Annotated in this window: 52 protein-coding genes and 6 pseudogenes (1 of these 58 only partly in view); 15 read left to right on the top strand and 43 right to left on the bottom strand. The window is 61.2% G+C overall.

From position 1 onward, the window contains the following. The 3 genes from M1L53_RS34560 to M1L53_RS34550 form a co-directional block, all read left to right on the top strand. A protein-coding gene (locus M1L53_RS34560) for a TetR/AcrR family transcriptional regulator (RefSeq protein WP_011331224.1) crosses the window boundary here: on the top strand, positions 1-574 show its 3' portion. It extends 95 nt beyond the left edge of the window; only the last 574 of its 669 coding nucleotides appear in the window; the start codon falls outside the window, past its left edge; it ends in the stop codon at positions 572-574. An 80-nt stretch (positions 575-654) separates the two neighbouring features. Continuing rightward, positions 655-981, top strand: a complete 327-nt coding sequence (locus tag M1L53_RS34555) for a hypothetical protein (RefSeq protein ID WP_011331225.1) — start codon at positions 655-657, stop codon at positions 979-981. Positions 982-1,072: 91 nt separating this feature from the next. Beyond that, entirely contained in the window at positions 1,073-1,309 is a 237-nt protein-coding gene (locus M1L53_RS34550) for a hypothetical protein (protein WP_011331226.1), read from the top strand. A gap of 394 nt (positions 1,310-1,703) precedes the next feature. Here the strand turns inward: M1L53_RS34550 and M1L53_RS34545 are convergent, their stop codons facing one another. The 4 genes from M1L53_RS34545 to M1L53_RS34530 form a co-directional block, all read right to left on the bottom strand. Next, entirely contained in the window at positions 1,704-2,009 is a 306-nt protein-coding gene (locus tag M1L53_RS34545) for a hypothetical protein (RefSeq protein WP_257207823.1), read from the bottom strand. Between the two features lie 25 nt (positions 2,010-2,034). Next, positions 2,035-2,421: a helix-turn-helix domain-containing protein gene (locus tag M1L53_RS34540; protein ID WP_041814308.1), complete on the bottom strand. Its 387-nt coding sequence runs from the start codon at positions 2,419-2,421 to the stop codon at positions 2,035-2,037. Positions 2,422-2,544: 123 nt separating this feature from the next. Beyond that, positions 2,545-3,042 (bottom strand): AsnC family protein, encoded by a 498-nt coding sequence (locus tag M1L53_RS34535; protein ID WP_142006780.1) that lies wholly within the window; start codon positions 3,040-3,042, stop codon positions 2,545-2,547. Positions 3,043-3,464: 422 nt separating this feature from the next. Next, on the bottom strand, positions 3,465-4,169 hold the full coding sequence (locus tag M1L53_RS34530) for a TetR/AcrR family transcriptional regulator (protein ID WP_054827583.1): 705 nt from the start codon (positions 4,167-4,169) through the stop codon (positions 3,465-3,467). Positions 4,170-4,293: 124 nt separating this feature from the next. Here M1L53_RS34530 and M1L53_RS34525 point away from each other — a divergent pair, with 124 nt between their 5' ends. After that, positions 4,294-5,847 carry an MFS transporter gene (locus tag M1L53_RS34525; RefSeq protein WP_054827582.1) on the top strand — a complete coding sequence of 518 codons (1,554 nt, stop codon included), beginning with the start codon at positions 4,294-4,296 and terminating at the stop codon, positions 5,845-5,847. 15 nt (positions 5,848-5,862) lie between these two features. Here M1L53_RS34525 and M1L53_RS34520 read toward each other — a convergent pair whose 3' ends face one another. Continuing rightward, the gene (locus tag M1L53_RS34520) at positions 5,863-6,417 is read right to left on the bottom strand and encodes a PaaI family thioesterase (RefSeq protein ID WP_115304718.1); all 555 of its coding nucleotides are present in this window, start codon (positions 6,415-6,417) and stop codon (positions 5,863-5,865) included. A gap of 571 nt (positions 6,418-6,988) precedes the next feature. Between M1L53_RS34520 and M1L53_RS34515 the strand changes: the two are divergent. Beyond that, a pseudogene (locus M1L53_RS34515) lies at positions 6,989-7,503 on the top strand (transposase); the annotation flags it as partial. Between the two features lie 31 nt (positions 7,504-7,534). Here M1L53_RS34515 and M1L53_RS34510 read toward each other — a convergent pair. Beyond that, the gene (locus M1L53_RS34510; protein WP_054827597.1) at positions 7,535-8,287 is read right to left on the bottom strand and encodes a TetR/AcrR family transcriptional regulator; all 753 of its coding nucleotides are present in this window, start codon (positions 8,285-8,287) and stop codon (positions 7,535-7,537) included. 106 nt (positions 8,288-8,393) lie between these two features. On the opposite strand from M1L53_RS34510, the pseudogene M1L53_RS34505 reads away from it, so the two are divergent. Next, positions 8,394-8,760, top strand: a pseudogene (locus tag M1L53_RS34505) (AMP-binding protein); the annotation flags it as partial. Positions 8,761-8,790: 30 nt separating this feature from the next. On the opposite strand, the gene M1L53_RS34500 reads toward M1L53_RS34505, so the two are convergent. From M1L53_RS34500 to M1L53_RS34480, 5 genes are all read right to left on the bottom strand, one after another. After that, positions 8,791-9,714 (bottom strand): alpha/beta fold hydrolase, encoded by a 924-nt coding sequence (locus M1L53_RS34500; RefSeq protein WP_027498239.1) that lies wholly within the window; start codon positions 9,712-9,714, stop codon positions 8,791-8,793. After that, positions 9,704-10,774, bottom strand: coding sequence for a ferredoxin--NADP reductase (locus M1L53_RS34495; RefSeq protein ID WP_115304719.1), 1,071 nt, complete (start codon positions 10,772-10,774; stop codon positions 9,704-9,706). The genes M1L53_RS34500 and M1L53_RS34495 overlap by 11 nt, the downstream gene beginning before the upstream one ends. Next, on the bottom strand, positions 10,771-11,640 hold the full coding sequence (locus M1L53_RS34490; RefSeq protein ID WP_115304720.1) for an SDR family oxidoreductase: 870 nt from the start codon (positions 11,638-11,640) through the stop codon (positions 10,771-10,773). The genes M1L53_RS34495 and M1L53_RS34490 overlap by 4 nt, the downstream gene beginning before the upstream one ends. A gap of 39 nt (positions 11,641-11,679) precedes the next feature. Then, complete coding sequence (locus M1L53_RS34485) at positions 11,680-13,194, bottom strand: NAD(P)/FAD-dependent oxidoreductase (protein ID WP_032370853.1); 1,515 nt, start codon at positions 13,192-13,194, stop codon at positions 11,680-11,682. A gap of 158 nt (positions 13,195-13,352) precedes the next feature. After that, positions 13,353-14,321, bottom strand: coding sequence for a diiron oxygenase (locus M1L53_RS34480; protein WP_027498243.1), 969 nt, complete (start codon positions 14,319-14,321; stop codon positions 13,353-13,355). 130 nt (positions 14,322-14,451) lie between these two features. Between M1L53_RS34480 and M1L53_RS34475 the strand changes: the two genes are divergently transcribed. Then, positions 14,452-14,793, top strand: a complete 342-nt coding sequence (locus M1L53_RS34475) for a DUF4873 domain-containing protein (RefSeq protein ID WP_027498244.1) — start codon at positions 14,452-14,454, stop codon at positions 14,791-14,793. A gap of 96 nt (positions 14,794-14,889) precedes the next feature. Here M1L53_RS34475 and M1L53_RS34470 read toward each other — a convergent pair. Beyond that, positions 14,890-15,097, bottom strand: a pseudogene (locus tag M1L53_RS34470) (integrase core domain-containing protein); the annotation flags it as partial. Positions 15,098-15,128: 31 nt separating this feature from the next. Here M1L53_RS34470 and M1L53_RS34465 point away from each other — a divergent pair. Next, positions 15,129-15,818 (top strand): annotated as a pseudogene (locus M1L53_RS34465) (IS30 family transposase); the annotation flags it as partial. Between the two features lie 73 nt (positions 15,819-15,891). Here the strand turns inward: M1L53_RS34465 and M1L53_RS34460 are convergent. From M1L53_RS34460 to M1L53_RS34415, 10 genes are all read right to left on the bottom strand, one after another. Next, entirely contained in the window at positions 15,892-16,182 is a 291-nt protein-coding gene (locus M1L53_RS34460) for a hypothetical protein (RefSeq protein WP_032370852.1), read from the bottom strand. Next, positions 16,166-16,660 (bottom strand): hypothetical protein, encoded by a 495-nt coding sequence (locus M1L53_RS34455; RefSeq protein WP_238704807.1) that lies wholly within the window; start codon positions 16,658-16,660, stop codon positions 16,166-16,168. Before M1L53_RS34455 ends, M1L53_RS34460 begins: the two co-directional genes overlap by 17 nt. Positions 16,661-16,918: 258 nt before the next feature. After that, positions 16,919-17,878 carry an MlaD family protein gene (locus tag M1L53_RS34450; protein WP_230593002.1) on the bottom strand — a complete coding sequence of 320 codons (960 nt, stop codon included), beginning with the start codon at positions 17,876-17,878 and terminating at the stop codon, positions 16,919-16,921. Then, positions 17,875-18,912, bottom strand: a complete 1,038-nt coding sequence (locus M1L53_RS34445; RefSeq protein WP_118606234.1) for an MlaD family protein — start codon at positions 18,910-18,912, stop codon at positions 17,875-17,877. The genes M1L53_RS34450 and M1L53_RS34445 overlap by 4 nt, the downstream gene beginning before the upstream one ends. Beyond that, positions 18,912-19,961, bottom strand: coding sequence for an MlaD family protein (locus tag M1L53_RS34440; protein WP_118606237.1), 1,050 nt, complete (start codon positions 19,959-19,961; stop codon positions 18,912-18,914). The genes M1L53_RS34445 and M1L53_RS34440 overlap by 1 nt, the downstream gene beginning before the upstream one ends. Continuing rightward, on the bottom strand, positions 19,955-20,950 hold the full coding sequence (locus M1L53_RS34435) for an MlaD family protein (protein ID WP_032370848.1): 996 nt from the start codon (positions 20,948-20,950) through the stop codon (positions 19,955-19,957). The genes M1L53_RS34440 and M1L53_RS34435 overlap by 7 nt, the downstream gene beginning before the upstream one ends. Then, positions 20,947-21,954: an MlaD family protein gene (locus M1L53_RS34430; RefSeq protein WP_118606239.1), complete on the bottom strand. Its 1,008-nt coding sequence runs from the start codon at positions 21,952-21,954 to the stop codon at positions 20,947-20,949. Before M1L53_RS34430 ends, M1L53_RS34435 begins: the two co-directional genes overlap by 4 nt. Next, positions 21,951-22,988 (bottom strand): MlaD family protein, encoded by a 1,038-nt coding sequence (locus M1L53_RS34425; protein WP_118606241.1) that lies wholly within the window; start codon positions 22,986-22,988, stop codon positions 21,951-21,953. The genes M1L53_RS34430 and M1L53_RS34425 overlap by 4 nt, the downstream gene beginning before the upstream one ends. Before the next feature lie 8 nt (positions 22,989-22,996). Then, positions 22,997-23,860, bottom strand: coding sequence for an ABC transporter permease (locus tag M1L53_RS34420; protein WP_118606243.1), 864 nt, complete (start codon positions 23,858-23,860; stop codon positions 22,997-22,999). A gap of 10 nt (positions 23,861-23,870) precedes the next feature. Then, entirely contained in the window at positions 23,871-24,629 is a 759-nt protein-coding gene (locus tag M1L53_RS34415) for an ABC transporter permease (RefSeq protein ID WP_181881569.1), read from the bottom strand. A gap of 241 nt (positions 24,630-24,870) precedes the next feature. Between M1L53_RS34415 and M1L53_RS34410 the strand changes: the two are divergent. Next, a pseudogene (locus tag M1L53_RS34410) lies at positions 24,871-26,053 on the top strand (IS3 family transposase). A gap of 188 nt (positions 26,054-26,241) precedes the next feature. Beyond that, positions 26,242-26,361 (top strand): annotated as a pseudogene (locus M1L53_RS34405) (transposase); the annotation flags it as partial. A 55-nt stretch (positions 26,362-26,416) separates the two neighbouring features. Here the strand turns inward: M1L53_RS34405 and M1L53_RS34400 are convergent. The 6 genes from M1L53_RS34400 to M1L53_RS34375 form a co-directional block, all read right to left on the bottom strand. Further along, positions 26,417-27,481 (bottom strand): BtrH N-terminal domain-containing protein, encoded by a 1,065-nt coding sequence (locus M1L53_RS34400; RefSeq protein ID WP_142006811.1) that lies wholly within the window; start codon positions 27,479-27,481, stop codon positions 26,417-26,419. 46 nt (positions 27,482-27,527) lie between these two features. After that, the gene (locus tag M1L53_RS34395) at positions 27,528-28,364 is read right to left on the bottom strand and encodes an SDR family oxidoreductase (protein WP_142006809.1); all 837 of its coding nucleotides are present in this window, start codon (positions 28,362-28,364) and stop codon (positions 27,528-27,530) included. 395 nt (positions 28,365-28,759) lie between these two features. Next, positions 28,760-29,500 (bottom strand): transglutaminase family protein, encoded by a 741-nt coding sequence (locus M1L53_RS34390; protein ID WP_032370982.1) that lies wholly within the window; start codon positions 29,498-29,500, stop codon positions 28,760-28,762. Positions 29,501-29,569: 69 nt separating this feature from the next. Beyond that, positions 29,570-30,778 carry an NAD(P)/FAD-dependent oxidoreductase gene (locus M1L53_RS34385; protein WP_032370840.1) on the bottom strand — a complete coding sequence of 403 codons (1,209 nt, stop codon included), beginning with the start codon at positions 30,776-30,778 and terminating at the stop codon, positions 29,570-29,572. Next, positions 30,775-32,163: a cytochrome P450 gene (locus tag M1L53_RS34380; protein ID WP_094643793.1), complete on the bottom strand. Its 1,389-nt coding sequence runs from the start codon at positions 32,161-32,163 to the stop codon at positions 30,775-30,777. Before M1L53_RS34380 ends, M1L53_RS34385 begins: the two co-directional genes overlap by 4 nt. Positions 32,164-32,187: 24 nt before the next feature. Next, on the bottom strand, positions 32,188-32,508 hold the full coding sequence (locus M1L53_RS34375; protein WP_024793405.1) for a 2Fe-2S iron-sulfur cluster-binding protein: 321 nt from the start codon (positions 32,506-32,508) through the stop codon (positions 32,188-32,190). Between the two features lie 109 nt (positions 32,509-32,617). Here M1L53_RS34375 and M1L53_RS34370 point away from each other — a divergent pair, with 109 nt between their 5' ends. Further along, positions 32,618-33,646 carry an AraC family transcriptional regulator gene (locus M1L53_RS34370; RefSeq protein ID WP_118606494.1) on the top strand — a complete coding sequence of 343 codons (1,029 nt, stop codon included), beginning with the start codon at positions 32,618-32,620 and terminating at the stop codon, positions 33,644-33,646. A gap of 138 nt (positions 33,647-33,784) precedes the next feature. On the opposite strand, the gene M1L53_RS34365 is transcribed toward M1L53_RS34370, so the two are convergent. The 5 genes from M1L53_RS34365 to M1L53_RS34345 all read right to left on the bottom strand — a co-directional run bounded on the left by M1L53_RS34365 (position 33,785) and on the right by M1L53_RS34345 (position 40,144). Next, complete coding sequence (locus M1L53_RS34365) at positions 33,785-34,528, bottom strand: recombinase (RefSeq protein ID WP_238704818.1); 744 nt, start codon at positions 34,526-34,528, stop codon at positions 33,785-33,787. A gap of 368 nt (positions 34,529-34,896) precedes the next feature. Continuing rightward, entirely contained in the window at positions 34,897-36,063 is a 1,167-nt protein-coding gene (locus M1L53_RS34360; protein ID WP_024793402.1) for a site-specific integrase, read from the bottom strand. Positions 36,064-36,256: 193 nt separating this feature from the next. Continuing rightward, the gene (locus M1L53_RS34355; RefSeq protein ID WP_256670145.1) at positions 36,257-37,495 is read right to left on the bottom strand and encodes a TniQ family protein; all 1,239 of its coding nucleotides are present in this window, start codon (positions 37,493-37,495) and stop codon (positions 36,257-36,259) included. Next, positions 37,492-38,457: a TniB family NTP-binding protein gene (locus tag M1L53_RS34350; RefSeq protein WP_054827569.1), complete on the bottom strand. Its 966-nt coding sequence runs from the start codon at positions 38,455-38,457 to the stop codon at positions 37,492-37,494. The genes M1L53_RS34355 and M1L53_RS34350 overlap by 4 nt, the downstream gene beginning before the upstream one ends. 4 nt (positions 38,458-38,461) lie before the next feature. Further along, a complete protein-coding gene (locus tag M1L53_RS34345; RefSeq protein WP_054827568.1) occupies positions 38,462-40,144 on the bottom strand; it encodes a Mu transposase C-terminal domain-containing protein in 1,683 nt (560 codons plus the stop codon). A 143-nt stretch (positions 40,145-40,287) separates the two neighbouring features. Here M1L53_RS34345 and M1L53_RS34340 point away from each other — a divergent pair, with 143 nt between their 5' ends. Beyond that, positions 40,288-40,836, top strand: a complete 549-nt coding sequence (locus M1L53_RS34340) for a recombinase family protein (protein ID WP_084325488.1) — start codon at positions 40,288-40,290, stop codon at positions 40,834-40,836. A gap of 141 nt (positions 40,837-40,977) precedes the next feature. Beyond that, the gene (locus M1L53_RS34335) at positions 40,978-42,738 is read left to right on the top strand and encodes a restriction endonuclease (protein WP_142006807.1); all 1,761 of its coding nucleotides are present in this window, start codon (positions 40,978-40,980) and stop codon (positions 42,736-42,738) included. Positions 42,739-42,808: 70 nt separating this feature from the next. Here M1L53_RS34335 and M1L53_RS34330 read toward each other — a convergent pair whose 3' ends face one another. Together M1L53_RS34330 and M1L53_RS34325 are read right to left on the bottom strand one after the other, a co-directional pair. Then, entirely contained in the window at positions 42,809-43,129 is a 321-nt protein-coding gene (locus M1L53_RS34330; protein WP_142006805.1) for a hypothetical protein, read from the bottom strand. Positions 43,130-43,237: 108 nt separating this feature from the next. Beyond that, complete coding sequence (locus M1L53_RS34325) at positions 43,238-43,561, bottom strand: hypothetical protein (RefSeq protein WP_142006803.1); 324 nt, start codon at positions 43,559-43,561, stop codon at positions 43,238-43,240. An 89-nt stretch (positions 43,562-43,650) separates the two neighbouring features. On the opposite strand from M1L53_RS34325, the gene M1L53_RS34320 reads away from it, so the two are divergent. After that, positions 43,651-44,181, top strand: a complete 531-nt coding sequence (locus tag M1L53_RS34320) for a hypothetical protein (RefSeq protein ID WP_142006801.1) — start codon at positions 43,651-43,653, stop codon at positions 44,179-44,181. 73 nt (positions 44,182-44,254) lie between these two features. Here the strand turns inward: M1L53_RS34320 and M1L53_RS34315 are convergent, their stop codons facing one another. The 6 genes from M1L53_RS34315 to M1L53_RS34290 all read right to left on the bottom strand — a co-directional run bounded on the left by M1L53_RS34315 (position 44,255) and on the right by M1L53_RS34290 (position 54,219). Continuing rightward, entirely contained in the window at positions 44,255-44,719 is a 465-nt protein-coding gene (locus M1L53_RS34315; protein WP_142006799.1) for a hypothetical protein, read from the bottom strand. Positions 44,720-44,813: 94 nt separating this feature from the next. After that, a complete protein-coding gene (locus M1L53_RS34310; protein WP_142006797.1) occupies positions 44,814-50,612 on the bottom strand; it encodes a helicase-related protein in 5,799 nt (1,932 codons plus the stop codon). A gap of 128 nt (positions 50,613-50,740) precedes the next feature. Continuing rightward, positions 50,741-51,370 carry a hypothetical protein gene (locus M1L53_RS34305; RefSeq protein WP_142006795.1) on the bottom strand — a complete coding sequence of 210 codons (630 nt, stop codon included), beginning with the start codon at positions 51,368-51,370 and terminating at the stop codon, positions 50,741-50,743. A gap of 328 nt (positions 51,371-51,698) precedes the next feature. Beyond that, positions 51,699-52,385, bottom strand: a complete 687-nt coding sequence (locus M1L53_RS34300; RefSeq protein WP_142006793.1) for a TetR/AcrR family transcriptional regulator — start codon at positions 52,383-52,385, stop codon at positions 51,699-51,701. Continuing rightward, positions 52,382-53,044 (bottom strand): TetR/AcrR family transcriptional regulator, encoded by a 663-nt coding sequence (locus M1L53_RS34295; RefSeq protein WP_142006791.1) that lies wholly within the window; start codon positions 53,042-53,044, stop codon positions 52,382-52,384. Before M1L53_RS34295 ends, M1L53_RS34300 begins: the two co-directional genes overlap by 4 nt. 80 nt (positions 53,045-53,124) lie before the next feature. Beyond that, a complete protein-coding gene (locus M1L53_RS34290) occupies positions 53,125-54,219 on the bottom strand; it encodes a DUF2637 domain-containing protein (RefSeq protein ID WP_142006789.1) in 1,095 nt (364 codons plus the stop codon). 373 nt (positions 54,220-54,592) lie between these two features. Between M1L53_RS34290 and M1L53_RS34285 the strand changes: the two genes are divergently transcribed. After that, positions 54,593-55,822, top strand: a complete 1,230-nt coding sequence (locus M1L53_RS34285; protein WP_044480144.1) for an IS110 family transposase — start codon at positions 54,593-54,595, stop codon at positions 55,820-55,822. A 90-nt stretch (positions 55,823-55,912) separates the two neighbouring features. Here M1L53_RS34285 and M1L53_RS34280 read toward each other — a convergent pair whose 3' ends face one another. Together M1L53_RS34280 and parA are read right to left on the bottom strand one after the other, a co-directional pair. Continuing rightward, on the bottom strand, positions 55,913-56,068 hold the full coding sequence (locus tag M1L53_RS34280) for a plasmid partition protein ParG (protein ID WP_178377345.1): 156 nt from the start codon (positions 56,066-56,068) through the stop codon (positions 55,913-55,915). A 195-nt stretch (positions 56,069-56,263) separates the two neighbouring features. Next, the gene (gene parA, locus M1L53_RS34275) at positions 56,264-56,926 is read right to left on the bottom strand and encodes a ParA family partition ATPase (protein WP_030537278.1); all 663 of its coding nucleotides are present in this window, start codon (positions 56,924-56,926) and stop codon (positions 56,264-56,266) included. Positions 56,927-57,671 lie beyond the last annotated feature (745 nt).

Here is a 57,671-nt window from a genome sequence, read left to right as displayed (position 1 = left end):
GCCCCAGGCTCGCGCAGTGCGAACACGGAACGCGATCATCGCCGTTGCGGCCCGTCACTTCGACACCGACGGGTACGGCCACACCAGTATGAACACCATCGCCCGCGCTGGAAAATTCGCCAAAGGCGCGATGTACTACCACTTTCCATCCAAAGAAGCGATCGGCAACCAACTCCTCTCCGACTGGACGCGCACCGTCGACGAAACCGTCACTGACGCAACGGCCGGTCCGAGCATGACAGCAGCAGAGCAACTGACAGCGATCTTCACGTCCCTCGCACGACAGATCACCGAGGACATCAACCTGCGTGCTGGCATGAAGCTCACTCTCGAACCCTCCATCGACAACACCGACGGCTTTGCACACTGGGTGGACGCCATCAGCAAGATCGTCGACACCGCCATCAGTGCCCGCCAAATCCCCGACACTCCCACCACACATCGACTTGCCTGGAACTTGTGCGCCGGCACCGTCGGAGCGGCCCACGCCTCCGCATCCTTGGGTGAAGACATCGACCTCGTCACCCGTATCGGTGACACCGTCGCAGCCCACATCAAGCCCGTGAGCGCATGAGATGATCGACGCAATCAGGACCACCAACTAGCTCGACGGCACATCAATATCGTCGCGAAACAGACAGGACAGGAGACGAAATGCCGTTCTTCGACAGATGGTCCAGGAGCGAGGACGAGCGACTACTCGCCTTGGCGATCAATACCACCCCGTACAACCTCGAACTCGGGCGATTCGACCCGGACGCCGCCGAACACATCGCCCCGCTGTGGATCGCAATCCGAGCCACCCCGCGGTGGCGCAATGCCGGCGTCACGCTCGAGAATGCGGTCGAGAAACTGACCGGGTCCATGTTGGGGGAGCGCTACAACGACGCCGGCGAGAAGATCCTCTCCCGATCGGACCGACGCAGCCTCAAGCGTTTCGCCGACGAAGCAGGCGTCATCCCAAAGGAAGGCACCGCCTAACCCCTGGCAGCGCATATGTGTCGGTGCTGTATGTGAGACTGCAAGGCTCGAAACGATCGGGCGAACACAGACCTATCTCAAGGAGCCCGACATGCCTATATCCACAGTCGCCGCAACAGTTCTTCTCTTTCTCGGAGCAGGAGCGTTGGCCCTACGCCAAGTCCTACTTGCAAAACTTCTGTGGGTCCTGGCCGCAGTGGCCGTGATCGCTTTGGCAGTCAACGGAATCCAGGCACGAAACATCATCGCGATCTGCGCCGCTGTCGTGATCCTTGGCGCCATCGCCGTCATCCTGTTCGTGATTCCGAACAAGAGCGAACGATCCTGAATGTTGCGGGTGAGGCGCCCGACCTCGATCAGGTCGGGCACCCGTCACGCTGGGAGAACACTCACCTATCGGGGAACACTCACTCGGTTGTACTCACCAGAACACCCAGACGAGACCGACCGCAGCAATCGAACCACCCGCCAACAAAACATTGCCTGCCCTCCCTGCACCTTCATTCCTCTCGACGACAACACTGAACGCCGCAACCGCGACACCGACAACGACCAAAAGAACCGCATACCAATTCATGCCGCGAATGAAAGCAGAAATCGCCTCGCCACCACAACGGGGTGTGTGCACTCAGAACCCGCAGTTCAGGCGAGGTGATGTCCGTCCAGGATGCGCCGCCATCGCGAGCGCCGGCAACGGTCGGGTGCACCGGAAGTTTCCGTGATCAGGTATCGGTCCGACGAGCAAAGTGTTTGCGCCACTTGGTGAAGGCGGTCGCGGCGAGGGCGACGGATCCGCTGACGAAGATCAGGAGGATTGCCCAGTTCAAAGCGGAGGCGTCCTCGACTGCGGCGTCGACGGCAGAAGGTAGAACCAGCAGGGGGAACAAGACTGTGGCGATGGTAGATGACCAACGTTGAACGATCTCACTGTCGATGAACTGCACGAATCTCGACATCTCGCCCCCGGCATCTCCGAATGTGTCGACCAGCGTCGAACGGTTTCGCATGAGCATATGGGGAGTCACCATCGGTACTCCGCAATTTGGGGGGACGCTATCGGTGGCCCCACGCAGCGCGGACCTGATCCCGCACTTCGTCCCGCGAGACAGGCACAGTCGCAACCGAACCTGGTAAATCGCCATCTCGACCGAGTCGCCGAGATATACGGTGAACCTCGCTTTTAGGAATTCCGGTGCGAGCCGCAATCGCCCGTACGGGAAGGTTGTCGGCCAGGAGTGCGTACACAGCTTGCTCTTTGACCTGATCGAACACCTGATTGGCGATCGTCGCGGCACGACGTGCCGTTGCTACTGCATCGCCGGCGGACTCCCCATGGCCGACACCGAATGCCGACTGAAATGGGCCGCGTGCCTCTCGCTCAGTCTGCGTCAGTGAGTCTTGCCAAGCGATGACATCGAGGTATGTTCGACTTTGTCCCATGCTGGGACACTAGCATCTGTCCCAATGTGGGACAAGAGCGTGGGGCTGGTTCGATCGTGAGGATCCCGGCACGCCCGGACCGGAATAGATACGCGTTCCTTCGTGGTCCGGGGGTAGCTGCCACTAACTGGAATCGACGTTGTGCGACAAGGCTTTCCATCGTTCGTGAGCGGTTTGCCGGGCCACCCCAGCGGCTCTGCCGATGTCCGTCCAGGATGCGCCGCCATCGCGAGCGCCGGCAACGGCACGGTCGAGTCGTTCCCCGCTCAAACGGTGGTCCTCAGCTGCTTGCCGTACCGCAGCCAGGTTCTCCGCGGGGCGAATGTGTTCGTGCCATTCGGTGCGGCAAAGTTCCTCGACTTCGCGTGGTGGCCATCCGTCGCCTTCGGTGTCGAATACCTGCCGTTCGGCAAGTGAGACAGAAGGATCGGTGACGCGTTCGAACATCAGCGGTGCTCTCCAGCCGCATGAGCACGTTGTCCGCCAGCCCACTGTGTCGGAATCGGGTACGAGTGTTCCATCTTCCAGCTCCATCCCCTCGGTGACGTGGGCCCTCACTTTCCTGTCGCCCGCCGCGATCGTTGCGGCGTAACCTTCGTGCCCGTCGTAGTCCCACGTCATCTCAGGCCCTTCTGTCAGGTAATCAACGAGTGTCAGGGTTCCCTGACGTCTACCCAGCCTGTCAGGAAACCCTGACAGTGACAAGGGGGTGGACCGAGTCGTTCGCGTCTCAGGTGGCGTGTCCGTCAATGGATCGTTTCTCGGACACGAAACAGACGACGACGATCAGACGAAGCGACCAGCCAGGGGAGTGTTGCAAAAACCTGTCCCATTGCTTTTGTCCCGAAACTTCGTCTGTCGGTGAGTTCTGCAACACTGTGCCCTTGTGAGCGACTTTTTGGGCTGTCAGTTTCAGAAGTCGGCTGCACGATTTCAGAAGTCTCCTGCAACTCTGAGTTCTTATGCCCACGTTAGGTTGCATCCGATGAGCGCCGCGATCCCTGACTGGTTAGCGCAGTGATGGTGTGGTTTTCCGTCAAGCCTTACTGGCCTTCGTTGAACTGCGGGTCTGGCGTCGTGGCCGGCCACGTACGACTATTGTCGCGCGAAGTGCTCGATCCGACACTTGTGGCATGGGCGGCGAGAAAGTTGTCGACGATGCGGATGCAGTCGTCGGTGTGGATGTGACGCAGTCCTGTAAGGCGAGCGAACACTATCGGTCCGAGGAGCTGAATGAGGGCGAAGGTGGTGTCGAGCTCGCCGAGCACATCGCGGGCGTCAGGGGCCGTCAGGATCTGATCCAGGGACTTGCGGTATTGCTCTATGACACGTGCCCGAAGTGAGACCACCGCGCCAGGATCGAGATCGCGCCGACTGGCGTCGCCGCTGTTGACGGGTCCCATTGCCAGCCACGCCAGCGTGGTCATCTGCACCGGAGCTTGGTCGATGAGGTCGGCTTGGGTGGTGAGCAACGAAATCAGACGTTCGCGTAGCGGACCGGTATCGATATCGGTGTCGACTGGGGGTAGTAGTCGCTCGAAGGTTGCCGCGAGCAGGTCGGTGGTACTTCCGAAGTGTCGGTACAGCGTGGCACGCGCAACCTTCGACATGCGGGTGACCGCCTCCACGGTGACCGCCTCGACACCGCCGGTGGACAGCAGCTGACCGGCAGCTTCGAGTAACCGGTTACGTGAGCGCGCCAGCCGGGGATCGGCCGGGCCCTCGGCTGCAACGAGAGGGTCGACCATGAACGGGCTCCGCTCCATTTGACTGACAAAATATCTCCTCGCATGACCATTCTGTCACACCCACAGAGTTATGATACTAATAGTCTCGTACCGAGACGACCGGTCTCGAACTGGGAGGCTGGCCATGAACGAACGTGGATCCGACTCTGCCGGCGTCGCTCGATGGAGCGGCGCCCAGTGGTGGATGTTGATTGTGTCGTGCATGGCGGTCGCGTTGGTGGTGGCCGCAATGGCGGCATTGTATTCAGCGTTGCCACAGATCGCGGTCGCGACAGGGGCGACGCAAGCTCAACTTACCTGGATAGTCGACGGTTATACGTTGGTATTGGCGTGCTTCGTTCTGCCTGCCGGTGCGATCGGTGATCGTTACGGTCGCCGGGGGGTGCTCGTGGCGGGGTTGGCGTTGTTCGCTTTCGCGTCGGCATTGCCCTTGTTTCTTGCTGACCCGGCGTGGCTGATCGCTGCTCGCGCGTTGGCTGGGGCGGGTGCGGCGCTGGTCATGCCCTCGACGCTGTCGATACTGACCGCGGGATTTCCACCGGCGCATCGCGGTCGCGCTGTAGGGGTGTGGGCCGGGGTTGCTGGATCCGGGGCGGTCCTGGGCATCCTCGGGGCTGGAGTGCTGCTCGAGCAGTGGTCGTGGACCTCGGTGTTCGTCGGGTTGACCGTCGCCGGAGCGGTTCTGGCCGGGTTGGCATGCAGTATCGCGGAGTCCCGCCAGCAGGAGCATCCACCGGTCGATTGGGTGGGCGCTGTGACCGTAGTTGTGGCAGTCGGGGCGATCGTCTTCGCTGTGATCGAGGTTCCGGCCCGTGGCTGGTCGGATTCGCTCGTCGCCATCAGCACTGCGGTGGGCTTGTTCGCAGTTGTGGTGTTCGTCGTCGTAGAACTACGTTCCTCGGCACCGCTACTCGATGTCCGGTTGTTCGCCCGCCGTGGTTTCGGTGCCGGCGCGCTGTCTGTCTGTATCCAATTTCTGGTGACCTTCGGGGTGTTCTTGCTGTTGGTGCAGTATCTGCAGTTGATTCTCGGTTATGGACCGCTCACCGCCGCGTTGGCGTTGACCCCTATGGTCGTGCCGCTCATCGTGATCTCGGTGATTGCACCCTGGCTGTCGAACATTGTTGGGCTGCGGGTGATGACCACTGTAGGTCTGCTCACCATCGCGGCGGGACTGGTGATGGTGAGCAGACTGACCGTCGCTGCGACTTACCCTGACCTGCTGTGGCCCCTGCTCATCATGAGCGCGGGTTTGGGGTTGTGTACCGCTCCTGCGACTTTCGCCATCGTCTCGGACACTCCAGAGGCCAAGCACGGGGTGGCTGCCGCGGTCAACGACGCGGCTCGCGAAATCGGTGCCGCGATTGGGATTGCGGTAGCCGGTAGCGTGCTCGCGGCCGGTTACGTTCAGCACATCCAGCCGGCTCTGCCCCAGCTACCCGAGCCAGCCCGTGGTCCGGTGGCCGATTCTCTGGCCGCCGCATTGCAGGTCGCCGACCGCGCAGGACCAGCTGGCCAGCCGCTGGCCGAGTTCGCCAAAGCCGCATTCGTACATGGAAGTGGTCAGGCGACACTGGCGTTGGCGGCCCTGACCGCCGCTGGGGCACTCGTGCTCGCCGTCGTTGCGCCAGGTAGACGCAGCCGAACGACAGCCACCGCGGGTGATGGACGTCGATGAGGTCGGCCAGGGTGTCTATTCTTCGGTGTGATTCGTGTCTGTGGCCCGGAGTTGAGCTCGGGCTTGGGACTGCATGAAGTGTTCGACCTCGACCACCACGAACAGGGCAGTAGCGGTGGCGACCGAGCGGCCCTGCGCATCGTCCATCGTGGCCGTGAGATCCAGTTTGCGCCCATCACGAGACCGAACGGCAGCACGCAACACGTAGGGAGTGCCGAGCAGAACCGGCGCTAGATAGTCGAGCTCGAGACGCCGCGTCACGGCGAGCTCACCCACTGTGTAGAGCAGGAAGCCGAACAGATCGTCGAGAACGGTCGCCACCGCGCCGCCGTGTGCTATCCCGGGTGCCCCGACATGACGTTGATCGAACACATGGTGAGCCACCACGCCGTTCTCGTCACGCTGGACCGACAGGGCGTGGCCGTGCGGGTTCTGCGGCCCACAACCAAGACAGTCGGGGTGGTGGGGCGGTAAATCAGGCGACTCGGAAGTCGTGCCCCAGAACGAGCGCACCCAGTTCTCGATAGTGGGGCCGGCCGACCCGCTGACCTCGTCCGGAATTCTCTTCATGGTCGGACCTCTCTGTCGTGAAAAAACTGTGCCGAGTCTGTCGCGTCTTCGTGCGCTCGGCCTGCACCGCTGTCAGTTTCGAAAGATAAACTGCACTATGTCAGAAGTGAACCGCACTAAAGGATCGACCAAGCCGACATAGCTTTAAAGAGAGAAGTGATCTCCCGCGAGGATTTCGGACCTGGAGATGACTATTCTGAGGCCGCGTTTGCGGACTGCCCGTAACTGAGTTCTTGTCTAGGGAACATTCCAGCCACCACGAAGGGCATCTCGCGAATGCAACTATCTCACACCCGACCTGCCTCGGCCGAATGCTGCGACGACCCCAATCTCTGCCGCTCCGCGGCGGCAGGCGAGGCCCGCGCGCCTCGCATCAAGATGACCGCGCTCTGAGGTCGATTTGTTGCGCCCAACGCTTGAAGGAGCGCGTCCAGCGCGATGTCCTCGTTATCGAATATCAAGATTGCATGGAGGTCGTCGCGGAGTGCGCAGCGGGCGCAGAAACGGGCTCGGTAGCGTTCGCCCTTCGTGGTTGCAGGCGTTCGCAGCGCAGGTCGAGCGCGATGCCGGCGCACTCTTGGCGCTGATCGCGGAGTTGAACCGTCAGATCGGCGACCTCGAAGCCGAACTGACCCGCCATTTTGGAACACACCCGGACGCTGACACGCAACGCCGCCGTCTACCTCTCCCTGCCAGGAATCGGTGTCATCCTCGCCGCCCGGGGCTCGGTGAATTCAGCGACGACGTCGACCGCTACACCAACGCCGAGTCTCGCAAGAATTACGCCGGTACGTCACCCCTACAGTTTCGTCGGGCAAGAAGCGGGCCGTACTGGCTCGACATATCCGCAACGGGCGGCTCTACGATGCCATCGACCGGTGGGCGTTCTGCGCCCTCAGCCAGAGTCCGGCCGCTCGCGCGTTCTACGACCAACACCGTGCTACCGGAGACCTCCACCACCAAGCGCTCCGCGCACTCGCCAACAGACTTGTCGGGCCACTGCACGGGTGCGTACGCCACTGCACCGAATACGACGAACACACCGCTTGGGCATACCGCACCGCGCAACAACCCGACGCAGCTTGACAAGGTACAATTCTGGGATATCTAGGGTGATTCAGTCCATTTTGTGGCGGGACGCGAAACCGGGATGGCTGAATGGCAGACTGCGTGAGAAGGCCACGCCTACGGTTGCGGCCGCGCCGTCGACGATCCCCCACGTCGTCTCTGATAGGTGTGCGGCGAAGAACGTATCGTCCACCCCTTGCTCACGACCGTTGTCGATCCACCACTGAGTCGCAGATAGACCAGAACCCAGAATGGACGCCACGGCCAAGGGAATGACCGAAGTATCTGCGTGAACACGCTGAAGACTTTCACTGAACCGATCGGCGACGACCTCCATCACCGACCTCAGTTCGTCAGCAACTCCGCCATTTCCCGATCCGGAGTACTGAAACAAGTGATTCGCCATAAGGAATCTGACGACCGTGGGATACCGCCCGACGATCGTGACGTAGCTCTGGACGGACGAGCGAACCATGTCGTCAACCGAAGCATAATCTTGGTCGGCGAGAATAGTGGCTTTCGCCGAATCCCACATCAACGCACCGAGTTTCGCCGCCACCGCCGCGTTCAAGCCCGCTTTGTCGCCAAAGTAGCGGTACAGCTTTGGTTTAGATACACGGGCCTCCGCAGCGATGTCGTCCATGCTGACGCCTGCACCATACCGTTCGATGATCCGTATGGTCGCGTCGACCAGCTGCGCGCGTACCTCGACTCTATGCTCATCCCAGCGGGTGCTACGGGCATCGGTAACTCGACGCTGCACCTGAGATGGAGTAAATGAAACGCGGCGGACGAATGACATTGTGGGGTTAACAATACCCTGAAGGGTCCTCTCAAGCGAGTCGGGCTGGAGAGCCGTTCGCTGAAACCTCTCGGTTCGCTCGCAGCGGTTCGGCACCCTCCCTCAAGCAGCCGATCGGCCGCCGGATCGCACCGTGTCGATCACATACACCGGCGGCACGACCGGAAAGCCGAAGGGAGCCATCGGAGGCTTCGGCATTGTTCACGATGACGCAGATTCAACTCTCCGGAGTGAGAATGGCCGGGTACCCTAAATTCTCGTTGTGCACCCCGCTGTCGCATGCTGGGGCTGCGTTCTTCGTGCCGACCCTGACGAAAGGCGGCCCGATGATGGTGCTGCCGAAGTTTTATCCGCCGAGGTGCTGCGCACCATCGACGCAAAAAAGATCACCGTGGCGATGCCATCGATGCTGTACGCCTCGATGGACCCCTCCCAACTCGGACACGCGCGGCCTGTCGACGATCGTGGCCGTCTCACGAGCTCATGTGTGTCCGGTCGACGGTTCAAAAGCCATCGCCTACCGTGGCTGCGTCCAATCGGGCCGCTGCTTCGTTGAAATAGTTTGGTGCCTCCATGTTGATCATGTGACCGATCTGTGGCAACGCCACGAACTCATGCAACCGGCGGCGCTGCTGCAGTCGGTCGGCGAGATCAATGGAATGAACCGCGGGTGTCAACTTGTCGGCCGAGCCCACGATCACGGTCGTCGGAACCGTAAGTGAGTCGATTCCTTTGCTTACATCGATGGTGGCCAGGACCCTGCCCCACATTCCCCGAACCGCAGGGGGGCACCGCAGTACTATGTCGGAACACTCAGCCACAACGTCTGCTGGCGCGTGTGGACCCATCGTCCCGTATTTCACCAACCGTCGGTTGAAGCGAGTGTCAAGCATCTCCGGTCCCGCGGTGGCGAGCCCGGCTGCGAAGGCCCGCTCCAGTGAGGCGCGGAATCGACGTGGCGACCCAATTAGCGTCGATTTACTCACCAACTGCGAGGGGCCGGTACTCGCCAAGACGGCACCGCGGGATAAGACGGGCACCGACTCCGGGTGCTCGGCAGCCCAACCCATGATGGACATCCCGCCCATACTGTGACCGGTCACCAATGCCTTACGATTAGACGTGACAACAGCGCGCAAGACAGCCTCGAGATCGTCGCCGAGCACCGACGAAGAGAAGGGCGCGCGACCCCGGTCGCTCCAGCCATGCCCTCGTTGGTCATACACCACCACACGGTGTGTGGTGGCGAAGTGCTCGATCTGAGGTCTCCAGAACCGACCTTGGCAAGCCCACCCGTGGCTGAACACCAGCAGCGGCGCATCATCACCGAGCCCGTACTCCTCGACAAACAGCCTCGTGCCGTCACTGGAGAGAACCTCCCGCGACCGCCGCGACAATAGGCCAGCTTTCGAGGAGTCAGAGGTCATCGAAACTCACCGTCACAGCGTCGGTGAGCGGAAGTGCCTGGCACGCGAGTCGCTCGCCGTCCTCAATGTCGTCGTCTACGAGGATGTTGTTCTGCACCATCTCGACATCGCCATCGATGAGCTTGCACACACACGCGCTGCATGCGCCCTCTCGGCACGAGTACGGGGCATTGTGCCCTCGCGAGAGCAGCACATCGAGCAGAGGCGTGTTACGTGGCCACTCCGTGGTGATGCACTCTCCGTTCAGGTAAACCGTGGCCGTAGCTACACCCTCGTCGTCACTGAGTCGACGCAGTGTTGCGGTGTCGAACGGGTCACCCGTCAGCGACTGGAATACCTCTCGATGTACATCCGAATGATCCACTCCGCATGCGGCGGCAGAGCTTTCCACAAGATCCATGAAAGGGGAGGGCCCGCAGGTGAAAATTGCCGATCCCTTGTGTTCACGAATAATCTTTTCTACAGCCTCTGATGTGGGAATCCCGTTCTCCGACTCAAGCCAGTCAACCAAAGTGAACCGCTCGGCGAATTCAGATCTAATCTGCTCAAGCCGGCACTCGTACATGATCGAATCGGAGTCACGGTTTGCGTAGAACAGGACAACTTCCCCACTGCCCGACACCAGAGCCGACTGCACCAGCGACAGAACCGGAGTGATGCCGCTTCCGCCAGCGAAGAAGAGCAAGTCGACGTCGAGGCTCTTAGCGGTAAACTTTCCCGATGGCGTGAGGACGGTCACCTCCATGCCGATGGAAACGTTGTCACACAACCAATTCGACGCATACCCCCCAGCGGTGCGCTTCACCCCGATCTCGAGGCGGAAGTCATCGACATGAGGCGAACTGCTCAGCGAGTAGCATCGTGCGACGTGGCCCGTCTGGTCGGACGGGATCTTCAACGTAATGAACTGCCCGGGTAGATGCTTGAAATCGTCGACGATCTCGTCAGGCACTTCGAAGGCGATGCTCACGGAGTCCTTGGTCTCCTGCACGACCTCCGACACGGTCAGCGTTCGCGATCGCGCGGTGGTGCCCGGCCGATTCTCCTGTTCGAGGGTCATTTGATGATCCCCCGCTTACGAGCCAAGGCGTAGCCCGCGCGTGTGACAGGCGCAGAGATGTCCTGGTAGCGCGGACCGACAACGCGTGCGACAAAGTCGAAGCCACGTGCGTCTGCGCCGATCAGCACTCGGGGCTTCTTCTTGTCCATTCCCTTGAGGATGGCGCACGCAGCTTTCTCCGGAGTGGTCCTGGCGATGTTGTTGAACATCGAGGCAATGGTGGCGGTATCTGCCCCCATACCGGATACACCACGAGCGTTGTTGACGATATTAGTCTTGACGCCGCCGGGGTGAACGCATGTCACCGTGACCGGATGCCGACTGATTTTCATCTCTTGCCGAAGCGCTTCGGTGAAGCCACGCACACCGAACTTCGCGGCGTTGTAAGCGCTTTGACTGGGGATCCCGACCAGACCGAAGACGCTGGAGGTGTTTACCAGATGACCATCACCAGAGGCGATCAGATAAGGCAGGAACGCCTTGGTCCCGTTGACGACACCACCGAAGTTGATGCCCATCAGCCAGTCGAAATCCTCCCAGGACATGTCGACAACGTCGGCGCCGAGGGCGACGCCGGCATTGTTGAACACCATGTTGACGCGCCCGAAAGACGACTGCACGCTCTCTGCGTAAACCTGGAACGCAGCACGATCTGCCACGTCCAACACCGCGGTCTCCACGGTCGCACGATGCGCGGTACGGCACATGTCCGCCGTCTCCTCGAGATGCACTTCGTCGACGTCGGACAAGGCAAGGCTGGCCCCGCGTTCGGCCAGTTGGAGGGCAAGGGACCGACCGATCCCTGAGGCGGCTCCCGTGACGACTGCGACCTGGGTCGCGTAATTGCCTGCTGTCGAACTACTCACTGTCGGATACTCACTTCTCGATGACCTACGGTTGGATTGTCAGGCGATCTCGTACTCGGCGGGATCGAAGTCTTTCGTCGCTCGCCAGTACTGCCAGGTGAACCCGGGCCACACCGTACGGTTGACACCTTGCGAGTCCAGATACCAACTCGTACATCCGCCGTTGGTCCACACGCCCTTGGCGAGCTTGTGTTGGATGCTCTTGTTGAAGTGTTCTTGAACCTCGGCCCGCACATCAACACGCTCCGCACCTCGACTGTCGACGGCGTCGATGGCCTTCATGATGTACTTGATCTGCTGCTCGATCATGAACACGACAGAGTTGTGCCCAAGACCCGTGTTAGGTCCGAGCAGGAAGAACAGGTTCGGGAAGCCCTCGGTGGTGATGCCGAGGTGGGTATTGATGCCCGTCCGGTGCCAGTGCGACGGCAAGTCCTCGCCCCGAGCGCCCTTGAGCGCGAGTTGATCGAACCCGTCCGTGACATGGAACCCTGTGGCGTAAATGATCACATCCACAGGGTGTGACACGCCGTCAGGGGTGACGATCGAATCGGCAGTGATCTTTTCGATCCGATCGCTGATCACTGTCGTGTTGGGGGCGGCGAGCGCAGGGTAGTAGTCGTTCGATCCCAGGATGCGCTTGCATCCGATGCGGTAGGACGGCATCAGCTTCCGGCGGAGCTCGGGGTCGGTGATAGAACGCTCGATGTTCCATTTCGCCACCTTTTCGATCGGTCGCATAAGGTTGGAGTGGCCGTTAAGCCCGAAGGCCAGGCTCTCTGCGCCCCAGTAGACCGACCACCGAGCGAGGCGGCGAGTAATAGGGATCTTGCTGAGCAGCGTCCGAAGTACCGGCGGCACCGCGAAGTTCTTGCGTGGAAGTACCCAAGCCGGGGTTCGCTGGAAGACCGTGAGTGTGCCGGCGTCCTTCTGCACGAACGGCACGAACTGAATCGCGCTGGCACCGGTGCCAATGACGGCCACCCGCTTGCCCTGGAGATCCACCGTGTGGTCCCACTGTGCCGAATGGAACGCCTGACCGGCGAACTCGTCGATTCCGGGGATATTCGGAAAATTCGGGATGTGCAGAGCGCCGACACCGGACACGATGTACTGCGCGACGTACTCCCGGCCCGACTCGGTACGCAGGTGCCACCGAGATTCGGACTCGCTCCAGTATCCGGAGACCAACTTCTGCCCGAAGTGGATCTTCTGAGTGACACCACGCTTGTTGGAGATATCTTTCAGGTACTGCTCGATTTCGGGCTGCGAGGACCACACCTTCGACCAGCTACCGCGACTCTCGAACGAGTAGGAGTACATCAGTGACGGTACGTCGCACGCGCATCCCGGATAGGTGTTGTCGCGCCACGTCCCACCGACGGAGTCGGCCTTTTCTAGAACGATGAAATCACTGTACCCGCGTCGTCGGAGCTGGACGGCCATACCGAGGCCAGAGAAGCCGCTGCCGATGATGAGAACTTTGGTAGTGATGGGCTCGGTTATTCCCGGGTCTGTCGCCGTGGCGGCGGACTTGGCGTTGGAGGACGGCATTGTGAAAAACTCCTGATCGAATGCAGAAAACGGACCCGCACGGCGCGCCGTGACGCGTGGCAGGTGTGGGAATGTCATCCGCCCAAGCCCACGAACCGAGGAATCCGGTCGTGGGGTCGAGGAATGGGCTGTGGGACGCGCGGACCGGGCCGGGCGTGTTAGCGCAGATCGTCGGGCAGGCTGCGCGTTGCGCGCCACATCGCCATCGTGAACTTCCCCTCCATCATTCCGGCCTCGTGGAAGAATCGGATCATCGGCTCGGACATGAACTGCAAGTTGACGCGATAGTTCGGGCTCGTCTGCTGCGCCCACAGGCCGCGCAGACGGCTGATTCCGACATCGGGATATACCTTCGGATTGATGAGCAACGGGTATGCAAAGTTCGCAATGGCCGCCAACGTGCCTCTATGCCAGGCGCGCGAGATGCGTCCGCGACGCTGCATCCCTTCCACCATTTCCAGCCGCGCGAACGTGATGTGACGGGCCTCTTCGAGAACGTGGATCTTCATGAGCTGGCGCAGCTGCGGCTGCATTTTCGGGTCATTCATCGCCTCGCGCTGAGCGCGGTCGAGGATCTCCTCGATGAGCAGAGTCGCGCCGGACACGGACGGGCCGAGAGGCACAAAGTGCAAGATCTTCGCGATGCTCAAGAACCCCTTCGGCAACTTGTACGGTGCCAGGCCCGTCTTGTTGATCAGTCGGGCGAACATCGTCGAGTGACGTGCCTCGTCGCCGATCTCGTTAAGGGCGTAGAGGGACCTTTGATCTGTCAGGGCGCCTTTGGCGGATGTTCGGAGCAGCGCCGAGCTGAGCAGATTCTCCGCGTAGATACCGAAGCTGAGGATGCTGACGATTTCGTGGCGCCCGAGTTCCGCCTTTTGCTCATCGCTCATTCTCTCCCACAGCTTGGTGCCGTAGAGCGAGACCCGATGCTCTGGCAGGTAGTACTTTCCTTCCTCCCAGGGTGAGTCCCAATCGATGTCGATCTCCGCGTCATAGAATTTTTCGGCCGCCGCCCGCAGCAGTCGGCCGGCAGATCTCTGCATGTCGACGGGCTTGCGGGCGCTGACACGCGCAGCGCCTTCCGTTGAGACGTCGGGCTTGGTCTCCACATTTTGAACGGTCATGTGACCTCCGTTGCGTTCCGGGCCGAGCTGAGTCTCGACTTCATACCCGTACTCCGGGTACCAGATACTGATAGTGTCTGCGCCAATGCGTTCTTTTGTCAATGTTCGAAGTGAAGAAAGTGAGCCTTGCGTGTCTGACGACCACGATCTCGACTACTCCGGCGAGGGCACCTTGGTGTGCCGTGGCAAGGAGATTGCTGTCGGGGTGAAGATCAAAGGCTATTTCCAGCCCCTCAACGGCTTATACACCTGGTACGGCAGGATCGACAAGAATGATGCGCTCCACGCCGCCCTCTCGGGAAGGCGCACGGTTGCCGTCTTTGCGACACCAGAGGGACGCGCCGAGTGCGTCGTGGGCGACCCTGATTTCTGGGACCGCTATCGCATCTCGGGCACGAGCAGACCGCCGTACCACATCCCCACCACGCTCGAGGAAGTTGAGTCGATAGCAGAGAGTGAACATCAGGGTTGACCGACCCGCTTTGCGCCCTGGGCGTTCCCCAGCATCCAGTCCGATAGCGCCCAGGCGGGTGAAGCAACGCCACCAGACAGCCGATTCTTGACTGCGGTAGGCCTTCTCGAATTCGTCTGGTGTGAGGTAGTCGAGGGTGCTGTGGGAGGCGGCGTTGGTTGAACCAGTCGACCCATCCCATCGTGGCGAACTCGACATCGTCGATGGTCTTGAGCGGGCCGTTCAGGAACGGGCTTCTCTTCGATACTGCCTCGGTCTTGAACAACCCAATTGTGCTCTCGGCCAACGCATTGTCGTACGCATCCCGACACAGCGGATCGATGCCGCAATCCCCTCGCAACGCTGCCACCCGCGACGGCAAGCTCGAGTACCGCACATCAGTGGCGCAATGGAAAGCCGATCTTGCGGCAAGGCGACCCAAGGTAGCCAAACTCGTTGAACACGAACCTCTTCGAGAGTACGTGCAGGAAGTGCTCTCGGGCGTGATCCGCGACGAAAACGGTGAGGTCTGATCATCGGGCTGGGCAGGTCCGCAGTGGGTACGCTTGTCGAACGCACCAGCAGATTCACCACGTTGCTGCATCTGCCACGTAAGGATGGGTACGGGGATGCGCCCCCGGTGAAGAACGGGCCGGCGTTGTCCGGTTACGGATCGGAGTCGGTCCGCGATGCACTCCAGGCTGCGATGACACCGCTGCCGGAGCACCTGCGCAGATCGGTGACCTGGGACCGCGGCGGAGCTTGCACGTCATGCGGAGTTGACCGCAGAAACCGGGATCCGTGTGTACTTCTGCGACCCGTACAGCCCCTGGCCGCGAGGACCGAACGAAAACACCAATGCATTGCTGCGACAATACTTTCCGAAGGGAACCGATCTCGCTCGATACCGTCGAAGTGACGTTCAGGCCGTGACGGATGCACTCAACAACCGCCCGCGCAAAACACATGGGTGGCGAACCCCAGCGGAAGTGCTTGCAGAGCAGATACGCTCGGCTTCACGGCACTGTGTTGCGACGACAGGTTGAATCCGCCCTGACTGCCGGCACCGCTGTGATGGATGAGCCCTGAGCCGACGCGGCGTCCACCGTGATCTCGTCGTCACAACGCCATCTTCAGCGCCGTGGTGACCATCGCTGTGTCTTTGACCGTCGGCACGGCGAGGAGGCCTGCAAAATCCCGACATTCCCGATTATGTCGGTGTTCGACCACTCGCAAACTGACCCGATCGAGTGGCACCCGCAACCCGAAGAGATCACCCAACTCCTCACCGGCGTCGACCCCGCCGACATCTCCGACATCTGCGACCGCGTCGAAGAATGAGTACCGTCCTGCATCTTGCTCTTCGTGGAACTCCTTCTGCGGAGCCGCCGCCTCATTCAGCTGGGCCATAGTCCTGAATTTGCCAGCCCTGGGCGGTTTTCGTCACGACCACCTTCAACAATGTCGGCAGTTCACTCGGTTGTGGATTCTGCACGTTCTGCGTCTTCTGGCTCGCGAAGACCATCACCGTGTATTCTTCGTCGGTGTCACCGGTGTCACCGGTGACGCTGGTGACGCTGGTGGCCAGAACGCGTCCCGACGCCTGCACCTGGGCCTGCTGGATAATCTGGGTCAGCGTCGGCCGAACCTCGTCATACCGCTTGACTAGAGCCTCACCCGCGTCCTCTTTGACTGCCGCGAAAAAGGCGTCGGTGTTCTGGTAGCTGTAGGTCAGGGATCTGGTCGTGTAATCCGAGGCGGCCTTCGCCGCGGCGGCCCGTTGCGCGGCGTCGTTTTCCAATACCGACTTCGCTTCGTCGGCCTCGAGGTAGAGGTAGGCGAACACGCCGGCCAGCACAGCGAGCACCACGATCACGGCCGAAACCACCACGGCACGTGATCGCGGCGATGCTGACCAGCGGTGCCCACCTGGCGAGGGGGGTTCGACGTCGCTGTCTCCAGCCCCAGCCGTGGCTACGGCGGACGCGGCTGGGGCGTTTTCGTCCATCAGTAGATCGCCATCCGGCGTCGCTGCTGCCGCGCTGTCCTCGACCTCAGTGGGCTCGGGGTGCGGTTTCGTTCGGTCGTCATTTGTCATGTGGGACCTTCTGTGTACTTACGGTGACAGTCGCTTGCGGACGGGGCGTCACCGTAGTGGCGGCGACACGGTGACGGGGACCTCGGCGCGACCTGGTCGCGACGCCGGGAAAGTTCGGCCGAGGAGGTCGCCGATCGACCCGAAGTCGACGTATGTGTCGGCAACTTTCTCGGTCGCCGGTTTCACCGCCCGGGTGATCGTCAGCAGATCCGGCTGCAGGATCTGAATATAGCCGTTGAGCTTTTCCACAAGCTTCAACACGGGAGGCCACTTGTCGTACGAGGTGGTTGTGAACCTGATGAACGCCCGTTGAATCCGCGCCAGCCCGTTCACGGCGTCAGGGGTGCGTACAGATGCCGTAGTGAGGACGTCCCCGGCATTGGACAAGAGGCCGAGCAGGAACTCGGCGTTGTCCGCGGTCACCCGGACGGACCCATCTTTGCCGACGAAATCGACTACACGGTGCATCATGTCGCCGATCGTGTCGAGGTCGTCCTGCCGTCCGGCGACGGCCTCGGCGACGGTCTTGTTGATGGACTCGATCGATTCCGGGTCGAGCCCATCTGCCACTGCAGCCAACTTTGGCAACACCTGGGGAACCGATTGCGACACGTGCACCGCGTCCGCGGGCACCACGTCTCCGTTATCGAAGTACCCACCGGTTGCCGTGCCCGCGGGCACGAAGTTGATGTACTGTTCCCCCGCGAGCGACAGATTCTGGATAGACATCTCGCTGTCCTGGGGGATCTTGTGGTCGGAATCGATCGTCATCTCGACCTTAATTGCCGAATCCGCGACGTTGATCGAGGACACCTTTCCGACGGGTACCCCCCGCACCATCACCGGCGATGTGTCCAGCAGACCGCCTGAGCTGTCGATGATGGCGGTTAACGAGTACTCGGAGCGGGTGGGGTTGATGTGTGCCACGCCGACGACGAGGTAGCCGAGCCCTACGACGAACACGACGGCGAGAGCCAGTATCGATATGAGCGTGCTGCTGCGGTTCACGGCATCATTCCGATTGATCTCAACACGGTTATGAAGGATTCGGCGTCACGCCGCGCTAGGTCCCGACCATCGATGGAGATGTCCGAGAGGTTGATGTCGGGCGACCGCACGAATGGAATGAGTTTGTCGCGGATGACGCTCGTTGCCTGCTCCGTGACGGACTTCGAGTAGATGTCGGAGTTGGCGATCGAATCGATCACCGGGGCGATCCCGGCCACTGACTCCTTGATCCGTAAGTACTCCGGATCCACGATCCTGCCCGCGGACACAGCGAAATCACGCAAGTTGGCGATGAGTAACGCGACCTCGATCAGGGAGTAGCCGAGGCCAGAAAAGTTGCGTCCGCCCTTGGTCAGCATCCGGTCGATTCCCGACGGATCGTCCAAGATCACTTTCAGAGTCTGATCAGCCGACCTCAACACTACGTCGAGTTTGTCGGTATTCGAGGAGACCTCCGAGACGGTCTCCAGCGTTGTCTGATACAGGGCGTCGAATTGCTGCGGGTCCTTGGGGAACGTGGTGTTCAATGTCGAGATGGCGGTGTGGATCTTGTCGAGCTCACCGCCGCCGAGGACATTCGCCATTCCGCGCATGACGTCCTCGACATTTGCTGCCGGCTCGGTCCGTGCCAGCGGGATCACCGAACCCGACCGCAGCAAGGCACCCGTCGACGGCTCGGCTGGGGGAAGGATGGCAACGTAGATCTCACCAAGGAGAGTGTCCTGACGTAGCTCGGCTCGCGATTCGCCCGGCAGCTGAGTCGTGTTGTCGATGCGAGCTTTCACGACCGCATGCCCGTTCTCGTACGTGACATCTTCGACGAACCCGACGCTGATTCCCCCCGAGAGAACTTTTGCGAGGGCTGGCAGGTTGAGTGCGCTGGTGAACTCCATCTGGATGTCGTAGCCGTCCGCGTCGGAGGTCGCTATCGTCGGCGGATTGTCGGCGTTGATCCCACACGATGTTACGAAAACTATCGTTGCCATCAGTGCGACTATCGTGGGTCCGAGGCGTGCCCGGTTGACCGAGATCATCAGGCCCCTCCACCCATCATCCCGGCGATCGTCCTTGATGCATCGCTGGACCTGCAGACGCCGTTTGCCACCGGCGCGGCGCAGCCACCGACCAGGCTTCGCAAAGGCAGCGACACTGCGAACGCCTGCACAATTGACTTGGCATCGGGGTGTTTCACGATGAGGTCTGCCGTGCGGGCTGCTACTGCTGCCATCATGTCCGGCTGCTCTCCCATGTCGGCGATGAGCGGAACGGCAGCATCACCGATCGCGAATATCGGGGGACCGAAATCTGTTGCGAGCCGCGAGAGGATCGGTACGAACGTCCCCGCGTACTCGACTGCCGCGCCGAAGGTCTGGCCGAACGCGATGATGACCTCGATGGCACCGACGAAGTTGTCGAAGAGGGCGGTCAGCTCTTTGTCGTTCTCGGTTGCCACCCCCGTCAGTGTTGCGAGGTTCCCGACGATCCTGCGAATCTGTCCATCCCGCTTGGCCGGGTCGTTGATGAGCGTGGCTGAGTCCTTGATGATCCCGGCCACGTCGCCCTGCGTTCCTTCCAGATTGCGGGAGACGAGCTCGAGGGACTGCAAGATCGCGTCGGTGTTCCTGCCGTTGTCCTTGACCAGGTCCTCGGACAAGTTGCTGATCGAGTCGAGCGTCTGACTGATTCCCAGCGGGGTTCTCGTCTTACTCAACGGAATGCACTGATTCGTCTCGTATCGGGCTCCACCGGAGTACGGCTTGGTGAACTCGATTTGACGTTCGGTCACGATGGATGTCGACACCATAGTCGCGCCGACGTCGGCGGGCAGCGGCACGCTCTTGTCGATCCGCATTTCGATCCTTACACCGGACTGATCACTATTCTGTTGCACCCCGACGACGCTGCCTATCTTCTTGCCGAGCATGGCTACTGTGTTGCCTTCGAAGAGGCCCGATGCGTCGGTGAACTCGGCACACAGGGAGCGCGTGTCGTCGGACACCCTCCCCCCTATTTCCACACTAGCGACCACCACAACCACCACGGCGATCAGGAGCAACAGTCTTCGGATCCATGTAGTCAACATTTGTCGTCACCACTCGGAATGCACACACGAACCTCTGGTTCTGTGGTAGTCGACGCACCGACCGGCGCCTGGAGGAGGACGCCGAGGCGCTGAGTGATCTGATCAACCTGGGCCAGGGCATCGGAGTAGCCTGGCAGCTCTGACGACACCTTGTCGAGGAGCGTCTTGTATTGTTGGACAGACGGTTCGATTCCATCGCTGTAAGCCACGAGCGGCCTCGTGAGAAGTTTGAACAGACGACTGAGAAGGTCGAACCCGCCGCGGACGTTCTCGATATCAGGTCCCAGCGTACTGGCAAGGAAGCTGAGTTGACGGAGAAAGTCGACCAGCACCTGCTTTTGATCGGCGAAAGCGTTGACGTATTCATCGGATAGAGCGACCGCTTTGTCGAGCTGACCGTACTGTCGCTCTAAGAGTTCCATCAAACTGCTGGTGTTCCTCAGTGCGTCGGGAATGTTTGTGTTGCCGTCGGAGAACGCATTCTGCAGCAGCGACGCAGTCTGACGGAGATCGACGCCCTTTACATCGCGGAACACCGGCGTCGTCGTCTCGAGCGTGTCCGAAATGTCGTAAGTACTCGATGTCTGAACAAGGGGGATCGCCCCCGACAGCGAGGTCGGTCCTGACCCTGGGTCCAGATCCAGAACTCGCCCGCCGATCGGCGTGATCAGGCGAACCGCTGCGGTGGCATCCGAACGGACTGGCACTGAGTCGTCGAGTCGAAATTCGACTGTGATAAACGTTCCCGCGAGGTCCACCGACGACACCGTTCCCTGTCTTATCCCCGCTATACGCACCTGATCACCCGACTCCAGCCCTCCGGTGTTGACCAGTTGCGCCGAGTACACCTTTTGGCCGGGCGGTGCGATATACACGGTCCCGGCGATTACCAGACCGACCACCACGGTCACCACCACCACAGCGGCGACGATGAGGTCGCGTCTGCGTTCGGACTGGTGATGCGGTCGATTTCGACTGAACAACCTCACTTACACACCACCAATCGTTGCCCCATAAGCGCAATCGTAGCTGTATCCGGCAGGGGCAGAAGGCCTTTCGAACATCGTGCCTCAGTCGGCGTGGAATTCGTCGAAGCGTTCAGCGAGTCCATAAGGGGCTTGAGCAGTACCGCGCCATTCAGTAGCCCCTCCAACTCCCCGGGTTCTCGCGCCAGACGCTGATAGATCGTCGCGAAACTCTGGTCGTACGTTGACTCAAGTTGCTCCCCGGCGATGACAGTTTTCTCCATGGACCGGTTGACCTCGCCTAGCGACTCCCGCAACCGGTCACTCACGCGGCTGAAGGCGTCGACGATCGATCCCAGCTTGTCGACGAGTTCGACCAGCTGCGCCGAGCGGCCTTCGAGTTGGTCGGAGACCTGGCCGAGGCTCGTCACAATATTCGTGATGATCTCAGACCGCTGGTCCCCGTAGGCGGTGATGTTGGCGACCTGCTCCAGAACAGGCGATATACCCCTCCCATCACCTTGAGCAACGCGCAACAAGTTGGACTGCAGTTCATTGATCTCGTCGGCGTTAAGCGTGTCGAACACCGGCTTGAACCCGTTGAACAAGGTGGACACATCAAATGAGGGAACGGTCTTGTCGAGCGCCACCTGTGTAAGCGCCGCCCCCTGTGTCTTTCCCTGTGCCGCACCGATCAATTCGACATATCGCTGTCCGAGAAGATTCTGATACCTCACGGCGGCGGTAGTGCTCGACGTGATCGCGACGTCGTTGTTCAGTTGGAAATGAACGACCGCGGTGGGCCCTTTCAGGTCGATCGCCGTCACATATCCGACCTTGACTCCCGCCAACCGCACACCGTCGCGAGGCTTGAGCCCGGATGCATCGGAGAAGACCGCAGATCGTTCAGAACTCGGTCCGTCCGAGCTGGGTTCGAGGATGGCGATGATCACGTAGGTGAGAACGCCGATGACTGCGGCGAACGCGACGATCTTGACGATGGTGGGAGTTAACGACTTGAGCTTCATCTTCTTGGTCCTCCTGCTGCAAGCGCGCTCTGCAGCGCAGGTGACGTCTGCACTACCAGGGCGACCTGAAGTTGTACTCGCTCGCCGACTTGCGGCGTGGCGTTGTCGATGCTGTCCAGGATCTGCGGGATGGTGTAAATGGTCTGCGCGAGTCCCGATGCCGATCTGGCGACCGGCCTCGCCAGATCGAGGCCGACGTCCAGTAGTGAACTCAACGCCGGGTAGTTTTCGCTCAACAGTCCTCCCAGTCCCCCGAACAGAACCTCGCCGGTGCTGTTGAGGTTGCCTGTGGCCTGTTTGATGGCCTCGTCGGTGGCGAAGAAGTCAGCGACGTCGACGTTTATGAGGATGCCCGGAACGAACGGCGTCATGAAATCGGCTACACCCTGGGACAGGTCTGCTGCGATCGCCAAATCCTGGCCCACTGGACGCTGTTGAACGTCCCGAGTGAGCTGCGCGATCTGGAACATGAGCTTGCCGGCGTCGGCAAACGTTTGGGAATCATCGACGACAAACTTCACCACAGAATTGAACGCCGGCTGATCGAGAGCATCGACCAGCTTCGAGAGTTTTCGAATCAGGGTCGATACCGACGTTTGTTCGGACTGCTGCTTGTTGACATAGACACTGCCGCCATCACCGATTAACTCTCCCCGTCCGGGGTCAACAATCTCCAGTGCCGTTGGCCCCAGCGCGCTGGCGGACGTGTAATTCACGGCCAGGCCCTGACGCAACCGGATGTCGTCGTTAGCTCCGGTGAGCTCGATTTTCACATTTACACTTTGGTCGCGCCCCGACACCGAGGACACCTTGCCCACCGTGAAGCCCCGATACTTCACCTCCGATCCGCCCTTCAGCCCGTCACCAATCGCGTCGGTGGTGATCGTCACTGTCGTGTTGTCTTCATATTTTCCGGTCGCGTTTCCCACCAGAAGATAGCCGGCAACCGTCACGACGACGAGGACACCGATCCCACGCAGGGTCAAATTTGTTATTGATGGCGCGCGCCCTGACGGATCTTTATAAACAGCCACTTCAACCCCTACCCCGAAATCCTGACGCCCGAATCGAAGCCCCACATCAGCAGGGTCAAGATCATGTCCTCCACAACAATGATGATGAGACTGCTACGGATCGCTCGACCAGACGCGCGGCCGACGCCCTCTGCTCCACCGGTGGCGTAGAAACCCTGGTAGCTGTGGACGATGACGACCGATACTACGAAAATGAGGACCTTGATGACCGAGAACACCAGATCCTGCGGTTTGAGGAACGCATTGAAATAGAAATCGTAGGTGCCACCTGACTGGCCGTGTAGAAGGATGACGACCAGCTTGGCCGCGCCGAAACTGAGTATCAGCGTTACGATGTAGAGGGGGATGATGGTAGTGATCGCCGCGACTACACGCGTGCTGACGATGTACGGAATCGGCCGCACCGCCATCGACTCGAGCGCATCGATCTCTTCAGCGATACGCATCGAACCTATTTCCGCAGTGAGGCGACAGCCGGCCTGGGCTGCGAAGCCGATCGCGGCGATCATCGGTGCCAACTCTCGAGTGTTGGCGTATGACGAAATGAATCCCGTAAGAGACCCCATCCCGACCAGGTCTAGCGAGGCGTAGCCCTGGATGCCGATGGACGCCCCGACAGCCATTCCGAGAATCACAAGCACGATCGCGGTACCCCCGCCGACCAGTACAGCGCCTCGTCCCCAGGCAAACTCCTGTATGAATAAAAACGTCTGTCGTCGATAGGTGGTTGCGACGTGCCGAATTCCGGCGACGGTGTCGATGGTAAATGTTGTAATGTGCCCGAGCTGCGCGGGGACCTCAGCGAGGGGCGTCACAGCACGCACGATCGGACGAGTAACCGAAGTATAACGGGTGGATGGTACTGCGGTCACGTGTTCTCCGTCATCCGATGGTCTGCGGGACGAACATGATGGTCAGTTGGGTGATGAACACGTTGATGACGAAGCACGCCACCACCCCTAGGACCACGGTGGCGTTGACAGATGTAGCCACACCTTTAGGGCCATCTTTCGTGGACAGGCCCCGATGACACGCGATTGTCACGACCACGAGACCGAACACCACTGACTTGATCAGCGCTACAAGGATGTCCGCCGATGATGCGAACGATGCGAACGATGCGACGTAGCTCCCCGGCGTGATGCCCTGGACGTTGACGCTAAGGATGTAGCCGGCCACGAGACCGGTAAACACGATGAGCATGCATAACATCGGAGCGACGATGAGAACCGCGACGAATCGAGGTGCGACGAGTCGACGTGTCGAATTTAGTCCGAGCGTCTCCATGGCATCGATTTCTTCACGGACGGTGCGTGCGCCAAGGTCAGAGGCGATGGCCGACCCTGCCGCACCACCGAGCAGGAGCGCGGTGACGATCGGTGCCCCCTGCTGAATGATCCCGAGTCCACCGGCGGCTCCGGCGATAGATGTGGCCCCGACCTGCTGGGTTAGACTTCCGACCTGCACCGAGACGATGACGCCGAAGGGAATCGCGACCAGGATCGCTGGCAACGTCGTTACGGTGATGACGAACCACGTCTGTGTGACAAACTCCCGAAACGGAAACCGTCCGGTGACAATATCGCGCACGGCCCACCGCAGTGCCTGGCCGGCGAGGGCAATCGAATTTCCAAAGGTCACAAGACTGGCTGTCGCTCGACCAGCAATTTCTGTATAGATACCGGTCTCTCCTCTTCTGTCTGCGCAGCTCGTCGCGATAAGGTGTTCACACAGTATCAGGTACGTGCAGTACCTGATACATGGTTTCGGGAACTTCCGTCGGATTAATCAGCTGACAGGTTGGCGTGTCCCCAAGTGAACGGAGCCATCTCGATTTAGAGCCTTGTTGCCCATGAGCTGGGCGGATAGGACGATGGAAAACATGGCTGGACGGAAACGCAACTCTGCCGAGGACATCGTGCGCAAGCTGCGCAGTGCCGACGAACTGACCGCTGCGGGCAAGACGCAGGAGGAGATCGCGGCGGCGCTCGAGGTGTCGGCGGCGACGTTGTACAACTGGCGGCGTCAGTACGGCGGGATGGCCACCGATGCCGCGAAGGAACTCAAAGAGTTGCGCGAGCAGAACGGCAAGCTCAAACGGTTGCTCGCCAAGGCCGAGCTGGAGAAAGATGCACTGCGGGAGGTAGCGAAGGGAAGATTCTGAGCCCAGCCGCCAAGCGCAGCGCTGTCGACATGCTCGTGAACACCATGAGTCTGTCGAAACGACTGGGCGTGCAAAGCTGCTGGGCTTACCCGCTCCACCTACGCACGAACACCGATCGCCGAAACACCCGCGGACCCCGACGCAGCCCTGAGGGCCGCGTTGCGGACGTACGCAGGCTCGCATCCACTGCACGGCTTCCGACGCGACTGGGCGCATCTGAGGCACGACGAGGGGCTTGTCGGTGAACAAGAAGAAGGTGCACCGGCTCTGGAAGGAGGAGGGTCTGCAGGTTCGGATCTACCATCCCCGCAAACGCGCCGGCGTCAGCTAATGACCGCAGATCGAAGCCGATGCCCCGAAAGTGGTGTGGCCTACGGACTTTCAGTTCGATTCGACCGTCGATGGTAAGGCGATCAAGATCGCGTCGATGATCGATGAACACACCCGGCAGTCCCTGTTGAACATTGTGGAGCGGTCGATCACCGCACAGCGGCTTACCGACGAGCTCGACAAGACGTTCGCGCTGTGGGACGCAAGTGCTGCGGATGGACAACGGTCCGGAGTTCATTTCCCATGTGCTGCAACATTTCTGCCGCGACCGTGTCGGTATCTCCTACATCCAGCCGGGGACGCCGTGGAACAACGGACACATCGAATCCGTCAACAATCGACTACGGAGGGCCTCAACCGCAATCACTGGACGAGCTTGCTCGAAGCGAGGGTCGTGATCGAGGACTTCAAAGACCACCACAACCATCGACACCGGCACTCATCACTCGGATACCTCACGCCGTCCTGGGGGTCCCTCCCGCTTGCGGGGGCGTACGCTGCCCGATGCACCCACAACCACCAACCGGTCGAGGGCTGGGAGGTCGCTGAATCAACTACACCGTGGATCTAGAACACGGTGGCCCGACTTATCGGGGACCTGCCAAGGTCGCCTCGTCGAGCGTTGAAAACGTCGGCGAGGTTGCAGATGAGGGTCATCCACCCCGCAGCCCAGTGGCTGGCGTCGTGATCTGGTCGGCCCAAGGATTCGGACACTGGACCCGCTTGGAATAGGGATCTACCGACATGAGTCCAACAAGCATGAGCAGATCGCGTCGATCGTTCAGCACCGAGTTCAAAGACGAACTGTGCCGAGAGGTCATCGACTCTTCCAAGCCGATCAGTGAGGTCGCCAGGGCGTACGGTGTCGGCGACGACAGCTGCAGCACAGTGCGATGCGCCCCGTGTACCGCGCGCCATTGGACGACGGTGGGCATCATCTCGTGATGGCGGACAGCGAGCGTGAAGCAGACTCCAGGGACTCCGCCAGGATCAGCTCGAGTGCAGGCAGTCTGGCAGCCGACACGGCCACCGCAGCTGCGCGTGTTCGTGCATCGAGACCGCGTTGTGTTCCGGCGCGGGCAGTTTCGGTCCAGGCCTGGGCGCAGTGATCGGCGGCCGCCGCGAGGTCTGCGGTAGCGGGATCACCGGTCAGACGTGCAATTTCGGTACAGCCGTCGGCGAGAAGCCGACGAAAGAGCCCGCCTCCGGTTCCGGCCTTTTCGATGAAGATACCGAGACTGAACAGCAGCGTCTCGAGGTCATCGGGCGGAAGGTCGACCCAGCTCTTGACGTCGGTTGCCAGCTGGTCGACCGCGGCCAAACCGTCGGCACCGGCTGCTGGTATGTGGTCGGCTATTCCCGGTGTCGATGGGGCGTGCATGCTGGCGGCGGATCGGGCGAAGGCCGCGGCCGCGGCAGTCGACACGGGCGGCAGTGTCTGCGGCCACGTGATTCGGTACGTGCAGTGACGTGTCGGTTGCGGGAACGAGGTGGAAGATCGCGCCCGAGCCAGCGCGTCGAGCGGGATCTTCTGCACGTCGGCCCGATCGTTGTCGACGACCGAGGCAGTCCCCCCGATCTCGTCGTAGCCGATCACCACGATGTCGTGGCGACTCATCTGCAGTTTCACCCGTAAGTAGGGCAGCTCAGCGATATCGGCCCAGACCAGACTGGGTCGTCCCGCATCGATGTCGTCGCGAACCCATGACCATCCCTCACCGGGATCGTCGGTCGTGAGAACCTCGACTTGTCCGCCGAGCCTGCGCGGTAAGTCGATCTCGAAGTCGGCACCGCGGCCGACCAGGTACATCGGTGGGACCAGGTCGTCCGATCGCAGGTAGGACAAACCGAGATCACCACCCAGTGCGAACACCAACCCCTCGTCGGGTGGTCCGTCCCATCCCAGACCGTGCCAATGGAGAAGGTCTCGCATTGCACCTGACCCGCAGTGCCCTCCCATCCGGTGGGGATAGTTCTCGATCAGAGTCGTGTGGGGCACTGTGGCTGCCTTTCGGGTGGTTGGTCGAGCGCGCGTGTCGGCATGCTCAGCTGTTCTGGATTCTGTCGAGATACGTTCGGCGAGCAGTCATGTCGACGTCCGCGAGGAACACCGAATCTGTGTTCAGGGCCGCACCCAGTCCGGTCGCCAGCCGCCGGGGGACGAATTTCACCGCCGCGACCATTGCGCCTGCGAGACGGGTGACGCGGACGAAGGGGCGTGGATTCTCGATCAGATCTGCTGTCGCGCGGGCGATTTCCTCCGGCTCGGCGTTGCGTAATCCCTTTGCGCCGGCGGTTCCGGCGACGAGTTCGGTGTTGGTTAACGTCGGGCGGACTGTGGACAGTCGAACCCCTGACTTGCGGTACTCCAGTCGTGCGGCCTCTGTGAATCCGATGACTGCGAACTTGGTAGCGCAGTAGGTCGCCAAACCAGGTACCGCGAGCTCGCCGGCCAATGACGCAGTGTTGATGATGTGTCCGGTGCGGCGTGGCAGCATTCGCTGAAGAGCCAGTTTGGTCCCGAAGATGACACCCAGGATGTTGATCTCGACTTGCCTCCGGGTTATTGCATCGTCCTCTTCGTGGGCGTGGCCGGTAGGCATGATGCCCGCGTTGTTGATCAGGATGTCGAGGGGTCCGAGTTCACGTTCGACCAGGTCCAGAAACGTTGTGAACGAGTCAGGTTCGGTGACGTCGAGTCGGGTGACGACCTTCACCCCGAGTTCGGCGGCGGCCTCCTTCGCACGTGCCTCGTCGATGTCGCCGATGGCGACCCGGTGGCCTCGTCGAATCAACTCCTTCGCTGTCTGATAGCCGATGCCTCGAGCTCCACCTGTGATCGCCACGGTCCTGGCGGGGGTGTGAGGTGCGTTGTTTGTCATCTGCTGCGCTCCTTGCATAGATAAGAGACATCGGTAGACGCCGTTCGGGCCGCTCTCGCGGTGGTGGCTGCGCACACGAATGAGGGATATGGGTATCGCGCGGCGTCTCGTGCCCGGGGAGGCGTTCGGATCGGTCGTTCATCGCCCGCAGCCGCAATTCCAGCGGCAGAGCGAGTCTCGTCTGTTCGGTGTAACTTCCGGTGTCGGCCTCAACACGGCCGCGCCGACGAGACAGTCATACGGCACAGCTCTGCCAGCAGGTATCGGCTCACCCGATTCGAAGGTGTCCGAGGTAGTCCGAGTGGTCACGCCGTGGTTGTTCGCGGAGAGAGCTCCGACCGATCGGCAGTCGGCCGCGATACGGGGTTCAAGACGTATGTTCTCACCGCTTGTGTTCATCGAGACTCCCGCGGAAGGTTTCGATCCCCGGGAGTTTCGTCCGGCCGGGTGCGGCCGGTGAAAACATCATCGAGTGGGTGAGCGCCCGTGAAGATCGTGGGGCCGTAGGCGTGCCGAAGCACCGTCAAGATCGCGTTCAAGGGTAGGTCGTCGAAGACTCCTCGTTCGCGGACATACTCCATGTGCTGGGCTCCGTCTGCGGTGAAGGCATGCATGAGAGCATCGCGATCGCCGTCGAATTCCACTGGCGGCACGCCGAAACGAGCGCACAACTCGACATTGAATGCCGGCGTGGCCTTCAACCACCGGCCCTCGATGTAGAGGCGACTGTAGCCGTGGTAGACGAACAGGTCGGTGCCGCCCATCAGCGTGCGCAACGTCTCGGTCTGCAGGTGATTTCGGACGTCGGCGAAGCCGAGCAGTGCTGGGATACCCGCCGCCCGGCACACTGCGGTCAACAGCACCGCCTTCGGGACGCAGTAAGCGCGCCCGGCCTCGAGGACGAAGCTCGCTCGATAGTGGGCCGGATCGTCCGACACGGTGTATGGGTCGTACCAGATTCGGTCGCGGACGGCGGCGAAGAGGCGTCTGGCCTTGTCACGGTCGCTGCTCGCATCTCCGATTGCCGCGGCGGTGAACGCCCGCACGGATTCGTGCTCGATGTCGAGGAAGTCCGTTGCTCCCAGGTATGCGTGTGGTGGCTGCGTAGTATGTGCTCCGGGCGGGCGGTCTGTCATGGTCATCGCTGATGTTCCCTTCTCTGAGCAAACCGGTTGCTGTTGTGTGCACAACGACCGAAGGATCGGTCAGTTGCGCGCGAGTCCGCCGAGCATCAGGTCTTCGCGTTGGACGGGGAGTCGCTGGGCGATCACCCGTTTGCTGTACATGAACTCGCGCGGGCGACCTATGCAGTCGGCGGCAATGAGCTCACCGGCCTGGAGATAGAAGCAACTGAAATCACTGTCGCGGGTGGGGTCACCGCTGAGAACCACTTCGTCGTATCCAGTGTTGAGGCCGGCGATCTGCAGCTTGAAGTGATACTGATCCGACCAGAACCACGGCAACGCTTCGATTTTTCTGGACTTCCCGCAGGCGGTCGACGCAGCGACTTTGGCCTGCTCTCCTGCGCTCGAGACGGACTCCAACCGTAGTCGACGGCCGTAACGGGCCATGTCGTGGCTCGCGCAGTCCCCCGCCGCCATGATGTCGGGGTCGTTGGTCCGAGTGTGATCGTCGATCACGATGCCGTTGTCGATGACAAGACCCGCATCGGCGGCGAGGTCGGTGTTCGGCTCGACGCCGACACCGACGATGACCAGATCTGCGGGGATCGATTCTCCGCTGGCCAAGGTGATTTCACGAACCTCACGGTCCCCGGACAGGCCCTGAACCATCGCGTTCGTTCTGATGTCGACTCCCTGTTCGCGATGTATCCGCTCGAAGAACGTCGATACCTCGGGAGCAGTGACCCGCTCGAGCACACGCCCAGTTGCCTCGAGGACTGTGACCTGTACGCCCAGTGCGCGCAGCGATGCCGCTGTCTCGAGTCCGATGTAGCCGCCTCCGACGATCACCACCCGCTGGCCAGGGCCGGTGGCCATACGGATCCTCTCGACGTCCGCTGCGGTGCGCAGGTAGTAGACCCCGTGGAGATCGGCCCCGGGAACGGTGAGCCGACGAGGGCGGGCTCCCGTGCACAGCGCGAGCTTGTCGTAGGCCAGCTTCTCCCCGGTGTCGAGAACGACGTTGCCTTCCGACCGAACGATGGTCTCCACCTGCGCGTTCAGGAGCTGAATACCTTGCTTGGAGTAGAAGTCCGTGCTGCGAATGGCGATATCGTCGAGTACGCATTTGCCCGCCAGGTATGCCTTCGACAGCGGGGGGCGTTGATAGGGAGCGGCAGACTCGTTACCGATGAGGACGATGTCGCCTGTCCAACCTTCTTGGCGCAAACTAGCTGCCAGTTGTGCCCCAGCATGGCTTGCGCCGACGATGATCGCCCGTTGCGATGTCATGCGCTGGAAGTAGGCGTCAGGCGCACCATCATCTTGCTGATGCCCCGCACGAAATTCGACTGAACATACTCGGGGTCGCCGACGACCTCGATGTTCTCGAAGCGGGGAAGCAACTCCTCCCACAGAATCCGCAGCTGCATTTCGGCCAGCCGATTGCCCATACACCGGTGCACACCGAATCCGAACGCGATGTGATTGCGCGCATTGGCACGATCGATGATGAAATCATCAGGATTCTCGAAAACGCGTTCGTCGCGGTTACCCGAGGCATACCACATCACCAATTTGTCACCCTTGCGGATGAATTGTCCGTTCAGAACGGTGTCGGCTTTGGCGATTCGGCGCATGTACGCCAAGGGTGTTTGCCATCGGATGATTTCCGAGTTCATGTTGGGGATCAAATCGGGATTGGCCTTCAATTTCTCGAACTGGTCGGGGAATTGGTTCAACGCAAGAACGCCACCGCTCATCGAGTTTCGCGTGGTGTCGTTGCCACCGACGATCAGCAGGACGAGGTTGCCCAGAAATTCCATCGGACGATCGATCAGATCCTTGGTGTCCTCGTTGCTCTGCAACATGGTGATCAGATCGAAACCGGACTCTTCCCCTGCAGACCTCCTGGCTGCTTTGTCATGCCAGAGAGCGCTGAGGCCACGGGCCATGTCACGCATGCCTTCGAACACCTCGTCGTTGTCCGAGGGCCCACCGTTGGCTTGCTCCATCGAGGTTGCCAAATCGGACCAGTAGACGAGTTTGCGGCGTTGTTCGTAGGGGAAATCCAGAAGAGTTGCGAGCATCCGAGCTGTCAACTCGATCGAGACATTCTGCACCCAGTCGAACGGCTCGTTCAAGGGGAGGTCGTCCAATACCTCCCGTACGCGCGATCGGATCAGTCCCTCCATCTCCCGGAGGTTCTTCGGTGCGACAACCCCCTGGACGGCAGCGCGCTGCTTGTCGTGGCGTGGTGGGTCCATCGCGATGAACATCTCGATATCGAGAAACCGGGGCGGAACGCCGATGACGATGAACGGTTCGGCCGAGAACACAGCGTGATTCTTGTCGACGGCCACGATATCGGCATGGCGCGTGACCGACCAGAACGGGCCGAACGGACTATTGGGTTGGTAGTGCACCGGTGCCTCGTTCCGCACGCGCTCGAAGTACGACTGCCACCGCCCTTGTCTGTAAAGAAAGGGGTTACTGAGGTCGATGTCGGCGAGCTCGACATCCTCGACCGGTGGGATGGGACTTTCGACGAAGATCTTCTTGCCATTCGTGCCAGTCACCCACCGTCGGGTCTTGTCGTACAAATGAGCGCCCTGGATCTGCAGCCCTATCGGGATGGTCGACTGGACCTTGTCGGCGATCGACTCAGAAACTTTCATGCTGTCGTGCCTGCCTTTCGCACATCACAATTGGAATTCAGGTGTTCGAACGATCAGGCCATCCCACGCTTCCGAGGCCACCATCTGGCACGACAACCGAGACGTGGGTTCACGCTCGGGGTTCATCGCCAGCATCTCCTCCTCGTCGGCGCCGGACAGACCCACCTCTCCTGACCACTGCGGGTCGACGATCACATGGCAGGTGCCACAGGCCGTTTCGCCCCCACAGTCTCCATCGATCCCCGGCACAGCATTGTCGGTTGCAATCTGCATCAGCGAGCGACCTTCGACCAGAGCCGCCTCGTGCTTCTCACCATCGTGGGCGACGAAAATTACAGCTGCCATGTCAACTCCTCGTTTTCCGGCGTGATTGACGAAAGTGTCGTCGCAAACGCGGGTGACGGCTATGTTCGGTGGAGTCATAAACTTGTGAATTCGGGTCAAAGGGGTCACCGTGAAGCTGAGCGACGAGGGCGTGCCACCGCTTGCGTTCGTTCAGTTGCTCGAACGCCGCGCACTCGACCCTGACGCCGCCGCGCGGCTTCGTGTGATCATGCACCGCGAAGGAACCAGTGAAGCGACGCTCATTCAGCATGACGTTCAGGCACCGATACGGTGGTTTCGGGAGGTCTATCCCGAACTCGATATCGCCCAGGCCACTCGACTCGGATTTGCGTTTGCCGAGCAGGCCCAGTTGACATCGTTCGGGCCTCTGAGTTCACCTTTGATCAGCGCTGGTTCGGTCGCCGAGATCGTCGATCTCCTGACATACCTACCATTGATCTCCACGGCGTTGAAGTCGCAGTTCCACACCGGCGACTACGGTCTGATCGTCGGGCTCACTGCGCACACAGGCGATTCCGCACTGGACTGCTTGGTCATCACCTACGGTGGGTCGGCGTTACTACGACTGCTGGACATGCTCGCCGGTGACATATCGCCGGTGACACTCCATCTGAGCTGGCCGGAGCCGGCCGAGGTGAGCCACGACGAAGGTCCGGGGGCGAATCGCCGGTTCTTCGACGCTCCGATTTCCTTCATCCACGTACCCGAGGAGACCCTCAACAAGGCTTGTCGCTTCTCGGACCCCCTCGCATATCGTCTCGCTATCGCTGATCTGCAGCGAACACTCGCCCAGCGGAGTGGGTCCATGTCATCCGCCGAGAAGGTGAGGCAACAGTTGGAAAAGGACCTCGGACAGCGAACCAACCATGATGTTGCACAAGCATTGTCGATGTCGAGTAGCACGTTGAAACGGCGGCTTGCCGAAGAAGGAACCACCTATAGCAAGGTGCGCCACTCGCTGCTGTACGAGCGCGCGATGCTACGGCTCCTCGACCGATCGGTTTCGGTCAGCGAGATCGCTACCGAACTCGGATACAGCGACCTCGCCAACTTCTCTCACGCCTTCAAACGCTGGACCGGACGCTCTCCGAAAGATTTCCGAAATCCCCGACTCTCAGACGACCCGGTTTCGACGTAGACCCCGCAGAACGGGGTCGAGATCGATGCCTCCGTTCGTCCGCAACCTGATCGATCTTCGTCTCGGAGATGACGGAGACGTCGCCGCCTCCGTGCCATGAGAAGAAGAGTGTGTGCAAACCGGAGTACCAACCACTAGTCACTCGACGGTGTCGGTCGGCACGCGTGTGGTCTCCGATGCGAGAAAGTCGACGAGTGCTTCCAACAGGCTGTCCGCGCGGGTTTCGACATCGGCCAGGACAGAGTCCAGGTCATCGAGAAGACCGTGGGCGTGTCTACGCGCAAGCGTTCCGCGTTCGTAGTAGCCGGGGTCGAGCACGACCCGCGGTACTGGATCCGGTGCAGTGCTCTGCTCCGGCTGTTGTGACCGCGCAGTGGGCTGCAGGTGGGTGGGTGCCCTTCCGTCCCAGTGCATTCGCACGATGCCCGCTACCGCGCGGGCGGTCAGCGGGGTCGCAGCCAACGGGGTGTGGCCCCACCGGTCGATCGCAGTCGACAGCGGATGTTGACCGGCCGGGTCGAAATACCGGTCGTATCCGCCGAGCCCGGTGCCGTCCACGGCATCGAAAGCGTCGGCGAGCATTCGGGTGCTCGGATACCGGGCCTGATGGCCGAGCACCTCACACCAGCGCTGGTACACCGTGCGCGGAGAAATGCCCGTCCCCGCCAGCGCGAGGGAGGTGAGGGTATGAACGCCGCGGCCTGTCTCGATGCGAAGGGCGTCGAGACCCGCATCGGCGGTGACATCGCATGCCCGCAGGGCCGCGATCTGCGTGTACGGCAGACCTGTCGTAGCGAGCGTGAGGATCAGCGCGTCTCTGCGCGCGAACAACGCTGACGGCCAACCGTATTCGGGGAGTCGGGCGATGATTCCGCCGATCACGGCTGCCACCTCCTGCAGGCGCGACGTGCGGGCCCCATCCAGCGCAGCCCGGACGGTCTCAGCGCGCCCTGGAGGAGGTAATAGATGCCGATGATGAGCGGAGTCGATCACCGCGATCCGGCGGCGTTGGGTCGTCGGCGCGGCGGGGTGCGCATACAGGAACCGAGCAAGTGACTCAGGAGAGGCCGCCAATGGGGGTTCGCCATGGGCGGTGCACCAGTCCTCGAACAGTGACCACGTGTGCCGATCCCGCCTCGGTATCGACGTGTTCGTGATGTCCGATGCACGTATCGGACAAGGGCGGTCGTCGTGGTCAGCATCTACCCCTGTCGTCCCGTCGCCGCTCACTGGTTCGGTCGGGTGCCTGGTCATAGGCCGAGCTCGGTGACGGCGTTGCCGACCAGTGGCGCATTCTCGTGAGCGTATGTTTCGACCATTGCGGGTGTGGTGTGCCCGGTTTGGCGCATGATCGCATGCGCGTCGGCACCGTTGCGGAAGGCCTGCGTGACGAAGCCGGAACGGAGGGAATGCCCGCCGAGCTGGGCGACGGTGTCGGGGCCGTATCCAGCTCGAGTAGCGCGGCGGCGGATCGCCGCGTGCACCGCGGCTCCGGACAGGGCTGTGTCGGAGAGGTTGCCGTTCTTGCGGACGGACCGAAACAGAGGGGACCGTTTCTCGACTACAGGAAGGGTGCCGCGGCAGATATGGGAGTCGAATTCCACTGCGCGGGAGAGTATTCGGATGACAGCAACTCTGCCGCCGGTGTCGAACGCTGCGACGATCTGCAGCCATCGCACCCACGCGCAGACCGGACATGACTCGTGGCGGTCGGTGAACGGGAGTGCTTTCACGGTTCCGGTGCCGTCCTGGTCGGTCTTCGATTTGCGGATACGTACGTGCGCGCCGTCGAGGCGGTCGCGGTGGACATCGCGGCATTCGAGCGCTACGAGTTCGCTGCGGCGGAATGCGCCGGTGTAGCCCATCAGCAGTAGCGCGGTGTCGCGGCGTTCGAGGACCTCCGACGCCCAGCCCGCTGCAGTGCGTCGGGCGTGGTCGACGATCGTAGTGATGTCAGCGGTGAGGAGCGGGGCACGGGGTCTGCGGGGCCGCTCCCCCGCAGACGCGTAATCCCGCCGGATACCCGAGAGAGTGGCGCGGACCATCTCGTGCCCGCACGGGTTGTCGTGGCCGGTAGCGCGGTGGCGGTCCGCGACCGCCGCGATCCATTTGTCGAACGTCGACGGCGCATACGCCCGCGTCCCGTCGACGGTGAGCGTATCGGCGGCGCCGACGAGGTACGCCGCCACCGTTGCGGGATGCGCCGGCAAAGCCTGGTGCCCGAGGACGATGCACCAGTTCTCGAATCGACTCCACGCCGAGGCATAGGCACGGCGTGTTCCGGCCGAACGAGAAGCTGCGATCGACTGTTCTATCCGAGCGGCGACCTCGACCGGTAGGTCCGGGAACACTGCCACACCACCCACCGAGACGAGTGAATCCGCGTCCCCGACCTCACCGAGCTGCCGTTCTGCCATGACAAGCACTGTAGCGAGCACCTCCGACAGACTTCTCGAGCCGAAAACACGCTGAGCAGGCCTTTTCGCGATCATGGTGCGGGAAGGAAAATTCTCGTGGGTCACCGCACACAAACCGTGGGTGACTACAGGGTGCGATCGAATTCCGCCTGAAAGCGCAGAGAAACGTGTGGCGATTGCGATCTAGCGCGCTTCAGTCCCAGTCCAGTCGAATACCGAGCTCGACGAAGGCATAGGCCAGCTCATCGACGTCATCTTCGGTGCGGCACCCCGTTCGAGCGAATCCGAACAAAGATCGGGCGGCATCGCTGTCGACGCGGGCGGCGGCGACAGCGGCATCGATCGCCGCAATCACACCGTCCCAAGCGCTGCGGGCGGGTACCGGACTGCGAGACCTCGTCGGAGCGGCCCCCGGATCGACCGGCTCGTACCGTCGCGGCCGCAGCAAGCAGGCATCAGCACCGCTCGCGGCTATCTCATCGTTCTCGACCGCATTGATCGCGGTCGCGGCAGCAAACAAAACCTTCGCTTGCTCGTCACACCGCAGTTGCTCGAACGGAACCCACGATGTCCGCAGCGGGCGAGAATGGCCGGTGGACTTCCAGATCGCGCTCAGTGGCTTCGCCCACCATCCGGTGCGGACCAGCGGTGTCGATACCTCGTCGACGACGGTACGCAGCAGCCTGAACCACACTCCGGCATGAACACGGCCTCCGCCGAGCTCGACCGACCCGCACGTCAACGCGACGGCGGTGCGTCTGTCGATTTCTGCGACGACTGCCGGTACGGGTATCGGTGGTGCGTGTTCGTCCGAGCCTGGCGGTGTCCTGTCCCAAAAGACCAGTCGGCCGGGTATGACAGCACAGAATTCGAGCCGGCAGAGGTGTTTCGTGCAGCTGGTCAGCATCGGGTACTGATGAGCCATCATGACCGCGATGTCGGCGTCTGTGTCGAGGTCGTCGATACACAAGGGGCATGCCCGCGTATCGAGCTTGCTCACCCAGGGAAGCCACGTGCCGGCGGGCGGTGCGCGTCGACGTCGATCTGACCTTGCCAGACCCGCCGGTAGTAGGACAGAGAACTGATGGACGTAGGTGTCGAAGTCGCATCCGCCGGGGTCGGTGCTGTCGAGCAGCCAGGGCGTACCGCCCGCCAACGTCATCTCACGCAGCCGTTCCGCTGTGCAGGTGCTCCTCTGGGCAAGCGCGGATAGCACCGGCTCGGGTGTGTAGCGGTCGAGGTCCACGCCCGAAGTGTCGACACCGAGCCCGTCGAGAAGATCCGCTGTACCGATCAACGAATACAGTCTGCTAGTCCGGGCAAGCCACGACATCAGAGTCTCACCAGGTAATGGTTGCGGGTGCAGCGGCCACCGCGGATGCCCACTGTGGTCGAACGCTGTAGGCGCTGGCGAGGCATCGGCTGATGTCATGCCAGATGCCGTTCGAAGTGGCGACGGCGTTCGGTGGGCCCGGAGTAGGCAGTCTGCGTCAGCACCTGCGAGGTGATCGCTTCCTCGCCAGCCTCTATTGCGGTCACTGCGGCCGCGGTCAACAGCGTGGCCAGTTCGCCGATGGTGCCCTCACACCGGGTGAGGAGGTAATCGGTCATCTCCGCCGACGTCAGGTGCGAGGGCGCACGCAACGGGAAGCTGGCGGTGAAGCTCGCCAGCAGGGAGCGGGTGTCGATGTCGTTGGTCCAGATCGGCAGCGTCATGGGGTGAAAACGGTTCTCCAACTGTGCATCACTACGGATCGCGAGGTACGCCTCTCGGGTGCCCACTCCGACAAGAGGAATCCGCAGTTCGTTGCCTAGAAACCGCAACAGGTTCAGGAATTCTCGGCGCACGTTGTCGCGGCCGGCGAGAACATTGTGGAGCTCGTCGATGATCAGCATCCGAACCCCGGTCGCTCGCAGCAGCGAGATTGCTTGCTGTTCGAGTTCGTGGACTCGGCTCCGCGGGCGGATCGGCGTTCCGAGTGCAGCAAGCATCGCCAGGTAGAACCGTGCGGGTGCTGGGTCTGGAGGCATCTGCATACACAACACCGGTATCTGCTCGCGATCGGGCAAGCTGACAGCAGGGTGCGCACGCCGGAACTTCTCGATGATCATCGACTTGCCGTTGTTCGTCGGTCCGATCAGAAGCACGTTCGGCATACGTTGCCGATCCGGCCACACCAGCAACGTCTCAAGATGCTCGATCACCGACCGTGCACGCGGATACCCGATCCACCGTTCAGTACGAATATGCCTGATGCGTTGCGCGGCAGGAAGAACCGCAATCGATCTGACCGAACTTCGCAGGTGGGTGAGGTCCGCACGAACGACGTCGATGTCTTCGCAACTACGGTCGTCATCGTCGCCGGCGGGAGCGTTTCGGGGGTCGTGGTTCATCCATTCACCACTCTTCGATGTCGTCGAAGATCGGAACCGGCACGTCGTCGGTGCCTGGGCCGAGCTCGGGCGGGCTCTGCGTGTCCGGTGGTGTGGTGATGCTGCTCAGATGAGAACGGCGAGTGCGATTACGGCGGGCCCGCTTGGTGTACCTCTGTGCGGACGTGGCTATCTGACGCATCTGCTCGATCATCGCGAACAGAGCGTGTTCGTCGATACTTGCTCGGCCTTGTTCTCGAAGGCGCACCACCGCTGCCCGGTGTTCCCACGCTGTCACGGCCGGATGTGACATCGTCCGGTATGGCACCTCGACGTACCCGCCGCCGCTGTCGGGGTCCAGGACCCACACCCTGCTCAGATCACGTGGATCACGCCGGATAACGAACTGACCCAACTTCTCTCGCCTGGCGATCCATGGTTTCAGCGCGTTCGAGAAGTACTGGATGTGGTCGATGACGAACCCTGTCCGGGTCAGTCGGCGCCGGATGACGGGGAGGAAGTCCACTAAGAATGCGGTCTCATCCACCACTGTCGAGCTCGCCAGAGCGGTATCGGCGTCGGTGCTGCTGGTCCACTGCGCAGCCGGGCTCCGGCTCAGGCCGGTGTGCACGTCCGCGTGATAGGCCGCGATCGCCAAAATCAGCCAGCGTTCCAGTTCTCGTAACGTCAGAGCTGCCGCGCCCTCCGAGTCGTAGCTGCCCCGCTGCGTTGGATTCGAGAACGTGGTGCCAGGGAGCTCGTGAACCTGGGTCATGACGGTGCCGATGATGCGTTCGACAATCCCGCCGTATTGCGGCCTGCCGGGTGGGCGGTAGCCGAGGTCGATACCGTGTTGCTCGCAACCCCGCCGTAGCGCTTCACTTTTGAACTCGGCGGCGTTGTCGACGTACAAGGCGCGCGGCTTTCCGGCCATCGGCCACCGCACATCCGCGCCGAGCCCCAGAGCGTCGATCCATACGCTTTTGTCCGAGCACACCCGGCCCAGACACAACCCGACCGACACTGCGGACGGCGAGTCGAGTGTGACCACGAAGCCCGGCACGCAGCGGCTGAAGACATCGATAGCAATCGTGAGATAAGGACGTCCGATCGGCACCCGGTCGTATTCGTCGACGATCATCAGATCGACCACGGTGTGATCGATCTGGACTTGCTGGAGAACCGCCGTCACCGGCGGCGGGACATCGCCAGCGGATTGCCGCGATCGAGCGGCATCCGGTCCGCCACGTGACCGTGCGACGCGGCCCGGGTGCATTGCTGCGATCCGCGCGGCGACTGTGTTGCGGGCTGGAATAGGGAGTCCCGCACGGTGACAGGCCAGCGCGATATGTCGATGCAGTGCGGCGACACTGAGCTTCTGGCGAGCCAGAAACTCGCGGTTGATGTGCTCGGCGATCACTTCTTCCACCTCGGCCGGCACGCGGGAACGGCCGCGCCCGCCTGCAGGAGCGGAGACCAACAGATCTGTGACCGACCCTCCCCCATTCCGGAGCTTGGACAACAGCACGTACACACGCCGGGGCGAGACCCCCAACTGCTGTGCTGCATCCTCGACCACTGCGGTGCCGATCGAGGATCGATCCGCTAGTTCGCTGAGCACTGCGAACCGTGACCGTGCCTGCTCCCACTGCTCGGCCGACGCGGTCAGCACACCAGTCTCTGCGACGTCGAACTTGTCCGCGTCCATCGCAGCCTCCGAACGCCAGGCCTGTGTGATCGACCGATTGTGCAGTCCACTTCTGCAGTCAGAATGTCAGAAGACGACTGCAATCGGAGGTAAAACCCCAGGAAATTATGACGCCCACTTCTGAAACTGACAACTGTGCCCTTGTGAGCACACTTTTGGGGTACGCCAGGGTCTCGACCGCCGACCAGAACCCGACTCTGCAGACGGACGCTCTGACAGCCGCGGGCTGTTACAAGATTTGGACCGATGTCGCATCCGGCTCCAAAGACGACCGCCCTCAGCTGGCCGCAGTCATCGAATACCTTCGACCCGGTGACACCCTCGCAGTGTGGCGCTTGGACCGCCTCGGGCGAAGCCTTCCCCACTTACTGGAAACGGTTGCCCACCTCGAATCGATCGGCGTCGGGTTCACCTCACTCACCGAAGAAATCAACACCACCACCTCCGGTGGCCGGCTGATCTTCACGATCTTCGGAGCGCTCGCCGAGTTCGAGCGAAACCTCCTGAGAGAGAGAACCTTTGCAGGTCTGGAAGCAGCCAAAAGGCAGGGACGCACGGGCGGACGACCACCCGTACTCGACGACAAACAGAAGGCGATCGCACGCAAGATGAAAGGTGCCGGCGTCTCGATGACCACCATTGCCGAAACCCTCGGGGTGGCACGATCAACCCTGTACCGCAATCTTGGTTAGACGGTTGGGATACAACACTTCTGGGAGCCAGACGCCGTCGATACAGGCCGATTAACAGTGAGAACAGACGGCCTGCGACAGTGCAAGGGGTCCTTCTCCAATCCAGAACCTTCTTCTCACGGGACATGAGACGATGACCGTATGCCCTTGATTGAGTGGACACGGCTATCAGGCGAAGCTGTCGAAGATGCTATCGCAATGCTGTTGTGCGGAGAGAACTTTGACGCTACCCAGGTCCGCCCCGGAAGAGGTGATGGCGGCATTGATGTGTTCGTGCCCGCCGCAGCAGACTGGTCACGCCGTGACGTCTACCAGGTGAAGCGCTATGCAGAGAACCTGACCAACAGCCAGAAAAGGAAAATTGCCGGATCCGTTCATCAATCAATAAAGACTGCCAAAGAAGAGAACTGGACGATCTCATCATGGTGGCTGGTAGTCCCCCTCAATCCAACCCCCGGTAATCTTTCTTGGTTTACCGAACTGATGAAGGATCTACCCTTTGATGCCCACTGGGTTGGACTCAATCGAGTAGAATTACTCGCCGCAAAACACCCTCAGGTGATCGACTACTACCTTAGAGATGGCCGTGAACGTCTTCAAGAACAGACAGATCGCCTAACAGCGATAATTTCAGGACGAATCGACCGACAGTCAGGGGAACCGCTTCAACCCTTCGACACCATCGGTGACCTTCGCGACATATATAAAGCAATGAACGAGTATGATCCGCATTACAGATACGAACTATCAATGACTAGCGAGCCACCGAGTCAGGAAAGCTCGCCAAAATCCCCAGGACTTGTCGGGGTTGCTAGTTACGGGTCCAGTAATGATGGCTGGGTAAATGTCAGCATCTTTGCGCGGTCTCTCGCCGCCACAATAAAACGTCCAATCACGGGGGAATTTCAACTACAAATTCCTGACGACGGACCATACCAGCAGGAGTTCCAGAAGTTCATCAACTATGGAACACCAGTCTCTTTACCTCCCGGATCTGCCAAGGTCAAACTAGACCTACCAGGTGGGCTCGGGGGCGATCTATTTGATGCAGCCGTCTCCCTCGGTGCATCAACTGAGGTCACGGACCACTTTGAGGATCGAGAACTCATCTTCGCGATGTTGTCTCCGGAAAGGGAATCGCTAGCAGAAATCGAGTTGAAACTGGATGAAGCGACGGTGGGCCAGGCTGGCGGTCGCCGAACAGTCTGGAAGGATAAACCAGGGTTCATATCGATTGAAATCCTGGCGATGGATTACCCTAACCTCACTGCCAATGTCTCAATTACGGTCGACGTTGCAGGAAAAAATCCTGGCAAGATCGTAACCAGCCTGGAGTTCTTGGCGAACATGCACAGCGACAACATGATAGGGCTCGCGCAAACATTTGGACCCCGCGAGTTCACCATCGGCACGATTAACGAAGACCGTGAGAAAGATCTTGACTTCGTTAGATGGGCTAGAATAGCGAGAGCATTAACATCCATCCAGGAACACACATCTACTCGACTCGCTTTTCCCAAGTCATACACCGGGGACCAGGCTCGTGAAATTCTTGATGCAGCCCGAATACTGTCCGGTACGCCCATTTCCGCCACCTGGCAACCCTTCCAAGTGAATCGTGATCCCAATATCGAATCCGATTGGATCAAGTATGGATTGGAAGATGAAGTTGATTTGCGTGTAATCCGTAATATCGAGATAGAAATCGACGGCGTCCGGCACGTCGTCGGCAAACAAGCAGCGCTGATGCGAGCGGTGGTTGTAGAAAGTTCCGACAAAACCGTTCGTTTCAAACCAGCGGAAAGCAATATCCACGCCTCGATGGTCCGGTTCGATGGCGATGCTGAAGATCGACGCGTACAGGTCCGACCCAACCCGAAACAGGCAAAGACCGATGTCTGACCGTTTTCGGATGCGGTAAGACCGTATTCAGACAGCCAATTGGGTCAGGGCCGCGTTCGTCGATTTGCTCTCAGTCGACCCAGGCAGGCTGGGCGGGGATGTGATTGGTGGGAACGGGTGCGAGAAGGCGCAGGATGGGCAAGCTGAAAACTCGAAGGGCGAGGGAGCTGCGCCATCCTTTGTGTTTGAAGGCGAACAACCAGTGTCCGAACAGCCACAGGCCCAGCCCCACTGCCAGGGCCAACGGTGCGTTCATCTCCCCGAAGTGGGGGCCGCCCCAGATGAGGCCGGCGATGGTGAGAATGATGAGCAGGCCGCCGAGGAATCTGGCGACGAATGATCCGATTTTCCAGGCCACCAGGACCACTACGCCGATAATCAGGATGCTCATGTTCGTTCCCCCGCACTGTGTATGAGTGTGTTGGCTCATTGTGCGGCACACCTACGACAGATGTGGGTTCCGTCGTGAGTGTGCGGGCGGAGCGGCCCACCGTGTTGTTCACTGTTCTTCTCGCTTGAGAGTCAGGGTGTTTCCGTGACCTACGGAATGCGGTCTACCCAGTAGGAAACGCCCTACGTGAGAGCTGTTGTCGTCGAGGGCAATTGCTTCAATGCGGACTGCACGGCCGGTGTAGCCGTCGTCTTCGGTGCACCAGTTCTGGATCCGGCAGGCTCTGTTCAGCCAGATGATGCGTCCCACGTGTTTGTCGCACACGCACGCGGCGGGAATGGTCTCGGAGTCTGCGAGGAACTCCTCGAGTGCCGGGTCTGCGTCGGAGGGAAAGTCGAACAGGTCGAGTTGAGCAGGTTCGTCACCTTTCATGTCCCCACGGTAGCCCATAACGTCCTACCTGTGGGACGCACCGGGCTTTCAATGGTCCTGCGCGTCCCGTCTTTGGGTAAGGTTGCGGTATGAATCAGCTGTTCAAAGCCGCTTCCGATGCAGTGTCGACCTCGAAGCAGGCCGCCCGCCAGGCGAAAGAAGCGAGCGATGTCGTGCTGATGCAGGCAATCAAAGTGCTGCTCGCGAGCGGTGTCTCCATACGGGAGACCGCGGCGATGCTCGATTCAAGCAAGGCGACGGTCGGGCGTCTCGCGGCGCTGCCGTCGACGACCGCACCCGTCCCCTCTGCTGATGGGGAGTCCGCTGACCTGGTGGTAAGCAACGGGTGGGGGTCGCAGAAACGATTGGACGAGGTGTACGAGTGGTGCTTGATCTACGACGGTGAGCACGGGATCGAACTCCCGCCGGCGGTACTCGACCTGACAAAGGACCAAGCACTCTCAAATCTTCGGGACGCGTGCGAGCAGGATCGGGTTGCCGGCGAGAGCAGGCTCACTGACGACGAACGGAACGCCGTCCGTCGTCAGTGCAGGTTGGCTACTGTGATCGCCCGTGCTTGCGGCGCTACTGGCGATGAACTCGCGCGATCGCAGAGTTGACCATGGTCTTTCCGATCATGATCTTTCCCTTGATCGGCCGAGGCTGAGGGGGTCTCTCAATTGCTGTGCTCCGTCAGGCCTGAATCAATTCGAGAGCGGCCACTGCCCGGTCCGGGAGGAAGAACTCACGAACATCGGTTCCAGTGAGGTAGTCCTTCACGTCGATCGTTTTGAGGTCAAGCTCGGAGATACCGAAGAATTCGCTGGCAAGCTTGAGTTCTAACACCACATTGTGGATGGGATTGTCGGTTGCTTCCTCGCGAAGTACGCGGTTCCATCCCGGCTCCGGGTTTGCCGTGACGAAGTCGGGACTGACGTTGACATCGATGTACGAATACTCGGTGGACTCCGTCAGGATCACGGCAGCCTGCGTTACGACTTCCATGTAACCCTCGGCCGTTGACGCAGCTTTATCGGTGGCAGCACGCCCCTTGCGCAGGTCCGCGACAAGGAGGGTCAGCGCCGCGAGATCCTCCCCGGTGAAGTGCCTCTCGAGACCTGGGATCGGTCCGTTCAGGTATACGCGGGTCTTTGCCATTGTTTCTCCATTTCAGTGCCGAATAATTCAAATTGATTGTATTTCAACATTTTTCGTACCGCTCAACCACTTCGCGCATTCCTGTGCATGGCGTTTACAGCTCTTGGCCATGGTCACGTTCGACAGATGGATCGGTCGACGGACGGGCGGGATTGGGCCGGTCGGGTGATGCTCGGCGCCGGTTGAGCATGTCCCGTATTGATGTCGGGTGCGCGAGGTCGATCACCGTGGGAGGAGCCTCGTTTGACGGTGAATCCGGTTCCGGAGACGACTCGGCTGCCTCCGCGATAGCTAGGTCGGCGTTGCCGGGTTCTGGTGTTTCCTGCTCTGCCGCAACAGGTGCCGGTTCTTGTTCCGTCGAAGCGTCGGAGACGGTTGCAGATTCGGCCATTGCTGCCAGTCGGCTGCGTTCCATGGCTGCTTCGGCTTCCCGGCGGGCCATGATCGCTCGGACCTCGTCGGCGTCGACGCATTCGAGTTGTTCGACGAGTGCCGGTGTCGCGTTGAGCATGAGCGACCAGCCGGGTTCTCGCCCTTTGTATTCGAGACGCTCTTGCAGTTCTGCTCGGCGGGCGATCGCTTCGGGGCTGTTTTCTTCCTCTCGGAGCTGGCGTTGGAGGTCGTAGAGTTCGGCGTACATCGACTTGAGTTCCGCGCTTCGCGGGAAGTCCTCGCTGGACTGCTTCTGCAATTCTTCGAGTCGGGCGGTGGCGGTGTCGAGTTGCCAGGTGCGGGAGTCGAGTTTGTCGGGCACTTCGGCGACCATGCGTTCGATGCGGCTCATGATGCCGCTCGCGAGGTGACCGAATGCTCCTTCGCGTTCTTCTTCGGTCATGGTGGTGTTCGCTCGTACGCTGACGTACATGTCTTCTTGGGGAATGACTCTCGTCGAGAGGGGCAGTCCTTTCGCGCCGACGTAGAGCGCGGCATCGGCCATGGATCGGCGGACCTCGATGTCGAGGCCGCCCTTGGTTGCGACGGTGACGACCTTGTCGAGTCCTGCCCCTTTGAGGTGACCGTAGGTCTCTCGTAGGTGATGGACCAGCGCTTTCGACGCTTCGGTGCGTTTGGTGAAGGTTTGGCCGGCGATGGTCATCGAGAATCCTTCGGCCGCGAGGTGCGTTTCGACTGCGGGTACGGCCGCGGTCAGTGCCGCGATTGCCTGCTGGTGTCCGGGTATGGCGGTGGTGAGGGCTCCGAGTTCGCGTTCACGGCTTCGAGCTGCGGCGAAGTGCGCGTCGGCGTCGGCCTGTAGGTCGGCGACGGCGCCGTCGAGTTCGACTTGGCGCATGTAGCGGGGATCTCCGGTGGCGATCGCTTTGATCGCTGCTGCGTTCTTGGCGAGGTCGTCCCCTCCCAGGTCCTCGACTCGGCGCACGGATCGGTCTGCACGTTTGAGTTGCTCGATGAAGTGCGCTTTGCGTTGCACGGTCTGCCACATGAAGGTGTCGAAGGTGCGTTCGGCGACGTACGCGAAGATTTGGACGCGCTTGTTCTGGTTGCCCTGCCGGATGATGCGGCCTTCTCGTTGTTCGAGGTCAGCGGGTCGCCAGGGTACGTCGATGTGGTGCAGGGCGACGGCGCGTGGCTGGATGTTGGCGCCGGTTCCCATCTTTTCGGTGGAGCCGAAGACAACGGCGACGCGACCGTTTCGGCAGTCCGCGTAGAGCTTCGCCTTTTCCGATGCTTTCGCGTAGTCGTGGATGAACCGGATGGATTCGGGGTCCATGCCGGCGGCGACGAGTTCGTCCTTGACTCCGGTGTAGATGTTCCACGCTCGACTTTTGGCTTTCGGGGTCGATCGGTCGCAGAAAACGATCTGGAGCCCTCCTCGTAGGGGGGACTCGTTTCCTAGATTGTCGAGGTAGACGTTGTCCTTGGTGTCTTCGCGGACCTCGAGGATCTGATCTGCGAGGATACGAGCTCGACCGCCTGTCTCGGGTGCGTCCAGGTGCGCGGTCCTCGGGTCGAGGGTGACGTTGCGGCCGTCGCTCGCGATCTTGAGCGAGTTGTCGATGTCGGGGCGTCGGCGGTCGGCGGCGCTGGCGCGGTGACCGAGGTCGCTGATGAAGTCCCGCACTTCCTGGCTGGGCTCGAAGGAGATGACGGTGCGCTGCCCGTCGTCGAGGACCGGAAGAGTCACCGGCACTTGATCGCGCATGACGACGTCGGTGAACACACTGGTCATGGCGACAAGGTCACCGACGTTGGTGAATTCTCCGACCCTGGTCTTGGGAACGAGTTTGCTGCCACTCGAGTTCAGTTCGACGCTCTCGACTGTGTCGGTGAATGTCGCGCCCCACGAGTCGAGCGCGGCAACACCGGCAGCCTCGAGCAGATCCGGGCGCAGGTAGTTCGTCATCACCCACAGCTCACCGAGACTGTTCGCCACCGGTGTGCCGGTGGCGAAGGTCGCGACTCGTTCGACGTAGTTGTCCTCGGGGATACCGGCAGAGGTGGCTTCGGCGCGGCGCACACCTCGCAGGTAGTGCAGCTTCATCGACAGGTCCATGGCCTGATCGGCGCCCTTGGCGCAGGCCAGCTCGTCGACGTTCGATTGACGGCGCAGGTTCTTGTACATGTGCGCTTCGTCGATGAACAGGTAGTCGCCGCCGCTCTCCTCGAAGCTCAGACCAGCGTCTTTTCCGGTTTGATCGAGGGTGTCGTTGAGTCGTTCCTCGGCGTTGGCGATCGCGATTTCGAGTTTCTTGACCGACTCGCGGGTCTCCATCGTGGTGCGGTGCTCGTAAAGCTTGTCGAGTTCGTCGCGGATGAAATCGGCTTTGGTCTGATTCGAGACGCCGATCAGCTTGAACGCGGACTGCGGCACGATGACCATGTCCCAGTCCTCGGTGGCCGACTGCGCGACCAACCGCCTGCGGGATTCGAGATCGGTTGCGGCGGATCCGGAGAGGATGCGGGCGCCGGGGTACCAGTGCGATGCCTCGATGGCGATCTGTTCGACGATGTGGTTCGGAACCACGATCCACGGCTGGCGGACGAGTCCGAGCCGTTTGAGTTCCATGGCGCCCATGAACATGGTTCCGGACTTGCCGGCACCGACGACGTGATCGAGCAGTACGGACGGCTCACCGACGATTCGGGCGACGGCGTTGCGCTGGTACTCGTAGGGCGCATACTTGTCGCCGAGGCCGGGAAAGGTCTGGTAGCTGCCGTCCCACTGCGGTGCGACTGTCGAGTTGAACAGTTCGTTGTAGGTGTCGAGGAGCCGTTCGCGGCGATCCGGATCGGCGTCGAGTGCCCACGTGCGGAACTCCTGCTGTATCCGGCGGGCCTTGTTCTGCGCGGCGCGAGTTGCCTTGTCGTGCAGCAAGTCCCCACCTGCTGCTTCGGCGTATTCCTTGGACTTGTTGATGCGGATCGGTTCCATGTTGCACAGCGACGTCAGCAACGTGATGTGGTCGTAGTCCCCGCGGGCGCATCCGGAGTACTTGATGCCCAATCGGTCGGCGGTCTCGTCCTCGAAGTTGAAGCCGCCGGCCTGCCCGGTCCACGTCTTCGGTACGACGCCCCACTTCTCGGCCATGCCCTTGTCGCCGCGATAACCCGCAACGTGGATCGACCACTGGGCGTCGAAGCGTTCGACCTTGATCGTGGTGCCCTCGGGAACCTCGAAGGTTTCCCGGATGAACTGGGCGTAGTCGGCGGGATCGACCCACGGGGCACCGAGTTTGATGTCGATGTCGTTCTTGCGCGGCGGCTGAATCTCGTTGAGGGCTTGAACATTGGGCCGGTACCGGGGATCTTGTTCCGCCGCTGCGTTGGCGTCCGCGAGTTTCGTGCGGACGTTCCCCGACAGGTACGACGTCGCGGGGATCCAGGTGTTCGGATCGTGCAGTGAGCGGAATGCTCGCCCGACCAGTTGTTCCTCGACGTCAGGGCGCGGGACGCTGAGCAGTTCACTGATGCGATCGACATCAATGCTGCGAGTCTCGTCGAGACTGATCGCGAGTGCATCGTCGATGGTTTCGGCCTCGCGGCGTTCGGCACGTGCAGAGACCACGTCGGTGGCGAAGATCGCGGCCTTGCTGCCGCGCATCGTTTCGTCGTCGAAATTCTCCATGGCGAACACGACGTGGATGGTCGGGTCGTTGCGGAGGATGCCTTCGAGGTGGGTCTGCTTCTTCCACGGCCGGCGGTTGTCTTCCCACGCTTCGTCGTTGAGGCGTTCGTAGACGGCGTCGGGGATCTCGCCCTGCCACGGTCCGTCTTCGTTGCCTTCCTTCGCCCTCCACCGCTCGATGCTCTTTTCGAGTTTGCGGTCGTGCTGGGCGTCGGTGAGGTCGGCGGGGATCTTCCACTCGAACCGGTTGATGAATCCGTATCGGCCCAGGTACTCGTCGTAGCGGGAGTTCAATTCGCCGCGAAGGGCGATCCTTTCGCTGCGTGGTCGCTCTTCGAGCTGAGAGCGCACCAGGGTGACCGCGACGTCACGCATCTGCAGGAGCTGGCGCCATTCGTCGTGCTTCTTGGCCCCTCGCACGGTGGCCTGTTCCCATCCGCCGCGGCCGTAGACCTGGATCTGCTGTTCTTCTTCGTTCCAGCGCAGAGTGTCGACGGCGATGTCGTCGCCAGTGCGCTCGGCGCCGTTGATCAGCCCCTGATCGAAGGCGTTCACCCCGGCGACGGCCGTGGACTCGATCGTGGCGGTCAACGCCAGATCCTCGGCGCGGGCGCGGTCGACAATCGCGGTCAGTCGCTGCGAGAGAGCTTCGACCATGGGCGCACCGACCGGGCCGTTCACCTTGAGGGTTTCGTTGCTGTACATCCCGGACCCGATGACCATCTCACCGAGAACGTTGTGCGGATTGGCGGCGAAGTATCCGTTGACGGACCGATCCAGGTAGCGGCCGTCGTCGTCGCGGACTCCCGTCTCACCGGTGGCGACGAACTGTGCTGTCGCTTCCGAGCGTTCGCGGTCCTCTTCACGAACACGGAAGACCAGCACGTCGGTGACGACCTCGGTGCCGGCCACTCGGGCGAATGCACCGGTCGGCAGACGCACTGCACCGATCAGGTCGGCCCGCTCGGCCATTTCCTTGCGCGCACGCGGATCTGCGGCGTCGGCGGTAAATGCCGACGAGATCACCGCGACGTACCCTCCGGGCGCGGTGAGGGCGAGGGACTTGTTGATGAAGTGGTTGTGGATCGAGAGGTTGCTCTTGTTGTGTGCGGGGTCGTGCAGGCGCAGCGCACCGAACGGGACGTTGCCCACGGTCGCGGTGAAGCTGTCCTCGGGTACGCGGGTGTGTTGGAAACCTTCGTTGCGGATCTGCGCGGACGGATAGAGCGCCGCCGCGATCCGGGCCGTCGTCGAGTCGAGTTCGACACCGACCATCGTCGCGGATTCCGGCGCGTGCCCGATGAACGTGCCTGCACCGCAACCCGGTTCGAGTACCCGTCCACCGCTGAAACCAGCGCGCTCGAGTGCATCCCACATCACCGAGACGATGGCCGGATCGGTGTAGTGGGCGTTGACGGTGGTGAAGCGAGCTTGATTCCACTGCTGACTGGTCAACAACGATTCCAGGCGTGAGCGGTCTTGCGCCCATTCCGATTTCGAGGTGTCGAAGATGTTGGGGACAGCTCCCCACCCCGACCACTGAGCGATGATCTGCTGCTCTTCTGCGGTGGCGTAGCGCTGTTCGGAGTCGAGGACACCGAGCATTTCGATAGCGGCGATGTTCGCCCGTGCCCGCGCCTTCTCTCCGGACGGCGGCAGAACCTCGACCCCGGGGGCGAAATCAACCGGTTCGGGAAGGATTCGCGCGGCCGTTCCCGGTTGCGTCTCCTCCCCCGCTTCCGCGGAACCTAACGCTTCCGAGACCTCGACGGCAGTGGTCTCAAATACCGTCTCCGCCAAAAGCTCCACCTCGGCGACACTCTGTAGGGGTTGAGCTTCTGCGGCCGTCAGAGGCAGCGGTGTGCCCCCAGGATCGACGGCTGCGGGATCGACAGGACTGGCGCCGGCCTCGTCGAAGAGCCCGAGCTGGCTCTGCTCTACTTCCGCTCGACGAGTGCGCCGGGGCCGTCGAGCGGCTGGCCGTCCTCGACCATTGCCGCTTCGAGCTGGCTGATGAACGACGGAAGTAGCGGGTCGCTGCTGCTCGTCGGAATCGGCTGCCCATCCTCCGAGAGTGTCTGCATCAAATAGGCCGCCATCACCCGGTAGAGCGTCGAACGGGTCGGGAACAGTTGATCGGTCAGTTCCTCGATCTCCTTCGGCGGTTCGCTCCGAACCAGTGCCTTGCGCCACCGCTGCGGATCGTTGCGATTCTGCTCGGCCGACTTCTCGGGTACGTTCCCGCTGTCCGCCTCCTCCGGGAACGGATCCAGAGCTTCCGGGATCTGCTCGTAGAGCATCTCTTGTAGAACCTGGGCGGTGATCTGCGCTCGGGCCGTTTCGATCAATGCCAGCTTCGTCGGAAAGTCCGGCTCCCGGCCGTGCTCGCTCTTGAAGCTCGCCACCAACGGTCCCTGCGCCGTCCCCATCGACAGTTCGATCTGCGCCGATATTTCCGCGGTCCGCTCCTGCAGGAACTCCTGCTTCTCCGACTCCGTCATCGACTCCGGAAGACCGATCAAGTCCGTCCACACTCGACTGACCTCGGCGAATATCTGTCCGCTCATTGTGTTCCTCCATGTCGAAAAGGTCGAACTGATCGTTGTTGTTCTTGCTGGACGCCACAGCAGAGATCCCCACGAGTTCCCCCCGCACGGCACTCACCGACACCGAGCAGATTCAGTGCCGGCCCCGAGCAGATCCGCGGGCGGTGAGCACCACTACAAGGTCCCATCATGCCCGTAACCGACCCGTAGGCCCGTTTGGCGGGTCTCCGCGTCGGGGATCGCGGACCGAGATGCCTACTCGCCGGTAGCGTCCACATTCGTTTCCCTGTCATCGTTGCCCTTGCACCACCCCCTACCTGCCACGATTGCGACAGGTAGAGGTGGAGTCCTACGTGGTTCCTATGGACCGCAGATGGGCGCTGACGACGTCCTGGACCCGCGTGGCCACGTCGACGTCCTCCCGCAGGGTGGCTGCGGCCTGGACCGCTCCCACAGTGCCCGAGCACAGGTTCCATGCGAGCCGGTGCGCGATCGGGCCGTCCGCGTACTCACCGGCGCTGATCGCCGTTTCGACGATGCCACTGACGGCATCGACCCAGCGTGCGAAAGCTGCACCGTTGTCGATGCTGGGTTCGAGGGTCAGCTTCATCCCAGCGCGCAGGTTGGTGTCGTCAGCGATCTTGAGGGCAAGGGAAGAGAAGATCGCAGTCAACCGATCGGATCCGGTCCCTACGGCGGCATCTACCGCTGCGTCGTTGATGGATTCGTCGACCGCCAGGTTCCAGTCCGAGATGAGCTGTTGCGCGATCGCTTCCTTCGATGGGAAGTGGTAGTACATTGCGCCTCTGGCGAATTTTCCAGTGTGGGTGATGGTGTTCATGCTGGTCTGGCCGTAGCCATCGGTGTCGAAATGCCGTGCCGCAACGGCGATGATCGCTTCTCGTGTTCGCACTGCGCGGGCCTGGGGCGCCGAGTTCTTACTGCCGGGAGCGCGGCCGATCCGAGGACGGATTCTCGTGGTGGCAGTGCTTTCCGGGCTTTCCGAGGTGTGTGCCGGTTCGTTGGGGCTGTTCACAGGGATGCTCCTTCGACCATGCGGGCGGAGGCCGGATCGGTTCCGCGCCACATCAGCAGCAGATCGTCGACCCGTTTGGTGATGGAGTGATTCTCGTCGAGGCTAGCGGCAACCTGTACAGCGCCGACGAATCCGGCGCAGAGAGTGTCCGCGAGCCTGGACATGCTTTCCGCGCAGTCGAGAGCGCCGCAGCGGATCGCGTCGACGACGATCGGCGTGAGGGCTTCGGTCCACGCTTCGTAGGTGGCGTGGGCCTCGCTGAGCGACTGATCGAGGCTCAGGATGAGTCCGGCGCGGACGATCGCCTCGTTTTGGGCGCGGCGGGCGAGTTCGCGGTAGATCATCAGTATTTGCCGGTCGGCGGGTTGTCCGGTTGCGGCGGCTTTCCCGACTGTCTCGGAGACTGCGTCGGACCAGCGGCGGAGCATCTCGCTCGCGATGGATTCCTTTTTCGAGAAGTGGAAGTACATCGCACCTTTGGTGGTCTCGGAGATCGCCAGGATGTCGTTGATGCTGGTGCCCGCGTACCCGGTTCGGCTGAACAGGGTGGCGGAAACCTCGAGGATCGCTTCTCGGGTTATTTTCGCTCGTGGCTGCATAGGCGGTCGGCCGGTCTTTCCGTGGTCGACGCTTTCTGCGAGGTCGTTATGATCGTTCATTGGTCACAGGTCCATTCTGTGGTCATCGGCCCTGACGGTGTTAGCGCACTGTCGGGGCCACCTTTATTGGTGGGATTTGTTCAGACGGTGGTGAGCTCGCGGTCGGCGATGTTCTCGGCGGACCGGAGGTCGGGCAGTGGCGGGCTTGTGAATCCTGCTTCGCGGGCTGCGGTATCGAACTTCTCGTACCGGCGCCATGCAGTCGATATTGCGACAGGCGGCTTCGACTCCTGAGCGATCATCTCCCACGTGAGGTTCGGGTTCGTGAGCTTGCGGACTGCTGTGTCCTTCACGTTCGCCGCAAGATCAGACCCGGCGATGAAAGCCATGAGGTCGTCTATGCCGGTATCCGTGCCGGTCTGCGTTTCTTCGGTATCTCGGCCGCGACCGAATGCCGTAACGGTGTCTTGGGCATCAATGGCGTCGAGGCCCTCATCCGTCATTTCGTCGACGAAAAACGGCTCCGCAAAGTCCGCAATGACGTCGTGCTGGTCGGCCTGCACATCCTCCGTTGCGACGTCTTCGTTGCGTTTCGCTTCCAGTTGTTCCGCAATATTTCGGGCTGCCCGGTCGCGGAGGCGAGGGTTTCGGATCGACCCCCAGTCGGCAGTCAGATCAGGCGCAACGCTCTTTGCACTGTCACTGTCGGTGGCGTTTTCAACGATCGAGCGGTAAGCGGCGTAGGCCATTCCAACTGCCTTCACCAGGATCGTGATTCCGTGCGTGAATGCCAAGACCAGGGCCGGCGGAATGATTGCTATGGCCGCTGCAATGGCCGGTGCGAGTGGGATGAACCCGAGGTCTCCCCCACCACCGATGAACTCCCGTGCGGCAATTGCTGCGTGATAGGCGTGGTACGCGTTTCCGAGGATGCTGATCACGACGACGCTGACGGCGAGTGCGATGTAGAAGCCTCGGTCGCGCTTGTTCATGTTGAGCTTGCTGATGATGACGATGGCGATGGTGGCGCCGAGGATTGCGCTGTCGACGATCGCAGGGAAAATCCAGGTCAGGTGTTCTGGGATCAGAGCTTGCCTGGCGAGGTCTCGTTGCACGGCGAAGGAAAGTACGAATGCGCCGGTGGTGATACCGAGTGCAATGACAATCGCGAGTGCGAGTGCGGCGAGCAATGCGCCTAGCTGAATACGAGCTGCCCGGAGGCTAAAGTCGGTCATGACTGGGTTCTTTCCTAATTGGTGTGTAGAAGCACGGACCGACGGGCAACAACGCTCACGCTGGTCTGCTGTTTCTGCGGGTGCACTGCCAGGCGGACTCCAGGGTTTTCCCGGCGCATGCGACGCCTTCTGGAAGAGAGGCAGCGCCGGGCAGTGCACCATTCGGCGTGGTGAAATGTCGTGGTACGAGCCCGCCGCAGGGATGATCTCTTCTTCTGTGTTCCCGAGCCGTGAGCTCTTCGGCAGATCGAGCGCCCTGCGGTGCGCTGGTGTCACGAACGGCTGGTGAGATGACGGACCGTCGAGTCCTGCAATTAGGTCGCCGCGTGCACCACACGGGTTCGCAACCTGCACATCGACATTGGGAGGCGCGGTGGGACTGTACTGCGGAATCGATTGGGCCGAAAACCATCACGACTTCGCGATCCTCAACGACCTGGGCGAAGTCGTGAGCCGGGGACGAGTCGACAACGACGCTGCCGGGTTCGCCCGGTTGCTCGAGGCATTCGCCGAAGCCGGCGACACCGCCGAAGATCCGATCCCAGTCGGGATCGAAACCGATCACGGCCTGTGGGTTGCCGGACTGCGCGCGAGTGGCCGGGTGATCTACCCGATCAATCCGCTCGCGGCCTCCCGGTACCGGTCCCGGCATTCGGTCTCCGGATCGAAATCCGATTCCGCCGACGCGGTCATGCTGGCGAATATCGTGCGCACCGACGCCGTCGCGCACCGCCCACTGCCGGCGGATACCGACAGCGCTCTGGCCATTCGGGTTCTCGCCCGCGCCCAGCAGGACGCCGTCTGGTCTCGGCAACGCTTCGGCAACGAGATCCGCTCGCTGCTCAAGGAATATTTCCCGGCAGCGTTGACCGCGTTTCAGTCGCTCGAAGACGGGCTGACCCGCCCTGATGCCCGAAGCGTGCTCGCTGCAGCTCCGACTCCGACCGCAGCTGCCGCCCTGACCCGGCCCCAACTCAAAGCAGCACTCAAAAGAGCCGGACGTTCCCGATTCCTCGACCGAGACGTCGAACGACTGCGGGCCATCATGCGCGCCCCGGCGCTTCGCCAGCCACCGCAGATCGAAGCAGCGATGGGAATCAGCCTGATGACCCTGTTGCGGCAGTTCGACGCCGCCTGCACAGCCGCCGAGACCCTCGCCGCGCACGTGAGCGTGCTCTTCTCCGAGCACCCGGATGCGAAGATCATCACCAGCTTTCCCGGTCTGGGGCCGCTCGCAGGTGCTCGCGTGCTCGCCGAGATCGGTGACGACCGAAACAGGTTCGCGACCGCGCGCGGCCTCAAGGCCTACGCCGGTGCTGCCCCGATCACCCGTGCCAGCGGGAAGAAAACCTTCGTCCTGCACCGGCACGTCAAGAACCGGCGACTGGCAGCAGCGGGAACGATCTGGGCGTTCAGCGCCCTGCAAGCGTCCCCCGGCGCCCGACGACATTTCGACGCTCGCCGCGCCGGCGGAGACTGGAACCACCAAGCCCAACGACACCTGTTCAACCGATTCCTCGGCCAACTCCACCACTGCCTTACCACCCGCGAATTCTTCGACGAACTGCACGCATTTCCACCTCCCCTCCCGATCGCGGCTTGACTCCTACACCCCGTGAGATGTCTTTCAGCGGGGTTCCCGGTCTGGAGCCTCGTCGGGTGCATCCGGCGGGGCTCCCTTTACTTGCAAGCGCTACTTCTGTTCGTCCTCGAGCAGTTGATGAATGTGCTTGATGAGCAGGTCCTGCATAGCGGTCTCGTTGCGGACCGCGTACTCCTTGAAACGTCGGTGAAGGTCTGCGTCGACGTTCACCTGGATCCTTTTCGTCCGTCCACTGGAATCGCTCATCATGTCTTCGATGGATTGTGGAGCGCGAGTGGCGGATGGTCGGCCAGCTCGGAGGTTGCCTGTCGCCATGACGTGGCCTTTCATTTCGTCAAACACTCATACGCTCATAGCCAGTTTTGAGTTAATGAGTGAAAGTGGTTTGCCAGTTGAGTTCGCATGAACCGGGGATCTACGCCCCTCGACGTCATTGCTCGGTCATACGACGAGCTTCGCCTTTGTCTCGTCCGTCAGCCCTGCAAAGGCCGCAAGTTCACGAAAGAGCGACTTGACCTCGTCGGACGCCACCGAATCCGGTTCTGCGTCCAATACCGTCGTACCTGTGGCTGCAGTATTGGGGTAGCTGATGCGTTGAGTGATCCGCGCGTCAAGCACGGGCAGTCCGTAGTCGCGGAGCGCACCTGTCACCTCACGACCGATACGGGTGCCGGTGATCGCCCTACTGATAACAAACGCAGCCTTGAGTTTGCCGTCGGTGATCTCGATCCGCTGAAGCACGAGTTTGACCAGATCCTCTGCCGCCCAAATGTCGTACGGCGATGGCTGTACGGGAATGAGTACTACATCAGCGGCCTTTATCGCCGATACCGCCAGATCAGCCGCCTGAGGGGCTCCGTCGATAATGATGACTGGATGCGTAGTGACCCTCTTGAGGTCACGTTCGATCGTTGGTCGGTCGATCCCGACTACCGGAACAGGCTGTTCCTCGCAGGCCGCCGCCCAATCTCGCGCACTCCCCTGCGGATCGGAGTCCACGAGCAATGTTTCGTACCCGGCAAGCTGGGATGCGCGCGCCAAGTGAGTGGCGATCGTCGTCTTTCCTGCACCACCCTTTTGGTTCAGCACTGCAATGACCGTCATCTATGCCACCTCCGAGTAGATACTCACCAGCGCCCGCATTCGTTGCGGACGTACTCATAACATCTTATGCGCTATCACCCAAAGACACAAACACTCGTATGAGTGTTTGTGTCTTTGGGTCGCACTCGACACTGCGTTACCGGGTCAGACACCCATTTGCGAGCACGCTCCTTGCAGGCTCGGAGCAAAGCAGTCTATGAGGGTATGAGGGTATGAGTGTTCGAGTGTTTGAGTAAATGAGCAAAACAAAGTCCGCAAAATCGCTGGTCGATCCGCAAAGTCCCTCCGACCGGACTTGCCACAAACCGCGCACGTGGCGCGACGGCCGCCAGAACCTCGTCACATCGATCACGGACAGGAGGGGAGCCGATCGAGCGCCTGAATATAAGTCACCAATTACGGGGGAGCCGGAGAGTCATGGTGCAAGTCTCGATTGCGGATTTTGCCCATCAAGGAGCGGTTTCAGTTGCCAATTGATTTCCCCGCAATGATTTTTGCGCATTCCCCGCAACTACGCCGGATGCATGCAACGACCGCAAAGCCCAAACACTCAAACACGCAAACACTCATTTGATGTTTTGTGTGTGCAGACACAGTGCCAGCAATCGCGTCGGTCCGAAGCCGTCAGGCTGCAAGGATTCGCGGAGACCTGTAGTTGGTCACGATCCGCCGTGCGGTCGCGTAGTCGGCGCGGCCGCCAATGGTGGGGAAGCGGCCGTACCTCGCTCGCGGTGATGCTTCAATC

Origin of the sequence: Rhodococcus sp. T9N (genome assembly GCF_024436645.1) — a bacterium.
Classification (GTDB): domain Bacteria; phylum Actinomycetota; class Actinomycetes; order Mycobacteriales; family Mycobacteriaceae; genus Rhodococcus_F; species Rhodococcus_F qingshengii.
This window is presented reverse-complemented; position numbering and strand designations above follow the sequence as displayed.

Excerpts from the sequence above, each read along its gene's own strand:
- M1L53_RS34555 (WP_011331225.1), top strand. The coding sequence starts at position 655 with ATGCCGTTCTTCGACAGATGGTCCAGGAGCGAGGACGAGCGACTACTC.
- M1L53_RS34550 (WP_011331226.1), top strand. The coding sequence starts at position 1,073 with ATGCCTATATCCACAGTCGCCGCAACAGTTCTTCTCTTTCTCGGAGCA.
- M1L53_RS34545 (WP_257207823.1), bottom strand. The coding sequence starts at position 2,009 with ATGGTGACTCCCCATATGCTCATGCGAAACCGTTCGACGCTGGTCGAC.
- M1L53_RS34540 (WP_041814308.1), bottom strand. The coding sequence starts at position 2,421 with ATGGGACAAAGTCGAACATACCTCGATGTCATCGCTTGGCAAGACTCA.
- M1L53_RS34535 (WP_142006780.1), bottom strand. The coding sequence starts at position 3,042 with ATGACGTGGGACTACGACGGGCACGAAGGTTACGCCGCAACGATCGCG.
- M1L53_RS34530 (WP_054827583.1), bottom strand. The coding sequence starts at position 4,169 with ATGGTCGACCCTCTCGTTGCAGCCGAGGGCCCGGCCGATCCCCGGCTG.
- M1L53_RS34525 (WP_054827582.1), top strand. The coding sequence starts at position 4,294 with ATGAACGAACGTGGATCCGACTCTGCCGGCGTCGCTCGATGGAGCGGC.
- M1L53_RS34520 (WP_115304718.1), bottom strand. The coding sequence starts at position 6,417 with ATGAAGAGAATTCCGGACGAGGTCAGCGGGTCGGCCGGCCCCACTATC.
- M1L53_RS34510 (WP_054827597.1), bottom strand. The coding sequence starts at position 8,287 with ATGTCATTCGTCCGCCGCGTTTCATTTACTCCATCTCAGGTGCAGCGT.
- M1L53_RS34500 (WP_027498239.1), bottom strand. The coding sequence starts at position 9,714 with ATGACCTCTGACTCCTCGAAAGCTGGCCTATTGTCGCGGCGGTCGCGG.
- M1L53_RS34495 (WP_115304719.1), bottom strand. The coding sequence starts at position 10,774 with ATGACCCTCGAACAGGAGAATCGGCCGGGCACCACCGCGCGATCGCGA.
- M1L53_RS34485 (WP_032370853.1), bottom strand. The coding sequence starts at position 13,194 with ATGCCGTCCTCCAACGCCAAGTCCGCCGCCACGGCGACAGACCCGGGA.
- M1L53_RS34480 (WP_027498243.1), bottom strand. The coding sequence starts at position 14,321 with ATGACCGTTCAAAATGTGGAGACCAAGCCCGACGTCTCAACGGAAGGC.
- M1L53_RS34460 (WP_032370852.1), bottom strand. The coding sequence starts at position 16,182 with ATGGCCCAGCTGAATGAGGCGGCGGCTCCGCAGAAGGAGTTCCACGAA.
- M1L53_RS34445 (WP_118606234.1), bottom strand. The coding sequence starts at position 18,912 with ATGATCTCGGTCAACCGGGCACGCCTCGGACCCACGATAGTCGCACTG.
- M1L53_RS34440 (WP_118606237.1), bottom strand. The coding sequence starts at position 19,961 with ATGTTGACTACATGGATCCGAAGACTGTTGCTCCTGATCGCCGTGGTG.
- M1L53_RS34430 (WP_118606239.1), bottom strand. The coding sequence starts at position 21,954 with ATGAAGCTCAAGTCGTTAACTCCCACCATCGTCAAGATCGTCGCGTTC.
- M1L53_RS34395 (WP_142006809.1), bottom strand. The coding sequence starts at position 28,364 with ATGACAAACAACGCACCTCACACCCCCGCCAGGACCGTGGCGATCACA.
- M1L53_RS34390 (WP_032370982.1), bottom strand. The coding sequence starts at position 29,500 with ATGACAGACCGCCCGCCCGGAGCACATACTACGCAGCCACCACACGCA.
- M1L53_RS34385 (WP_032370840.1), bottom strand. The coding sequence starts at position 30,778 with ATGACATCGCAACGGGCGATCATCGTCGGCGCAAGCCATGCTGGGGCA.
- M1L53_RS34380 (WP_094643793.1), bottom strand. The coding sequence starts at position 32,163 with ATGAAAGTTTCTGAGTCGATCGCCGACAAGGTCCAGTCGACCATCCCG.
- M1L53_RS34375 (WP_024793405.1), bottom strand. The coding sequence starts at position 32,508 with ATGGCAGCTGTAATTTTCGTCGCCCACGATGGTGAGAAGCACGAGGCG.
- M1L53_RS34360 (WP_024793402.1), bottom strand. The coding sequence starts at position 36,063 with ATGGCAGAACGGCAGCTCGGTGAGGTCGGGGACGCGGATTCACTCGTC.
- M1L53_RS34355 (WP_256670145.1), bottom strand. The coding sequence starts at position 37,495 with ATGACATCAGCCGATGCCTCGCCAGCGCCTACAGCGTTCGACCACAGT.
- M1L53_RS34350 (WP_054827569.1), bottom strand. The coding sequence starts at position 38,457 with ATGAACCACGACCCCCGAAACGCTCCCGCCGGCGACGATGACGACCGT.
- M1L53_RS34345 (WP_054827568.1), bottom strand. The coding sequence starts at position 40,144 with ATGGACGCGGACAAGTTCGACGTCGCAGAGACTGGTGTGCTGACCGCG.
- M1L53_RS34335 (WP_142006807.1), top strand. The coding sequence starts at position 40,978 with ATGCCCTTGATTGAGTGGACACGGCTATCAGGCGAAGCTGTCGAAGAT.
- M1L53_RS34330 (WP_142006805.1), bottom strand. The coding sequence starts at position 43,129 with ATGAGCATCCTGATTATCGGCGTAGTGGTCCTGGTGGCCTGGAAAATC.
- M1L53_RS34325 (WP_142006803.1), bottom strand. The coding sequence starts at position 43,561 with ATGAAAGGTGACGAACCTGCTCAACTCGACCTGTTCGACTTTCCCTCC.
- M1L53_RS34320 (WP_142006801.1), top strand. The coding sequence starts at position 43,651 with ATGAATCAGCTGTTCAAAGCCGCTTCCGATGCAGTGTCGACCTCGAAG.
- M1L53_RS34315 (WP_142006799.1), bottom strand. The coding sequence starts at position 44,719 with ATGGCAAAGACCCGCGTATACCTGAACGGACCGATCCCAGGTCTCGAG.
- M1L53_RS34305 (WP_142006795.1), bottom strand. The coding sequence starts at position 51,370 with ATGAGCGGACAGATATTCGCCGAGGTCAGTCGAGTGTGGACGGACTTG.
- M1L53_RS34295 (WP_142006791.1), bottom strand. The coding sequence starts at position 53,044 with ATGAACGATCATAACGACCTCGCAGAAAGCGTCGACCACGGAAAGACC.
- M1L53_RS34290 (WP_142006789.1), bottom strand. The coding sequence starts at position 54,219 with ATGACCGACTTTAGCCTCCGGGCAGCTCGTATTCAGCTAGGCGCATTG.
- M1L53_RS34280 (WP_178377345.1), bottom strand. The coding sequence starts at position 56,068 with ATGAGCGATTCCAGTGGACGGACGAAAAGGATCCAGGTGAACGTCGAC.
- parA (WP_030537278.1), bottom strand. The coding sequence starts at position 56,926 with ATGACGGTCATTGCAGTGCTGAACCAAAAGGGTGGTGCAGGAAAGACG.